The organism is Isoptericola sp. NPDC056605 (assembly GCF_042792795.1).
Taxonomy (GTDB): domain Bacteria; phylum Actinomycetota; class Actinomycetes; order Actinomycetales; family Cellulomonadaceae; genus Isoptericola.
On sequence record NZ_JBHTVT010000008.1, the window covers coordinates 41294 to 97552 of the forward strand.

Here is a 56259-nt window from a genome sequence, read left to right on the forward strand (position 1 = left end):
GTCCCGGACAAGGGCCCGGGGGTGGGGCGGACCCCCGGGGCCCAAGGCCGGGGGGGCACCCCCCCCCCCCCCCCCCCCCCCCCCCCCCCCCGCCCCCACGACCGCGGGCGCCCCCCGCGGGGGGGGGGGGGGCGCCGCGACGTGTGCCACGACACAGCAGGGGACGGTTCAGTCGCCGTCGTGACCCGCCGGACGGCCGTCGACCTGGCGGAACGTCGTGCCGTCGTCGAGGGTCAGGACGCCGGCGAAGCGGAGCAGGTCGCCGATCGTCGTGATCATCTTCCCGCCGTCGATCCGTACCCCCTGCGCCGGGGTCCAGCCCGTGGCGAGGTACGACGTGTCGTCGGCCTTGAGCAGGTAGACGAACGTCTCGCACAGGATCCGGCTGCCGACGTCGCCGAGGAAGTTGCCGTTCCCCTGGATCTCGGCCTCCTTGAGCACGTAATACCACAGGGGCGTGCCGTCGAGCTCCGCCAGGGCGTCCTTGACGCCCTGCGCGGCGCCGCGGGTGAGCTGCTCGGCGGACAGGGCCGGCACGTGCAGCGCCTCGGCCACAGCCTCCCCGGTGGGCAGGGACAGCCAGTACCCCCGCAGCAGGTTGCGCTGCGCGAGCTGCTTGAGCAGGGCGCTGATCTCCGGGGCCAGGCCGGGGTCGGTGCCCTCCTTGAGCATGGTGGCCAGGCCGGCCGCCAGGAACGGGTCGATCTTCGCCGCGGAACGCCGGCGGTCCGGGTCGCCCTTGTCGACGAAGCGGGCCCAGTCGATCGGCCAGTTGGACGGGAGCACCTCGCCGGGCGGCGCCCCGGTGGGGACCAGCCCGCCGCCCCCGGTGAACTCGAACAGCTGCACCAGGCTCGCGAACGCGGCCCGCGGCGGCGCCGCCGGTGGCACGACCTTGCCGAAGTTGAGGTTGAAGTCGTAGCCGTTGCGCACCATCGAGTGCCCGAACCGGAACGCGGCCACGGCGAACTCCAGCGGCATGGCGACCTTGCGACGGGGCCGGAAGAGCAGCGACGGCTCGACGAGCACCTCGTCCAGCACCCCCGGCTTGGTGAGCGTGCGCAGGTAGTCGTGGACCACCAGCCACTGGTAGTGGTGCTGGGTGAGCTGCTGGGCGCGGTCGAAGACCGCCCGCTCGTCCACCGTGAGCCACGGCTCGGTGCGGCGGACCCAGTCCACGACCGCGTTGTGGAACCGGATCAACCCCAGGTGCAGCTGGGCCACGACGAGGTTCTCGTCGTTGCGCCCGTCGGGGATCTTCGCCGAACCGGGGGCCGGCCGCTCGTCCTCCGGGACGTCGAGTCCTGCGATCTCCTCCGACGAGAACCGCGGCAGGTCGCGCTGCGGGTCGTCGCCCGGCGGGACGAGCTCGAACCCCGGGATCGGGGTCGTCGCCACCCGACCGAGCGCGAGCTTGGTCTGGTCGGTCGTGGCGTACGCGGCCTCGCTGCGGGTGGTCCGCCGTCCGGCCTCACCCGGGAACCGCGGCCCGCTGCCGTACAGGCTGTCGAGGTTGAGGAACGGGTGCCGACCGTTGTGCAGGCTGCGGACCACGACCTCCGGCGGGAACGCCGTGAACGGGTCGGAGACGATGTCGCCCAGCACGAGGTCGCCCGGCCGGGGCCGCTCCCCCGCCTCCGGCGGACCGTCCGGGCCGTTGGTGTTGAGCGTGATGTCGTGGTCGATGAACTGGCCCCAGTAGGTGTAGATCGCGGGGATCGTCGAGTCCAGCGCCGGGTTCGGCGGGCCCGCCGGCTCGATCATCCCGGCGCCGAGCTTCTTCAGGGCCGCGACGACCGCGTCCACGGTGGGTCCCGCGACCGGCCCTTCGGGCGGGTCGCCGCCGTCGGTGACCGGCAGGTGCGCGGCGGGGAAGTGCCCGCGCAGGCCGCGGAAGAGGTAGTCGAACGACGTCGTCGCCTCGAAGCGGTCCTCCACGATGTCGCGCAGGACGGCGAGCTCCGTCTCGTGGAGCAACGGGGCCGGCGACGACCCCGGGTCGGGATCCGGTCGCGGTCGGGGTCGCGGGCGCGGGCGCACCTGGCCGCCGTGGCGCACGCTGCGCACCGTCCGGCCGACCGGGTCCGAGTGGAGGTCGTGCCCGGGCTCGGGCGCTTCCTGCTCGATGGTCTGCTGAGCCGCCATGGCTCTGCCCCTCTCGGGAGAAGCGGGCGCCGGGCGCCGCCCGGCGCGGGGCGGGTCCCGGGCCGCCACCGGCGATCAGCACGGGAGGCGGCCCGGGACTGCGCGCTGCGACGCGGCCACCGCCGTGGATCAGGGAGGGCGGTGGCGCGCCGCGACGGGCCCGCGGTGTCACCGCGGCCCACGGACCGGGCACGCCCGGTCCGTCACGCCAGGAAGGAGGGACCTCCCCCGCGGCCGTGACCGGCCGCGGGGACTTTCACCCGCTCGCGCGGGTCAGCGCAGGATGTCGCGCGCCCGCGCGACGTCCGCGTGCATCTGCTCGATGAGCGGATCAATGCCGTCGAAGCGCAGGGTCGGGCGCAGCCGCTCGACCAGCTCCAGCACGACCGTCTCCCCGTAGAGGTCCAGGTCGTCACGGTCGAGCACGTAGGCCTCGACGCGGCGCTCCACGCCGTCGAAGGTCGGGTTGGTGCCCACGGAGATGGCGGCGGGCAGGTCCGCGTCGGGGTTCCCGGGGTCCTCCTGGGCGAGCGCCGGCCGCAGCAGCCGACCGGCGTACACGCCGTCGGCGGGGACCATGCCCTCGACGTGGCCGAGGTTCGCGGTGGGAAAGCCGAGCTCGCGCCCGCGCGCGTCCCCGTGCACCACGGTGCCGCGCACCCGGTGGGGGCGGCCGAGCACCTCGGCCGCCTGCGCCACGTCGCCCTCGGCGAGCAGCGCGCGCGCCGCCGACGACGACCAGCGCTCGCGGGCCCCGGCGCTGCCCGGCGCGCACTCGCCCACGTCGTCCACGGCCACGACCTCGAAGCCGTGCGTGCCTCCGAGCTCCACCATCGTGGCGAGCGTGCCGGCGTTGCCCTTGCCGAACCGCACGTCGTGCCCGACGACGACGGTGCGTGCGCCCAGGCCGCCCGTGAGGTACCGGGTGACGAACTCCTCCGGCGTCAGCGCGGCGAGGTCGAGCGTGTACGGCACGACCAGCACGGCGTCGAGGCCCGCACGGCCCATGAGGTCGAGCCGGTCGCGCAGCCCCGTCAGGAGCTCCGGCGCCGTCTCCGGGCGGTGCACCTGGGCCGGGTGCGGGTCGAAGGTGAGCGCCACCGCGAGCCGTTCGTCGGCGCGGGCCAGGCCCACGAGGCGCCCCAGCACGGCCTGGTGACCGCGGTGGACGCCGTCGAAGTTGCCGATCGTGACGACCGACGGACCGAACCCGTCGGGGACCTGGTCCAGGTCCGTGAACACCTGCACGCGTCGCGCTCCGTCTCGTCGATGGCCGGCCGTCGGCACCCGCGCCGGGTGCCGACCGTCAAGGATAGACCGACGCCGGGGCCGCGGACCGCCTCACCCCGGGAGCACCGCCGCGGCGGCCGTGAGATAGCGCTCCGGGTCGAAGTCGTCGAGCAGCGCGCGCTGCATGAGAAACCCCTGGCCCAGCCCCATCATCACGGGGAGCAGCAACCGCGCCGCGGCGTCGGGCCCGTCGGGCGCCAGGTCGGGCCGCGCCCCGAACCACGCCTGCAGCGCAGCGGTCAGGACGTTCCGCAGGTCGACGACGACGTGCTGGACGACATCGTGGATCACCGGGTCCACGGTGGACTCCGACCAGAGCTGGACGAGCACCTTCCCGTCCTCGAGGTCCCGGGCCATGCCGCCCGTGAGGATCGTGAGCACCTCGATCGGCGAGGGCGGGACCCCGTCGTCGCCGGCGGCGTCGATCTCCGTGGTGCGCCGGGAGAGCACCTCCTCGGCGACCGCGGCGAAGAGCGCCTGCTTGCCGTCGTAGTGGCCGTAGATCGCGCCCGCCGACAGCCCCGACTCGGCGACGACGTCGGAGATGGAGGCTCGCTGGTAGCCCTTGGCGGTGAACGCCCGCAGGGCCGCGGCCCGGATCTGCGCGCGCCGCGCCTCGCGGTGCGCCTCGGTCACTCGTGGCATCGGACCCCTTCCCGAGGGCACTGGCGGACGGTTGACAAGTCTAGGGACACCCGCGCAGGCTTGCCATAAAGAACGAACATTCGTTTTTGGATTTCTCGACCCAGTCCTCAGCACCGGAGACCACCATGTCGTCGACGACCGTCGCCCCCGCCGCACCGCCCACCTCCCCGCCGCGCCCGGTCCCCCGCACCCCGTGGGGCCGGGTCGTAGCCGTGGCGCTCGGCGTCGCCGCCGTCGTCGGCGTGCTCGTGCTCGCCTTCTCCTGGCCCGCCGTCACCGCCGAGCCCAAGGACCTCCCGGTGGCCGTCGCCGGCCCGGAGCAGGCCGTCGCGGGCCTCGGTGCCACCCTCGACGAGGCACAGCCCGGAGCGCTCGACCTCGTGCCGGTCGCCGACCGCGACGCCGCCGTCGCCGCGGTCGAGTCCCGCGACGTCTACGGCGCGATCGTGCTGGGCGAGACGCCCGAGGTGCTCACGGCCTCGGCCGCGAGCACGGTGACGAGCCAGCTCCTCACCGCGGCGGCGGGCCAGCTGCAGGACGGGCTCGCCCAGCAGGCGCTCGCCTCGGGGGCGGACGCGTCCGCCGCTCCCACCGTCGCCGTGACCGACGTCGTGCCCCTGTCCGCCGACGACCCGCGGGGCGCCGGGCTGACGGCGGCCATGTTCCCTCTGCTGCTCGGCGGGATGATCGGCGGGATCGCGATCTCGCTGCTCGTGGTGGGCGCCGTGCGCCGGGTGCTCGCCGTGTCGGTCTATGCGGCCGCGGGCGGCGTCGTCCTGGTGGCGGTGCTGCAGTCCTGGTTCGGGGCGCTGCAGGGCGACTGGTGGACGAACGCCGGTGCCGCCGCCCTCGCCCTGGCGGCCGTCGCCGCGCCCATCACCGGGTTCGTGGCACTGCTCGGTCGGGCCGGCATCGCTCTCGGAGCCGTCACGATGATGCTGGTCGCCAACCCGATCTCCGGCGCCACCATGCCGCCCGAGTTCCTCCCGTGGCACTGGGGCGCGATCGGCCAGTGGTTCCCGCCGGGCGCGGGCGCCACCCTGCTGCGCGACCTGTCCTACTTCCCGGCCGCCGACGCGGGGCGCGCCTGGCTCGCCCTCGGGCTCTGGGCGGGCGCAGGCGTCGTGATGTCGCTCGTGGGGCACCTGCGCACCGCGGGCGGCGTCGAGCCCGACGCCGAGGCCGCGCGCGACGAGGCGCTGGAACGCGCCGCCCGGCTCGCCGAGCCGGCCCCGCAGGGCTGACGCGCACCGCGCTGCGCCCGGGCCGCCTCGAGCGGCCCGGGTCAGCCGCCGGCCGGGGCGAGGACGAGCACGGGCTTCGCCAGCGCCTCGCCCCGCCGCCGGGTGTCCTCCAGCAGCGCGACCAGCGCGCCGTCCGGCCCGATCGCGGCGACCGTGCCCCGCTCGCCGCTCGCGGGCACCCACTGGCCGTAGCCGAGGGCGCGCGCCTCGTCCGGCGTGAGCTCGCGCACGGGGAACGTCGCCCGGGCGGCGTCCGCGAGCGGCACCGTCGCGAGCACGCCGTCGGCGTCGGCCTGGGCCTCGAGCTCCTCGAGCGTGCGGGCCGTGCCGAGGTCGTAGCCACCCACCCGCGTACGGCGCAGCGCCGTGAGGTGGCCGCCCGTCCCGAGCGCGGCGCCCAGGTCGCGGGCCAGCGCCCGGACGTACGTCCCCGAGGACACGACGACGGTCACGTCGACGTCGAGCGCGGCCACGCCGTCGCCCGCCGTCGCGGGCCGCGTGGCGTGCACGTCGAAGCGGCTCACGGTGACCGGCCGGGCCTCCAGGACCACGTCCTCCCCCGCCCGGGCGCGCGCGTAGGCACGCTTGCCGTCGACCTTGATCGCGCTCACCGTGGTGGGCACCTGCCGGATCTCCCCCGTCAGGACGGCCACCTCGCGCGCCAGGGCGGCGTCGTCGACGCCTTCGCCGACACCGCGCGCCTCGACGACCTCGCCCTCCGCGTCGTCGGTGCTGGTGGTGGCGCCCAGGCGGATCGTCGCGTCGTACGCCTTGTCCGCCCCGACCACGTACGTGAGCAGCTTCGTGGCCCGGCCGACCCCGACGACGAGCACGCCCGTCGCCATCGGGTCGAGCGTGCCCGCGTGGCCGACCTTGCGGGTGCCCGCCAGCCGCCGGCACCGGCCGACGACGTCGTGGCTGGTCCAGCCCGCGGGCTTGTCGACCACCAGGAACCCGTCGGGCGCGGTCGGGCGGCGGGGCGGACGCTCCCCGGGGCCGCTCACTCGTCCTCGTCGTCCTCGCGCGCCTTGCGGTACGGGTCCTCGTCGCCGGCGAACCCCTTGCCCTCGCGCAGCGCGGCGAGCTCGGCGTCCCGGCGCTGGGCCTCCAGGAGCGCGGCATCCAGGTGCGCGGCGTTCTCCGGCATCGAGTCCAGGAAGAACTCGATGGTCGGGGTGAGCCGCACGCCGGTCTGCTTGCCGACCTCCGAGCGGATCATGCCCTTGGCACTCTCCAGCGCCGCGGCCGTGCCCGCCCGCTCCTCGTCCGTGCCGAGCACGGTGTAGAAGATCGAGGCGTTCTGCAGGTCGCCGGTCACGCGGACGTCGGTCACCGTGACGAAGCCGAGACGCGGGTCCTTGATCCGCGTGTCGAGCAGCTGCGCGACGATCTCCTTGATGCGGTCCGCCAGCTTGCGGGCGCGCGGGTTCTCGGGCCGGTTGTTGCCCTGGGGGCCGGGCATAGTGTGTCTCCCTCTCTCGACGCCGACGGCGCCCCGCCCGGCCCTGCTCCTGTCGGAGCGGGGCCGGTGCGGGACGCCGTCGGGCTGTACCGTGCGGCGCGACCGTCAGGCGCGCGGCTTCTCGCGCATCTCGAAGGTCTCGATGATGTCACCCTCGGTGACGTCGTTGAACGACCCGAGTCCGATACCGCACTCGAAGCCCTCGCGGACCTCGGTGACGTCGTCCTTCTCGCGGCGCAGCGACTCGATCGTGAGGTCGTCCCCGACGATCTTGCCGTTGCGCAGGACGCGCGCCTTGGTGTTGCGGCGGATGGTGCCCGACCGGACGATCGAACCCGCGATGTTGCCGAACTTCGAGGAGCGGAAGACCTGGCGGATCTCCGCGGTGCCCAGCTGGGCCTCCTCGTACTCCGGCTTGAGCATCCCCTTGAGGGCTGCCTCGACGTCGTCGATCGCCTGGTAGATGACCGAGTAGAACTTGACCTCGACGCCCTCGCGGTCCGCGAGGTCCTCGACACGCTCACCGAACTTCACGTTGAAGCCGATGATGATCGCGTTGTCGACCGTGGCCAGGTTGACGTCGTTCTGCGTGATCGCACCGACACCGCGGTGGATGACCCGCAGCTCGACCTCGTCGCCCACGTCGATCTTGAGCAGCGCGTCCTCCAGGGCCTCGACGGCACCGGAGACGTCGCCCTTGAGGACCAGGTTGAGGGTCTCGACCTTGCCCTGCTCGAGCGCCTTGGTGAAGTCCTCGAGGCTGATGCGCTTGCGGCGCTTGGCCAGGAGGGCGGCGCGCTCGGCCGCCTCGCGCTTCTCGGCGATCTGCCGGGCGGTGCGCTCGTCCGGCGCCACCAGGAAGGTGTCGCCGGCGCTCGGCACGGACGCCAGGCCGAGCACCAGGACCGGTCGGGCCGGGCCCGCCTCGGTCAGCGCGGTGCCGTGCTCGTCGAACATGGCGCGCACGCGGCCGTGGGCCGTGCCCGCGACGATCGCGTCGCCGACGTGCAGCGTGCCCGACTGGACCAGGACGGTCGCGACGGCGCCGCGGCCCTTGTCGAGGTTGGCCTCGATGGCCACGCCTCGCGCGTCCTTGTCCGGGTTCGCCCGGAGGTCCAGCGAGGCGTCGGCCGTGAGCAGCACGGCCTCGAGGAGCTGGTCGATGCCCTGGTTCTGCTTCGCGGACACGTCGACGAACATCGTGTCGCCGCCGTACTCCTCGGCCACCAGGTTGTACTCGGTGAGCTGCTGGCGGATCTTGTCGGGGTTGGCCCCCTCCTTGTCCACCTTGTTCACCGCGACCACGATCGGCACGTTGGCCGCCTGGGCGTGGTTGAGCGCCTCCACCGTCTGCGGCATGACGCCGTCGTCGGCGGCGACCACGAGGATCGCGATGTCGGTCACCTGGGCACCACGGGCACGCATGGCGGTGAACGCCTCGTGACCCGGGGTGTCGATGAACGTGATCGGACGCTCGACGCCCTCGTGCTCCCGGCGCACCTGGTAGGCACCGATGTGCTGGGTGATGCCGCCGGCCTCGCCGGAGACGACGTCGGTCTGGCGGATCGCGTCGAGAAGACGCGTCTTGCCGTGGTCGACGTGGCCCATGACGGTGACGACCGGAGGACGCGCCGCGAGGTCCTCGTCGGACTCGCCCTCGAGCTCGGCGTCGAGGTCGATGTCGAAGGCCCCGAGCAGCTCCCGGTCCTCCTCCTCGGCCGAGACCATCTCGATGACGTACCCGAGCTCGTTCGCGAGCGTGCCGAACGTGTCCTCGTCCAGCGACTGCGTCGCGGTCGCCATCTCACCGAGGTGGAACAGCACCGTGACCAGGCTGGCGGGGTTCGCGTCGATCTTGTCCGCGAAGTCGTTCAGCGACGAGCCGTGGCGCAGGCGGACGACGGTCGAACCGTTGCCGCGGGGCACCTGCACGCCGCCGAGCGACGGCGCCTGCATCTGCTCGAACTCCTGGCGCTTCGCGCGCTTCGACTTCCGCCCGCGGACCGGACGGCCGCCTGCGCGGCCGAACGCACCCTGCGTGGAGCCGCGACCGGCGCCACCACGGCCGCCGGGACGGCCGCCGAAGCCGCCGCCACCGCCGGGACGGAAGCCACCGCCACCGCCGGGGCCGCCACCGGGACCGCCACCGCGGCCGCCACGACCGCCGCCCGAGGGCGCCGGACGCTCGCCGGGGCGCGGCATCGAGGTCTTGCCCGGCATCATGCCGGGGTTGGGGCGCGGCCCGCCGGGACGGGGCGCCGCGGGACGCGGGCCACCGGGACGGGGGCCACCCGGACGGGGACCGCCCGGACGCTCGCCGGAACGCTCGGGCGCGGCCTCGCCGCGGTCCGGGCGCTGACCGGGGCGCGGCATGCCCTGGCTGGACGCGAACGGGTTGTTGCCCGGGCGCGGGCCACCGGCGCCGCCGGGGCGCTGCCCCTGGCGCGGCATGCCCTGGCTCGACGCGAACGGGTTGTTGCCCGGACGCGGGGAGCGGCCGCCCTTGCCGCCGTCGCGACCACCGTCACGCCCGCCGTCGCGCTGCTCGCGCGCGGCCGGTGCCGGCTTCGGCGCCGCGGGACGCGGACCGGGGGTCGGCGCGCCGGGACGGTTGGCGGGCCTGGCCGGGGACTCCGGCGCTGCCGCGGCGGGCGTCGCGGCCGCCGCCGGGGCGGCGGGCGCCTCGGCCTCGGGCGCGGGCGTCGGCTTCTGCGCGGCGGGCTTGGGGGCAGGCTTCGCCGGAGCGGGCTTCTGCTCGGCGCGGGGCGCCGCAGCCTTCGGCTCGGCGGGCTTGCTCGCCGGGGCGCCCGAGGACGCGGGGGCCGCGCCCTTGTACTTGTCGCGCATGGCTCGCTCGACCGGTGCCTCGAGCGTCGAGGACGCCGAACGGACGAACTCGCCCGCCGACTTCAGGTCGGCGAGCAGGGTCTTGCTCTCCACCCCGAGCTGCTTGGCCAGCTCGTGAACGCGGATCTTCGCCACAACTCTCCTGTCTCGGCCCTCCTGCGAGACAGGGAGGACCGTCGTTAGTACCGAGTACTCATCGCACGGAACTCATCGGGTGCCCATCGGCTTCTGACCCGCTTCCTTGTCGACTTCAGTGGGTGCGGCCGAGCATGCTCGGTCGCGATGGTCCGGCCGCCGGGTGGCGGTGCGGACCGGAGGGACTCAACGGTCTCGCCGCTCCAGGTGTTCCCGGACGCCGGAGAGGTCGAGGGGCCCCGTGACGCGCAGGGCGCGCGGCACGGCCCGACGACGCTCGGCGAGCGCCAGGCAGGCGGGCGTCGGATGGATCCAGGCGCCACGCCCCGGCAGGCACCCTCGCACGTCGACCACGAGGACTCCCTCGCGTCCCGACGGCTCGAGCACCAGCCGCAGAAGAGCGGACCGCTGGTCACGCTCCCTGCACCCGACGCACGTCCGTACCGGGCCGGAGGTTTCCGGAGGGGTACGTGGGGAGGTCGAGGGCTGGGCGCGTGGCCCGGTCCCCGACAGTCTAGCGCGACGACCCACGTGCCGTGACCGGCCTCAGCCCTCGGCCCCGCGGCTCGCCGCGGGGCCACCTGCGTCGTCGCCCTCCACACCGCCGCCGGCGGGCGCCGCCTCGTCCGACCGGATGTCGATGCGCCAGCCCGTCAGCTTCGCGGCGAGACGGGCGTTCTGCCCCTCCTTGCCGATCGCGAGCGACAGCTGGTAGTCCGGCACGACCGCCCGCGCGGCCTTGGCGTCGGCGTCGACCACGGTGACGGAGGTCACACGTGCCGGCGAGAGCGCGTTGGCCACGAAGCGGGCGGGGTCGTCGCTGTGGTCGACGATGTCGATCTTCTCCCCGTGCAGCTCCGCCATGACGGCACGCACGCGCGCTCCCATCGGGCCGATGCAGGCGCCCTTGGCGTTCAGCCCGGCCACCTTGGACCGGACGGCGACCTTGGACCGGTGACCCGCCTCGCGGGCGATGGCCGTGATCTCGACGGCACCGTCCGCGATCTCCGGGACCTCGAGCTCGAAGAGCTTGCGCACCAGGCCCGGGTGCGTGCGGCTCAGCACCACCTGGGCGCCCTTCATCCCCCGCGACACCTCGACCACGTAGGCGCGCAGCCGCTCGCCGTGCACGTACTCCTCGGTGGGCACCTGCTCGTGCGGCGGCAGGACGGCCTCGGTGCCGCCCACGTCCACGAGGACGACCCGCGGGTCGCGGCCCTGCTGGATGACGCCGGCGAGGACCTCGCCCTCCTTGCCGCGGAACATGCCGAGCACCTGGTCGTCCTCGGCGTCGCGCAGCCGCTGCACGATGACCTGCCGCGCCGTCGCCGTGGCGATGCGGCCGAAGTCCGCGGGCGTGTGGTCGAACTCGGGCCCCAGCTCGATCGTGGGCCGCGCCTCGGGGTCCTCGGGGTCCGGCGTGCGGATCTCCTCGCGCGCCCACACGGCGACGTGGCCGGACTTGCGGTCCACCTCGACGCGGGCGCGCGGGTAGGCGTCGGGCGTGCGGTGGTAGGCCGACAGCAGCGCCTGCTCGATCGCTTCCACGAGGACGTCGAGGCTGATGTCCCGCTCCCGCTCCAGCAGCCGAAGCGTGCTCATGTCGATGTCCATCGTCAGCCCTCCTCGTGACGGGCAGAGCCCGTGGTGTGGTCCCGGGCGGCGCCCGTGTCCGTGTCCGTGTCCGTGTCCGTGTCCGTGTCGAGGGGCGCCTCGTCCAGGCGCTTCAGCTCGACCTCGATCTTGCCCTGGCGCACGTCGGCGAGGGGCACCCGGGTGCCGTCCTCCAGCACGAGCTCCGCGTCGTCGCCCACCCCGGCCTCGACGTCCACCAGGCGGCCCGACGTCGTGCCCCCCGTGCGCAGCCGCAGCACCACCAGGCGGCCGCGGGCGCGCCGGAAGTGGCGCACCTCGGTCAGCGGCCGGGAGGTGCCGGGCGTCGAGATCTCGAGCGTGTACGCGCCGGGGACGACGTCGTCGGCGTCCAGCGCGGCGGAGATCGCGCGCGAGACGTCGCCGAGGGTGTCGGAGTCGAGGCTGCCCGGCACGTCCTCGGGGAGGTCCACCGTGACGCGCACGACCGACTTCGCGCCGGCCTGCGTGACGACGACGTCCTCGAGGAACAGGTCCGCGGCGTCGACCGCCGGGGTGACGACCCGCCGCACCGCCTCGGCCTTCGCCCCGCCCGCCGTCGTGCGGCCGTGCTGCGCTGCCATCCCTGCCTCCCGTGGGTCACGTCGTGGACTGCCGTGTGCTCCCGCGCCGGGACGTCCCGCGGCCGGTGTGTCGTTGTGTGCAGCGACCAGCGTAACGAACGACGGGCCGGTCCCGCGCCGTCCGCCGCCCCCGACGGGCGGAGGAACGTCACACGGGCGGGGCCGCGCGCGTGGCATCATCGGCCTCGATGGAACCTCAGCCCACCCCCGACCGGTCCGCCGACGACGACGTGACCGGCGCGGCCCCGACCGCCGCCCGGCGCCGCCCCCTGGCCGCCGCGGGGGCGCTGCTCGCCGTCGGGCTCCTCGCCGGGTGCGGGGTACGGCTGGAGGCCCCTCCCGCGGGCGAGCCGGTGCCCGACAGCCTCGAGGTGGTGCGCCGCACCGCCGTCGCGGACGCCCTCCTCGTGGCCGACGGCGCCGAGGCCGCGCTCGAGGAGGTGCCCACGTCCCGCAAGCGTGTCGTCGCCGAGCTCACGCGCATCGCCGCGTCCTCGCGCGAGCAGGCCGAGGCGCTCGGCGGCGAGTACGACTCCGGCCTCGCCACCGGCGCGCCCACCGACACGCAGTCCTCGGCCTGGGACAGGGCGACCCCGGCCGACGTCGTCCAGGCGCTCGACGACGCGGCCGCCCGGTCGCGGACGGCCGCCGGGACCACCGGCGACGGGCCGCTGGCCCGGCTGCTGGCGTCGGTCGGCGCGGCGCAGACCGTCTCGGGCGAGCGCCTCGCGGCGCTGGTCGACGTCGCCGGGCCCGACGTCGTCGAACCTCGCGTGCCCGTGCCGGTGGAGGCCGACCAGGACGACGCGGACACCGAGGAGGACGCCGAGGAGGCCGAGCAGGAGGTGCCATCCCCCGACGTTCCCTCCGACGACGCCTCCGCCACCGGGCAGGACGACGGCGAGGCGGACGGGCAGGCGGACGAGGGAGCGGCTGACGACGGACCGGTGCCCGAGGGGCTGACGCCCCACGACCTGAGCACGCTCGTCGTGTCCGAGGACGCGACCCGCTACGCGCTGCAGCTGCGGGCGGCGATCGGCTCGGGCACGACGCGCGAACGGCTGCTCGAGCGGGTCGAGGTGCACGCGCAGCGGGCCGACGGGTGGGCTGCCGTGGCGGGCACGCAGGCCACGGCGGACGACCCGCGTCGCGCCGCCTACGCCGTGCCGCGGCTCGCGGACCAGGGCGACGACGCGCTGGTGATCGACCTGGAGAACGACCTCGCCACGGACTACGCGTCCCTCGTCGGCACGACGGCGGCCGGCACCCGCGGGGTGCTCGTCGACCTGCTGGTCGACTCCGCCGTGGCCCTCGACGACTGGGGCGCCGAGCCCGAGCCGTTCCCCGGCCTGCCGGAGCAGGCCGGGGACGACGCGTCCGCCTGACCTCCGCGGGACGTCCCGCGCGGTGGTGTCAGTCCGCCAGCAGGGCCGCGACGCGCTCGGTCACGACCCGCGCGGCGTCGGCCACGGGGACCTGCTCCGACGCTCCGGCGCGCGGGCGCACCTCCACCAGGCCGTCCGCGAGACCGCGGCCGACGACGACGATCAGCGGCACGCCGAAGAGCTCCGCGTCGGCGAACTTCACGCCGGGCGTGGCCTTGGGACGGTCGTCGTAGATCACCTCGACGCCCGCGTCGACCAGCTCGGTGGCGAGCTTCTCGGCGGCGTCGAACACCTCCGTGCCCTTGCCGGTCGCGACGACGTGCACGTGCGCGGGCGCGACGTGCGCCGGCCACGCGAGGCCCTTGTCGTCGTGGTTGACCTCCGCGAGCGCCGCGAGGGCCCGCGTCACGCCGATCCCGTACGAGCCCATGGTGACGGTCACGGCCTTGCCGTTCACGTCGAGCACCTTGAGGTCGAGCGCCTCGGCGTACTTGCGGCCGAGCTGGAAGATGTGGCCGATCTCGATGCCCCGCGCGAGCTCGAGGGGCCCGGAGCCGTCGGGCGCGGGGTCGCCGGCGCGCACCTCGGCCGCCTCGATGGTGCCGTCGGCGGCGAAGTCGCGGCCCGCCACCAGGTCGAAGACGTGCCGGCCCGGGGCGTCGGCGCCGGTGATCCACCGGGTGCCGGGCACCACGCGCGGGTCGAGCAGGTACCGGATCGCGGAGCTCGTCGAGCCGTCCTCGGCCTCGACCTGCGCGCCCTGCGGCCCCAGCACGCCGGGGCCGATGTACCCCTTGACGAGCTCCGGGTGCGCGGCGAAGTCCGCCTCGGTGGCGGGCTCGGCCTCGGCCGGGGTGAGGGAGGCCTCGAGACGCTTGACGTCGACCTCGCGGTCGCCCGGCAGCCCCACGACGAGCAGCTCGCGCCGACCGTCCGGGTGCGTGACGGCGAGCACCACGTTCTTCAGCGTGTCCGCGGCGGTCCAGGGACGGTCGGGGCGGGCGTGCTTCTCGTTCGCGCACGCCACCAGCGACTCGATGGTCGGGGTGTCGGGGGTGTCCTCGACGTGCGCGGCCGGGGCGTCGTCGTACGGGAGCGCGTCCGGCACGGGCGTGACCACGGCCTCGACGTTCGCGGCGTACCCGCCCGCCGAGCGCACGAACGTGTCCTCGCCGATGGGCGACGGGGACAGGAACTCCTCCGAGCGGGAGCCGCCCATCGCGCCGGAGGTCGCGGAGACGATGACGTAGTCGAGGCCGAGGCGGTCGAAGATCCGCTGGTACGCGCCGCGCTGACGCTCGTACGCCGCCGCGAGGCCCTCGTCGTCGATGTCGAAAGAGTAGGCGTCCTTCATGATGAACTCGCGCCCGCGGATGAGGCCGGCGCGGGGCCGGGCCTCGTCGCGGTACTTCGTCTGGATCTGGTACAGCGCGAGGGGCAGGTCCTTGTACGACGAGTACAGGTCCTTCACCAGCAGCGTGAACAGCTCCTCGTGCGTGGGCGCCAGGAGGTAGTCGGCCTCCTTGCGGTCCTGCAGCCGGAAGAGGTTGGGGCCGTACTCGGTCCAGCGGCCGGTGGCCTCGTAGGGCTCGCGCGGCAGCAGCGCCGGGAAGTGCACCTCCTGCGCACCGATCGCCTCCATCTCCTCGCGGACGACGGCCTCGATCTTCGCCAGCACGCGCAGGCCGAGCGGCAGCCAGGAGTAGATGCCGGGGGCCGCGCGGCGGATGTAGCCGGCGCGCACCAGCAGCCGGTGGCTCGCGACCTCGGCGTCGGCCGGGTCCTCGCGCAGGGTACGGACGAAGAGGTGGGACAGGCGGAGCAGGTCGCCCTGGGGCTGACGGGCGGACGCGATCGACATGGGGGCAAGCCTAGCGGCGCGGCGGGCCTCCCCCGGCCGGTGTCGCCGTCGCATCACTGGTCGCCGTCGCACCGTGCTGGCAGCATGGCGGCATGCCCGAGCTTCCCGAGGTGCAGGCGCTGGCGGAGTTCCTCGACGCTCGTACGACCGGTCACCGCGTCGTCGCCGCCGACGTCGCGGCCATCGCCGCGCTCAAGACGTTCGACCCGCCCGTGACCGCGCTCGTCGGCCAGGAGGTCCGCGGCGTCACACGCCACGGGAAGTGGCTCGATCTCACGGTCGGTCCCGACGGCGGCGAGACGCACCTGCTGTTCCACCTGTCGCGCGGCGGCTGGGTGCGCTGGTCGGACCAGGCGCCGACCACGCCGGTACGCCCGCGCATGGGCGGCTCGTCGCGCGGGGCGGCGCTGGCGCTGCGGGTGCGGCTCGACGACGGCGCAGGCTTCGACCTCACCGAGGCGGGCACCCGCAAGCGCCTGGCGGTGCACGTGGTGCGCGACCCGCAGGAGGTGGAGCAGGTCGCCACGCTCGGCGTCGACCCGCTCTCGGACGCCTTCACCCCGGACGCGCTCGCCGCGCTGATGCAGGACAGGAACCAGCAGGTCAAGGGCCTGCTGCGCGACCAGCGGGCGATCGCCGGGATCGGCAACGCCTACTCCGACGAGATCCTGCACGTCGCGCGGGTCTCGCCGTTCAAGCTCACCCGGTCGTTCACCCCGGACGAGGTCGCGGCGCTGCACGACGCCGTCGTCACCACCCTGCGCGACGCCGTGGCGGCGTCGTCGGGCAAGCCCGCCAAGGAGCTCAAGGACGCCAAGCGCGCGGGGATGCGCGTGCACGGCCGCACGGGCGAGGCGTGCCCGGTCTGCGGCGACGTCGTGCGCGAGGTCAGCTTCGCCGACCGCTCGCTGCAGTACTGCGCCACCTGCCAGACCGGCGGGCAGGTGCTCGCCGACCGGCGGATGTCGAGGCTGCTGAAGTAGCAGGCCGGCCGGTCAGCCTGCCGCGACCGCCTCGCGCGACGCCACGAAGGCGTCGACGCACGCGCGGACCTGCTCCGGTGTGTGGGCGGCGGAGAGCTGGACGCGGATGCGCGCCTCGCCGCGCGGCACGACCGGGAACGAGAAGGCCGTGACGTACACGCCGCGCTCCCCCATCGCCGCCGCCACCTTCGCCGCGAGCACGGCGTCGCCGAACATCACCGGCACGATCGGGTGCTCGCCGGGCAGCAGGTCGAAGCCCGCCTCGGTCATGAGACGACGGAACAGGGCGGCGTTCTCGGTCAGCCGGGCGCGCAGGTCCGCGGAGCCCTCCACGAGGTCGAGCGCCGTGAGGGTGCCCGCCACGATCGTCGGCGCCAGCGTGTTCGAGAACAGGTAGGGGCGGGCGCGCTGCCGCAGCAGGTCGACGATCTCCTGGTGCGCCGCGACGTAGCCGCCGGACGCGCCGCCCAGGGCCTTGCCGAACGTGCCCGTGAGGATGTCCACGCGGTCCGCGACGCCGAGCAGCTCCGGCGTCCCGCGGCCGTGGTCGCCCATGAACCCCACCGCGTGCGAGTCGTCCACGAGGACGAGCGCGGAGTACCGGTCGGCGAGGTCGCAGATCTCGCGCAGCGGCGCGAGGTAGCCGTCCATCGAGAACACGCCGTCCGTGACGACCACGACGTGGCGGGCGCCGCCGTCGCGCGCCGCGCGGAGCTGGTCCTCGAGGTCGGCCATGTCCCGGTTCCGGTAGCGGAACCGGGCGGCCTTCGACAGGCGGATGCCGTCGATGAGCGAGGCGTGGTTGAGCGCGTCCGACACGATCGCGTCGTCGGCGCCGAACAGCGTCTCGAAGACCCCGCCGTTGGCGTCGAAGCACGACGAGAACAGGATCGAGTCGTCCGTCCCCAGGAAGCCCGCCAGGCGCTGCTCCAGGTCGCGGTGCTGGTCCTGCGTGCCGCAGATGAACCGCACGCTCGCCAGCCCGTAGCCCCACGTGTCGAGGGCGTGCCGCGCCGCCGCGACGATGCGCGGGTCGTCGGCCAGCCCGAGGTAGTTGTTGGCGCAGAAGTTGAGCAGCTCGGCGCCGTCGGCGCGGATGCGCGCGCCCTGCGGGCCGGCGATGCCGCGCTCGTGCTTGGTGAGACCCGCGCTCTCGATCTCGGCGAGCTGGCCCGCCAGGTGCTCCCGGAACGTCCCGTACATCGCTACGCCTTCCCCTCGTCGTCCTGCGCGTCGTCCTGCGCGTCGTCCTGCGCGTCGTCCTGCGCGTCGTCCCAGTCCGTCCAGTCGAGCACGACCTTGCCGCCGTGCGCGGAGGCCGCGGCCTCGAACCCCTCGCGCCAGCGGCTCGCGGGGAGCCGGTCGGTCACGACCGACGCGATCGCCGTCCGCAGGGTCGCGCTGGTGCGCAGCATCGCGTCCATCGCCTGCCACGTCTCGAACATCTCCCGGCCGTAGATGCCCTTGAGCGTGAGCATGTGCGTCACGACCGTGCCCCAGTCGACGGCGATCGGCCCGGACGGCAGGCCGAGCATCGCGATCCGCCCGCCGTGGTTCATGTTCTCGATCATCTCGGGCAGCGCGCTCGGTGCCCCGCTCATCTCGAAGCCGACGTCGAACCCCTCGCGCAGGCCGAGCTCGCGCTGCGCGTCGGCGACCCGGGCCGTGCGCACGTCGAGGGCGGCGTCCGCGCCCATGGCCTTGGCCATCTCGAGCCGGGCCGGGCTGACGTCCGTGCCCACCACGAGGTGGGCGCCCGCGTGCCGGGCGACGGCGATCGCCATGAGCCCGATGGGCCCGCAGCCGGACACGAGCACGTCCTCGCCGATCACCGGGAACGCGAGCGCCGTGTGGACCGCGTTGCCGAGCGGGTCGAAGATCGCCGCGACGTCCAGGTCGACCTCGGCGTGGTGCACCCACACGTTGGTGGCGGGCAGCACGACGTACTCGGCGAACGCGCCGTCGCGGTGCAGGCCGAGGCCCTGGGTGCGGATGCACATCTGGCGGCGCCCGGCGCGGCAGTTGCGGCAGGTGCCGCAGACGATGTGCCCCTCGCCCGAGACGAGGTCGCCCACGGCGACGTCGTGCACCGTCTCCCCGACCTCGACGACCTCGCCGACGAACTCGTGGCCGGGCACCAGCGGCGCCGCGATCGTGGACGCGGCCCAGTCGTCCCAGCGGTCGATGTGCAGGTCGGTGCCGCAGATGCCGGTGCGCAGCACCCGGATCTTCACGTCGCCGATGCCGGCCTCCGGCTCGGGCCGCTCCACCAGCTCCAGCCCGGGGCCCGGCCCCGGCTTGTACAGCGCCCTCATCGTCGTCCCGCCCGTCGACCCCTCACGGACCTCACCCCGGCTGCCGCCGTCGCTCGCGTCGTCACGCGCCGTACCATCTCACGATCCGGACAGATCCGGGAACCGCAGGGCACCGGTCAGAACAGCACCGTCGTGAACGTGCCGACCTGCTCGAAGCCCACGCGCCGGTAGGTGGCGAGCGCGGGCGCGTTGAAGGCGTTGACGTACAGCGAGACCACGGGCGCCACCTCGCGCCGCGTCGCGACGACGACGGCGGCCATGCCGGGCGCGGCCAGGCCGCGCCCGCGCCGCAGCGGGTCGACCCACACGCCCTGCACCTGCGCCACCCCGCCCGCGACCGCGCCCAGCTCGGCCTTGAAGGCGACGAAGGGCCCGGGTCCGGTGCCCGCGCCCGAGGTCGAACCGGCTGCCTCCATGCGCACGAACGACCGCCCCTCGGCCACGAGGGAGCGCACGCGCAGGGCGTACGCGCTGCCCGGCGACGCGGCCGGGGCGTAGCCGACCTCCTCCGCGAACATCCGCACGCAGGCGGGCAGCACGGCGTCCACCTCGCCGAGGGTCGAGCGCCGCACCTCCGGGTCGGGCTCCACGTCGGGGTCGCGCGCGATCGCGAGGGACGGCTGGTCGGCGCGCACCTCGCGCGCCGGCGGCCAGCGGGGCGCGAGCAGGTCCCAGAGCGCGAGCGCCGCCGTCCGCTCCCCCACGATCGACGAGGAGCGCCGCCCCTGGGCGCGGGCCGTCGCGGCGAACGCGGCGACGGCGTCGTCCGCGTCGCGGCCCGCGAGGTCCGGGGCCAGCACGGGGACGAGGTTCGCGCCGGACCAGCAGACCGCGACCAGCGGGCCCGTCGCCGGGAAGCCCCAGGCCTGCCCGCCGGCGGCGGCGAAGCCCGCCACCGCCGCCACCTCGAGCCGCGCCGCCGCGAGCACCGACGTCACCGGGTCGAGGGCGCACAGGGCGCGGGCCTCGGCGAGGTCCTCCTGGCCGAGGACGCGGGCCCGCGGGCGGCGCACGTCGAGGCCGCGCGCGTCGCCGCGCGCCCGCACCGCCGGTCGCCAGCCGCCCATCACGCCCCCTTCGCCGCCGTGGGCCCTCCCGCCATCGTCCCCGATGCGGCCGCCACAGGTCGACCTGTCGGCCGGACCGTCAGCCGACCGTGACCTCGGGGGCCCCGGCCTGCGCCTCGTTCTCGGGGGCGGGCATCGTCTCGGCGATACGCATCGCCTCCTCGATGAGGGTCTCGACGATCATCGCCTCCGGGACGGTCTTGATGACCTCGCCCTTGACGAAGATCTGGCCCTTGCCGTTGCCCGACGCGACGCCGAGGTCGGCCTCGCGCGCCTCGCCCGGGCCGTTGACGACGCAACCCATGACCGCGACGCGCAGCGGGACCGTCATCCCCTCGAGACCCGCGGTGACCTTCTCGGCGAGCGTGTAGACGTCCACCTGGGCGCGGCCGCACGACGGGCAGGAGACGATCTCGAGCTTGCGCGGGCGCAGGTTGAGCGCCTGCAGGATCTGCGTGCCGACCTTGACCTCCTCGACCGGAGGCGCGGACAGAGACACCCGGATCGTGTCGCCGATGCCCTGGCTGAGCAGGGCCCCGAACGCGGTGGCCGACTTGATCGTGCCCTGGAACGCCGGGCCCGCCTCGGTGACGCCGAGGTGCAGCGGCCAGTCGCCGCGCTGCGCGAGCAGCTCGTAGGCGCGCACCATGACCACCGGGTCGTTGTGCTTCACGGAGATCTTGAAGTCGTGGAAGCCGTGCTCCTCGAACAGGCTCGCCTCCCACACGGCGGACTCGACCAGCGCCTCCGCGGTCGGCTTGCCGTACTTCTCCAGCAGGCGCTTGTCGAGGGAGCCGGCGTTGACGCCGATCCGCAGCGAGACCCCGGCGTCGGAGGCCGCCTTCGCGATCTCCTTGACCTGGTCGTCGAACTTGCGGATGTTGCCCGGGTTCACGCGCACGGCCGCGCAGCCGGCGTCGATCGCGGCGAACACGTACTTGGGCTGGAAGTGGATGTCCGCGATCACGGGGATCTGCGACTTCTTCGCGATGGCGGGCAGCGCCTCCGCGTCGTCGATGGTCGGCACCGCGACACGCACGATGTCGCAGCCCGACGCCGTCAGCTCCGCGATCTGCTGCAGCGTCGCGTTGATGTCCGTGGTCGGGGTCGTCGTCATGGACTGGATGCTGATCGGCGCGTCACCGCCGACGGCCACCTTGCCCACCTGGATCTTGCGGGACTTGCGGCGCGGGGCCAGCGTGGGCGCGGGCGGAGTAGGCATGCCGAGATTGATCGCAGTCACGGTGCCAGTATCGCGCCTGTGGGCGGGTGCTACGCACGCGGGCACCGCACCGGCACGGAATCCCCGCGCGTCGTCACGCACGACCTTCACCGGACCGGGCCGGCGGCGAGGGTCCTCAGCCCAGGCGTACCGGGTCGACCAGGTCCGCGACGATGAGGATCGCCCCGGTGCCGACGAGCACGACGAACATCACGTAGGCCACCGGCATCATCCGCGCGACGTCGGCCGGACCGGGCCGCGGGAGCCCGCGCAGCCGCGCGAGCGTGCGCTTGGCGCCCTCGTACAGGGCGTTGACGACGTGCCCGCCGTCCAGCGGCAGCAGCGGGATGAGGTTGAAGACGAAGAGTGCCACGTTGAGCGCGGCCAGCAGGCTCAGCAGGAACTGCAGCGTGCTGATCACGGGGGCGTCCGCGGCGACGGCGTCCACGGCCATCCGGCCGACACCGACCACGGACACCACGGAGTCCTGCGACCGCGGCTCGTCGGTGAACGCCTGCACCGCGGCGTCGCCGATGCGCACCGGGAGCGTGACGATCATGCCCGCCGTGCCGGAGACCTGCTGCCAGACCGCCTCCGGGACGGTCGAGACCGGCAGCGGCTCGTACTCCTGCGTCGGCGTGACGCCCAGGAACCCCGCGGTCTCCGTGACCGGCTGCCCGTCGGCGCCGACCTTCGCGGTGCCGTCGGCCTCGACCACCGGGACCTGCCGGTCCGACGTCGTGACGGTCAGCGGGACCTCCGCGCCGTCGCGCAGCACGACCACCGGGACCTGCTGGTCGGGGGCGTCCGCGATCGCGCCGGAGAGCTGCTCCCACGACGTCACGGCCGTGCCGTCCCACTCGACGATCTCGTCGCCCGGACGCAGGCCCGCCGCAGCCGCCGGGGACGGCGCGGCGTCGTCGCCGCACACGGGCGCCCCCTCCGCCGTCGTCGACGTGGGCGTGCACTCGCTCACCGCGCCGACGGTCGTGGTCACCGTCGGCGCCCCGATGCCCACGAGGACGACGAACGTGAGCACGACCGCGATGAGGAGGTTCATCACCGGGCCGCCGAGCATCACGACGAGCTTCTTGGGCGTGGACAGGTGGTAGAAGGCGCGGTGCTCCTCGCCGGGGCGGATCTCGCTCACGGACGCGTCGCGCGCGTCGGCGATCGCCTGCCCGAAGAAGCCGCCGCGACGGCGGGTGCCCTCGGGTGCGGGCGGCATCATGCCGACCATCCGCACGTAGCCGCCCAGCGGGATCGCCTTGACCCCGTACTCGGTCTCCCCCTTGGTACGCGACCACAGCGTGGGGCCGAAGCCGACCATGTACTGGCTCACGCGCACGCCGAACTTCTTCGCGGGCACCATGTGGCCCACCTCGTGCAGGCCGATGGAGAGGGCGAGGCCCACGACCATCACGGCGATGCCGACCACCCAGGAGAGAACGTCCACGGCGTCGAGCCTAGGACACCTGCGGCGACCCGCCGCACGCCCCGGTCGCGCGGGCGTGGAGGGTTCGTCAGGACCGCGCGAGGATCTCGTCCGCGCGGGCCCGCGCCCAGCGCTCGGCGCCCTCGACGGCGTCGAGCGTGACGCCGGCGGCCGCGACGCCGTCGTGCTCGGCCAGCACCCGCTCCACCGTCTCGACGATGTCGAGGAAGCCGATGCGCCCGGCGAGGAACGCGGCCACCCCCTGCTCGTTCGCCGCGTTGTAGACGGCGGGGTGGGTGGCCGACGCCGCCGCGGCGGCGCGCGCCAGCCCGACCGCCGGGAACGTGTCCTCGTCGAGCGGCTCGAACGTCCACGACGCGGCGCGCGTCCAGTCGCAGGGCGGGGAGACGACGTCGAGCCGCTCCGGCCAGGACAGCCCGAGCGCGATGGGCAGCCGCATGTCCGGCGGGGACGCCTGCGCGATCGTCGACCCGTCGTGGAACTCGACCATGGAGTGCACCACCGACTGGGGGTGCACCACCACGGTGATGTCGTCGACCGGCACGTCGAAGAGCAGGTGCGCCTCGATGAGCTCGAGGCCCTTGTTCATCAGCGAGGCCGAGTTCACCGTCACCACCGGCCCCATCGCCCAGGTCGGGTGGGCGAGCGCCTCGTCGACCGTGACCTTCTTGATGTCGTCGCGGCTGCGGCCGCGGAACGGCCCGCCGGAGGCCGTGAGCACCAGGCGCCGCACCTCGCTGTGATCGGGTGAGTGCGCGCCGGCGCGCAACGCCTGGGCGATCGCCGAGTGCTCGGAGTCCACCGGCACGATCTGCCCGGGCGCGGCCGCGGCCTTGACCAGCGAGCCGCCCACCACGAGCGACTCCTTGTTCGCCAGCGCCAGCGTCGAGCCGCCCGCGAGCGCCGCGAGCGTGGGCCGCAGGCCGACCGACCCGGTGATGCCGTTGAGGACGACGTCGCTGCCGCGGCCCGCCAGCTCGGTCGCCGCCGCCGGCCCGGCGAGCACCTCGACGTCGCCCGCCGCGGCGCCGAGCCTCTCGACCAGGGCGGCCCGCAGCTCGTCCGCGCGGGCGCCGTCCGCGACGGCGACCGTGCGCGCCCCCACGGTCGCGACCTGCTCCGCGAGCAGCACGACGTCGGACCCGCCCGCGCTCAGCGCCTCCACCCGGAACCGCCCGGGGTGGGCCCGCACGACGTCGATCGCCTGCGTGCCGATCGAGCCGGTGGAACCGAGGAGCGTGACGGTGCGGGGGGTCGCGAGGTCGGGCATGGCGCCCATCATCCCAGGCCCCCACGCTCGTTCGGCCGCGTCGTCCCACCCCGTCGTCCCACCCGGCGACGCGCCGCGGAATGGCGCGGAATTCACCCGCTCCGGTGCTTGACTTCCGGACGAGGACCTCCCTCGCCCGGTCGCGGCGGGGTGTGACGCCGGTTACGTTCGCATACATGCGTCCTTATCGCGTGATAGTCGGCAAGCGCGCCATGTCCACCCTCGCCGGGATCGCCGCCCTCGTCACCGGGGCGGTCGTCGGCGTGGCGGCACCCGCCGCCGCGGACGGCGACGGCGAGACCCACCGCATCTTCGCGACCCGCGAGGGCCTGGTGGGCAAGCGCACCGCGAACGGCCACACGATCGAGAAGCGGGACCACTTCGTCGCCCTGCCTTCCCGGCGCGCCCTGTCCGCCGACGGCGACGGCGCGTACTCCGTCCGGGTCTGCCGCGCCGACAGCGCGCGGTGCGAGTACGCGCCGGTGTGGGACGTCGGGCCGTGGAACACCACCGACGACTACTGGAGCTCCACCCGGCACGCCGCGCGCGACCTCCCGAAGGGGACCCCGCAGGCGTCCGCCGCCTACCGGCTCGGCCACCACGGCGGCAAGGACCTCTTCGGCCGCAAGGTCACCAACCCCGCGGGCATCGACCTGGCGGACGGCACCTACTGGGACGGCCTGGGCCTGCGCTCCAACGCCTGGATCGACGTGACCTACCTGTGGCAGGGCTCCGCCCGGACCGGGATCGTCTCCGCCGACGGCGGCACCCTCAACGTCCGCACCGGCCCGGGCACCGGATACCGCTGGACCGGCGTCGCCGCCGACACCGCGCGCGTGCCGCTGCTCTGCCACGCGCGCGGCCAGACGGTCACGGGCACCCGCGGTACCACGAACCTCTGGTACCGCATCGGCCCGAGCAACTGGGTGTCCGACGCCTACCTCAACACGGGCAGCGGCTCCGCCCTCGCCCCCGCCTGCTGACGGGCGGGGTCAGACCCCGGCAGGACTCTCGGCCACCGCGCGACCGGCGCGGTCACCACCGCTCTCCACGACCGTCGGCGTCGACCAGGCCCGCGCCCCGGCGCCGAGCGCGACGGCGGTCACCGCGACCACGACGGCCGCAGGGACCGGCAGCGCCCCGACACCGCCGCCCGCCACGACCCACGACGCCAGCGCGGCCCCGACGGCGATGCCGCCGTTGAACACCACCGGGATCAGCGCCGACGACGTCGCCCGCCGCTGCGGCCCGCCGAGGCGCAGGATCAGCGTCTGCGCCAGGGGAGGCAGCGCGCCCGACGACACGCCCCACAGCACGACGACGGCCACAACGAGGGCCGGATGCACGTCCACCACCGCCAGCCCGAGCAGGGCGAGCGCGGTCCCGCCGGCAGCGAGCGCGAGCACGGGGGCGGTCCGCGCCCCGAACCGGCCGGCCAGGACCACGCCCAGCGCGGACGCGAGGCCGAACACCAGGAGCAGCCCGCTCACGCCGCCCGGCAGCGCGTCGGCCGGCACCTCTACGATGCGCGTCACGTACGTGTACGCGCCGTAGTGCCCCACCAGCAGCACGCCGACGATCGCCGTGACCGTGATCATCGGACCGGGCCCCCCGGCCGGCGCGGGTCCCGCGGCGCCCGGCGTCGCCCCCTCACCGGGCCGCTCCGTGGCGGGCGCGGCCGCACGCGCGACGACGAGTCGCACCAGGACGGCGACCACCAGCGTCAGCACCGCGAGGCCGGCGAACGCGGCCCGCCAGCCGACCACCCGGGTGACGAGGCTGGCGAGCGGCGTGCCGAGCACCATGCCGAGGGTGGCGCCACCCAGCACCACGGCGATCGAGCGGGCGAGCAGCCGGTCGGGCACCAGGTCGGCGACGTGCGCGTTCGCGGACGCCCACAGGAGCCCGACGGCGGCCGCACCCACCAGTCGCGCCCCCACGGCGACGCCGTACGTCGGCGCCAGCGCGGTGGCGAGGGACGAGGCGGCCAGGACGCCGAGCGCGACCGCGACCACAGCGCGCCGGTCCCTGCCGGCGACGAGGCGCACGAGCGGGAAGCTCGCCACCACCACCGCGGCGGCCCACACGGACACGAGCAACCCGGTGCGCGCCTCGGAGACGCCGAGCCCCGCGCTCATCTGCGGCAGCACGGCGGTCGGCAGCATCTCGGCGGTGACCATCGTGAAGGTCGCCGTGCCGAGGACCAGCAGGGAGGGCCACGGGAGCCCGTCGGACGGGGCGGGGGGAGATCCTGGTGTCGTCATGTGTCCGACGCTAGAGTTTGACATTGATGTCAATGTCAAGCGTGACCCCGGTCACTCCTGGAGGTGCGAGATGAAGATCGGCGAGCTCGCCCGGCGCGCAGGCGTCGCGCCGCGCCTCGTGCGGTACTACGAGCAGCAGGGCCTGCTCGTGGCCGACCGCGCGGCGAACGGGTACCGCACCTACTCCGAGGACGACGTCGAGCGTGTGTCCAGGGTGGCCGGGATGGTGCGTGCCGGGATCCCCACACGCCTGATCAAGGTGCTGCTCGACATGGAGACGACGAGCCGGTCCGAGGCGCCGACCTGCCCACGCACGGTCGCGGAGATGCTCGCCACGGAGCTCGTGGGCATCGAGGACAAGATCGCCTGCCTCACCCGCAGCCGGGACACGATCCGTGACGTCCTCACCCGCACCGAGCAGGCCGCCCTCCTGTCGGAGGCCGCGGCGGGCGCCGCCACGGCTTCCGGCCGGTGAACGACGAGGGCCGCCGACGTGTCGTCGGCGGCCCTCGTCAGGTCTCGCGGTGGTGCCCCGGGAGGTCACTCGACCCCGAGCAGCACCTCGATCGCGCGGGCGAAGAACCGGTCGACCGGACCCTCGGCGTAGGCGTCCGACCCCTTGGCCCGGCCGAAGGTGGCCGAGCGGATCTCGCCGGAGCTCAGCGGCTCCTGCCGGTCGAAGTAGGCGACGAGCCGGTCGCACAGCGCGTCGACGTCGTCCGGGTCGTAGCCCTGCTCGCCGCGGTCGGCCGGGGCGAACTTGTCGCCGTCGGGCCGCCCCAGGCGCCCGTACATCGTGCGGGCGCGGTCGGCCAGCGCGGCCATCCACGCCTCCTGCCCGTGCGCCGCCACGTACTCGGCGCGCTGCCGCGCGATGAACGCCGACTCGAGACGGTCCAGCGCCGCGTCGACCTCGTGCGTGTCGTAGCCGCCGCGCACCAGGTCGAACGTCGACACCTGGATGTCGGCGTGCGACAGGGGCTCCGCGGTGCGACCCTCGTACGCCTGCCGGGCGTGGTCGAAGAAGTCCTCGACCTCGTCGCGGTCGTACCCGGTGCGCATCGCGGACACCGTGCTGAACAGTGCGCTCACTCGTCCTCCTCGGCAGCCAGCTGCCCGCAGGCGCCGTCGATGTCGCTCCCGCGGGTGTCACGGATCGTGGTGGGGATGCCGTGCCCGCGCAAGCGTGCCACAAACTCGTCCTCGACATCACGCTCGCTCGCGGTCCAGATGGACCCGGGCGTGGGGTTGAGCGGAATGGGGTTGACGTGCACCCAGCCGCGCCCGCGCGCGTTGAGCTTCTCCCCCAGCAGGTCGGCGCGCCAGCCGTGGTCGTTCATGTCCTTGATGAGCGCGTACTCGATCGACACGCGCCGCCCGGTGACCTCGAAGTAGCGCCGTGCGGCGTCGAGGGCCTCGTCCACGCTCCACCGGGTGTTGATCGGCACGAGCTCGCTGCGCAGGTCGTCGTCGGGCGCGTGCAGGCTGAGGGCGAGCGTCACCGGGATCTCGAGCTTCGTGAGCTTCTCGATCGCGGGCACCAGTCCCACCGTCGAGACGGTGATGTTGCGCGCCGACATGCCGAAGCCCTCGGGCTGCGGCGCGACCAGGGCGCGGACCGTCTCGAAGACGGCCTTCGGGTTCGCCAGCGGCTCACCCATACCCATGAACACGAGGTTGTTGAGCCGCGTGGGCCCCCCGGGGATCTCTCCCGCCGCGAGCGACCGGTTCGCCGCGCGCACCTGCTCGAGGATCTCCGCCGTCGACAGGTTGCGCGTGAGGCCCAGCTGGCCCGTCGCGCAGAACGGGCACGCCATGCCGCACCCCGCCTGCGACGACACGCACAGCGTGGTGCGGTGCGGGTAGCGCATGAGCACCGACTCGACCTTGGCGTCGTCGAACAGGTGCCACAGCGTCTTGACGGTGGTGCCGCCATCGGCCTCGAGACGCCGGGTCGGGCGGATGAGCTGCGGGAACATCGTCGTCGCGATGGCCTCGCGCGTCTTCGCCGGCAGGTCGGTCATCTGCTCCGGGTCGGACGTGTAGTGCTGGAAGTAGTGCGTCGCGAGCTGCTTGGCCCGGAACGGCTTCTCCCCCATCTCCTGGATCGACGCGACGCGCTCGGCGGGCGTGAGGTCGGCGAAGTGCCTCGGCGGCTTGCCCCGGCGGCGCGGCGCCATCTGCAGGGGCATCGGCGCGGTCTCGTCGCCCGGCCGGACCGCGGGGAACCCGAGGTCGGCGCCGGACGTCGCGGGACGGGCGGTGGTGGGGGGCATGACGTGTCCTTACAGGGCGGTCGTGGGCGCCATCGTGAGCACGAGGTACACGAACGGGGCGGTGACGACCAGCGAGTCGAGGCGGTCCAGCACACCCCCGTGACCCGGGAGCAGCGAACCCATGTCCTTCAATTCTAGGTCCCGCTTGATGAGGGACTCGGCGAGGTCGCCCACGGTGGCCGTGATCGCGGTGAGCACGCCGAGCACGATGCCGAGCACCGGGCTCGCGTCGAGGGCGAGCACCGCGCCCGCGACACCCACGGCCGTGGCCAGCACGAGCGAGCCACCCAGGCCCTCCCAGGTCTTCTTCGGGCTCACGGTGGGTGCCAGCGGGTGGCGGCCCATCGTCACCCCGGCGATGTACCCGCCGGTGTCGTTCGCCACGGCCAGGAGGATGAACAGGGCCACCCGCAGCTCGCCGTCGGGCTGCGCGAGCAGCAGCAGGACGAAGCCCGCCAGGAACGGCACGTAGGTGGCCGCGAAGACCGCGGCCGCGCAGTCGCGCAGCGCCTGCGGCCCGGGGCCGTCCAGCACCCGCCAGACGACGACGGCGCCGACGGTCAGCACGTACGCGACGAGCAGCGCCTCGGGTCCCGCGGTGTACGCCGAGACCACCATGCCCGCGCCGCCCACGAGCAGCGGCAGCATCGGCAGGTGGATGTCCCGGCGGGCGAAGGCCTGCCGCAGCTCCCACAGCGCGGCACCGACCGCGACCGCCGCGACCGCGACGAACGGCTCGGGCCGGAACCACAGGGACGCCGCGACGCCGACGAGCAGCAGGACGCCGACCGCGATCGCCACGGGGAGGTTGCGGCCGGCGCGCGACGACGTCGGGTCCGCCGCGCCGGCGGTGGCCGGGTCGAGCGGGGACGCGTCCTCGCCCGGTTCGAGGGGATGGGCCACCATCAGACCTCGAGCAGCTCGCTCTCCTTGCCGGCGAGCAGCTGGTCGATCGCGTCGACGTGCTTCTTCGTCAGCGACTCCAGCTCCTTCTCGGCCCGCGTGACCTCGTCCTCGCCGGCCTCGCCGTCCTTGACGATGCGGTCCAGCTCCTCCTTGGCCTTGCGGCGGACGTTGCGCACCGAGATGCGGGCGTCCTCCGCCTTCGTCTTCGCGAGCTTCACGTAGTCGCGACGGCGCTCCTCCGTGAGGGCGGGCATGATGATGCGGATCGCGTTGCCGTCGTTGGACGGGTTGACGCCCAGGTCGGACTCGCGCAGCGCCTTCTCGATGGTCGTCATCGAGCCCTTGTCGAACGGGGAGATGAGCACCGTGCGAGCGTCAGGGATGTTGAACGACGCGAGCTGCTGCAGGGGCGTCGGGGCGCCGTAGTAGTCCACGGTGATCTTCGAGAACATGCCCGAGCTGGCGCGGCCCGTGCGGATCCCCGCGAACTCCTCCTTGGCGACCTCGATCGCCCTGTCCATCTTCTCCTCGGCCTCGAGGAGGGTGTCGTCGATCACCGGTGCTCCATTCTCGTCGTCGTGCTCGTCGTCGTGCTGCGTGGGGTCGTACGGCTGGTGCGGCGTCAGTGGGTGGTGACCAGCGTGCCCATCTTCTCGCCCAGCAGCGCGCGGGTCACGTTACCCGGCTCCTCGAGGCCGAAGACACGCATGCGCACGTCGTTGTCCCGGCACAGGGACAGCGCGGTGGCGTCCATCACGTTCAGACCGCGCACCAGGGCGTCGGTGTAGGTCAGGTGCTCGAGGCGCTCGGCGTCCGGGTCCGTGCGCGGGTCGGCCGAGTAGACGGCGTCCACGCCGTTCTTGCCCATGAGGACCTCGTCGCAGTGCGTCTCCAGGGCACGCTGGACCGACACGGTGTCGGTGGAGAAGTACGGCATGCCGGCGCCCGCGCCGAAGATCACGACCCGCCCCTTCTCCAGGTGCCGGATCGCGCGCAGCGGGATGTACGGCTCGGCGACCTGGCCCATGGTGATCGCGGTCTGCACGCGCGTCTTGACGCCGTCCTGCTCGAGGAAGTCCTGCAGCGCGAGGCAGTTCATCACCGTGCCGAGCATGCCCATGTAGTCGGCGCGCGCGCGGTCCAGGCCGGCGCGGGAGAGCTCGGCGCCCCGGAAGAAGTTGCCGCCGCCGGAGACGATCGCGACCTGCACGCCCTGACGGACGGCGTCGCCGATCTCCTGCGCGATCCGCCGCACGACGTCGGTCGCGAGGCCCACGCTGCCGCCCCCGAAGGTCTCGCCGGAGAGCTTGAGGAGCACCCGGCGCGCGGGCGCGGCCTCACCGGTCGCCTCGCCCGTCGTGCTGGTCCGCTCGGTCTGGTTGGTCTCGGTCACGTGGGTCACCGTCGCTCTCTGGTCTGTTCCGCATGCCGGTCTGTTCCGCATGTCCTGCGGCATGTTCCGCGTCCGCCGTGCACCGCCGTCGACGGGCCCGGCAGGTCGGGCGCGCTCGCCCGGTGGTTCGTGTTCGGTGGTACGTGGTCGCCCTCCGCGCATCCTGGCACCGGACGGCGGCTCCCGCCCCGTCAGGGGGCGGGCGCGGGCGGGTACGCGAAGGCCCGACCGCACCGCGCACGGTGCGGTCGGGCCTGAGCGCGGTGAGGCGTCAGCTGCCGACGCGGAAGCGGACGAAGCCGAGCAGGTTGCCGCCGGTGGTGGCGACGTGCTTGGCGACGGTCGTCTTCGTGTCCTTGGCCAGCGGCTGGTCCACGAGCACGGCGTCCTTGAAGAAGCCGTTGAGGCGACCCTCGACGATCTTCGGCAGCGCGGCCTCGGGCTTGCCCTCGGCGATCGAGACCTCGCGCGCGATCTCGCGCTCCTTCTCGACGACGTCCGCCGGGACGTCCTCGCGGGACAGGTACTTCGGGGCGAGCGCGGCGATGTGCTGCGCGACGTCCTTGGCGACGGGCTCGGCCGCGTCGTCGGTGGCGACGAGCACACCGATCGACGGCGGCAGGTCCTTGGCCGTCTTGTGCAGGTAGGTCGTCACCTTGGGGGCCTCGAGGCGGGCCACGCGGCGCAGCACGACCTTCTCCCCCATCGTGGCGCCCTGGGCGGCGATGGTGTCGGCCACGGTGCCCTCGGCGGCCGGGGCGGCGAGGCCGGACTCGGCGTCCGTGGCACCCGCGGCGGCGACGGCCTCGAGGACCGCGTCGGCGAGGGCGATGAACTTCTCGTTCTTGACGACGAAGTCCGTCTCGGCGTCGAGCTCGATCATCGTGGCGACCTGGCCGGCCGCGGAGTCGGCGACCTTGACGGCCACGAGGCCCTCGGTGGTCGCGTTGCCCTCGCGCTTGGCGGCGCGGGCCAGACCCTTCTTGCGGATGATCTCGATCGCCTGGTCGGTGTTGCCGTCGGCCTCGTCGAGCGCCTTCTTGACGTCGAGCATGCCGGCACCGGTGCGCTCGCGCAGCGCCTTGATGTCAGCGGCGGTGTAGTTCGCCATGGATGTCCTCCGTGCTGGTTCGAGGTCCGCCCGGCCCCGGTCGGGAGCCGGGCGGAGTGGGTCGTGCGGCGGTCCGCGGGCCGGTCACCCGGGGATGACCGGCCCGCGAGGACTCACTCGGACTTCTCGGCCTCGGCGGCCGGCGTCTCCTCGGCGGCGGGGGCCTCCTCGGTCGCGACCTCGGCGGCCGGGGCCTCCTCGGCGGCGGGCGCCTCGGTGGCCTCGGCGGCGGGGGCCTCGGCCTGGGCGGCCTCGGCACCGGCCAGGAGCTCGCGCTCCCACTCGGCCAGCGGCTCGGCCTCGGCGGTCTCCGCGGCCTCGCCCTTCTTGCCCGAGTGGCGCTGCAGCAGGCCCTCGGCGGCCGCGTCCGCGATCACGCGGGTGAGCAGCGTGACGGAGCGGATCGCGTCGTCGTTGCCCGGGATGGCGTAGTCGACGTCGTCGGGGTCGCAGTTGGTGTCGAGGATGGCGACGACCGGGATGCCCAGCTTCTTCGCCTCGTTGACGGCCAGGTGCTCCTTGTTGGTGTCGACGATCCAGACCGCGGACGGCGTCTTGGCCATGTCACGGATGCCGCCGAGCGTGCGCGCGAGCTTGTCCTTCTCGCGACGCAGGACGAGGAGCTCCTTCTTCGTCAGCGCGGAGCCGGCGACGTCGTCGAAGTCGATCTCCTCGAGCTCCTTGAGGCGCTGGAGGCGCTTGTGCACCGTGGTGAAGTTGGTGAGCATGCCACCGAGCCAGCGGTGGTTCACGTACGGCATGCCGACGCGGGCGGCCTGCTCGGCCACGGGCTCCTGCGCCTGCTTCTTGGTGCCGACGAACAGGATGCTGCCGCCGTGGGCGACGGTCTCCTTGACGAACTCGTAGGCGCGGTCGATGTACGACAGCGACTGCTGGAGGTCGACGATGTAGATGCCGTTGCGCTCCGTGAAGATGAACCGCTTCATCTTCGGGTTCCAACGGCGGGTCTGGTGCCCGAAGTGGACACCGCTCTCGAGGAGCTGGCGCATGGTCACGACGGCCATGACACGTCCTTTCGCCGCGTGCGCCGGATCCTCCGGGCTGCACGCGCGTCGGGCGACCGGGCTGCTGCTGCAGGTCTCCGGTCGCGGTACTCGGTTCGTCGGTGACGGGCATCGGGCCCGGCACCCCTGGCGTCACGCCGGGCCGGCACCGCTCCCGGGGACCGGGGGCGGACCGCTGCCGACGCGGCCGCGCCCTGCACCCGGCGGGCCGGGTCGCGGGGCGCGTACGTGACGCGCGATGTCGACCGGTTCGCGTCCGCTCCCCCGGCCGGCGGGCCCGCAGGACGTCGAGGACGGTCCACGGGATCCACCGGGATGGTTCGGGGAGGCGAGGCACAAGCCGATCGCGGCAGCCAGTCTACCCGACGGTTCCGGGCCTCTTAGCCGACCGGCGATCGCCCACCTGGCGCCCCGCCCAGCGCGGCCGGAACCGCCCTCGGCGGACGACGTGGCGCGCGGCACCAACGTCCCCAGCCTGCCCCCAGGAGTCGGGTGCCACGGGCGATCCACAGCGCCTCGGCCGACGCGTCCGGCGGTCTACCGACTTCGCCATCGTCGCCCCATGACGCTTCGCACCTCTACCGCCCCGACCGTCACGAGACCGCTCAGAGGACTCCTCACGGCTCTCGTCGTGCTCGGCGCCGCGGTCCTCCTGGTCGCAGCACCGCTCGCCGGGGCGGCACCGTCGGCACGGGTCCCGTCGTCGGGGAGCGACGGGTGGGCACGCCCCGTGCCCGGCGACGTCGTGCAGACGTTCGATCCGCCGGCCGAGGAGTGGGCCGCGGGCCACCGCGGGGTGGACCTCGCCGCCGCGACGGGTGAGCGGGTGCGGTCACCGGCCGCGGGAACGGTGTCGTTCGCCGGGGAGGTCGCGGGCAAGCCCGTCGTGGTGGTGGCGCACCCCGGCGGCCTGCGGTCCACGTTCGAACCCGTCACAGCCTCGGTGGGCCTCGGCGACCCGGTGGCCGAGGGCGACGTCGTGGGCACGCTCGCCGCCGGGCCGGGACACTGCGCGCCCGCCGGGTGCGTGCACTGGGGCGTGCTGCGCGGGGAGGTCTACCTCGACCCGCTCGCCCTGCTCGGCCAGGCGCCACCGATCGTGCTGCTGCCCGGCGGTCCCTGAGCGGAGGCGGGCGCGCCGGTCGGGCCGACTCTCACGAGCCCGTGCCGACGAACGGTACGGGCGAACGGGACAGGCGATCGGACCGGGCGACCTCGAGCGAGCGCCCGGGGCGGTCAGGCGCGCGGGAACGCCTGGACGAACACCTTGCGCAGCCGCTCGTCGTCCACGTGGGTGTACCGCTGGGTGGTGCCCAGGTCGGAGTGCCCCAGCACCTCCTGGACGGACCGGAGGTCCGAGCCGCCCTGCAGCAGGTGCGTCGCCGCGGAGTGCCGCAGCGCGTGCGGGGCGACGTCCTCCACGCCCGCCCGGGCCGCGAGCTGGTGCACCGCGTCGCGGACCTGTCGCTGACCCCAGCGGCCCCCGCGCGCGCCCAGGAGGAGCGCGGCGCCGGAGGTCGGCTGCACCAGTGCCGGCCTGCCGCGCGCCAACCACTCGGACACCGCGCGCGCCGCCGGGACGCCGAACGGCACCACCCGCTCCTTGCCACCCTTGCCGAGCACCCGCACGAGCCGCTCCGTGAGGTCGACGGCGGGAACGTCCACCTGCACCAGCTCGCCGACGCGGATGCCGCTGCCGTAGAGGAGCTCGGCCGCCGCCCAGGCGCGCAGGGCCGCCGGCCGGTCCTCCGGCTCCGCGGTGTGCGCCGCCTCGCGGGCGGTGTCGAGCAGCGTCGCGGCCGCGTCCGCGCTCAGCACCGTCGGCAGGGTCCGCGACACCTTCGGGCTCGCCAGCCGTGCCGTCGGGTCCGCCTGCACCAGGCCCACGCGGTAGGCCCACCGCAGGAAGGTCCGCGCCGCGGCGCCGCGACGGGCGATGGTCGCCCGGGCCAGGCCACGCTCGGCCTGGGTGGCGAGCCAGCCACGGAGCACGCCCACGTCCACCCCCGGCAGAGCGTCGACCCCGTGCCGCACCGCGTACCGCAGGAGCGACCCGACGTCGGCACGGTACGCGCGTCGCGTGTGCGCCGAGTGCCCCCGCTGGACCTCGAGGTACTCGTCGAAACGCGCCAGCGCCTCCGCCAGCGGCGCCGGCAGCGGCGGGAGGTCCGGATCGGTGTCCATCCAGGTCAGTGTGCCCCTGAGCCGTCCCGGGACGGGTGAGGCGGCGCGCGTGTCGAGGTCGTCCACGGCCCCGACGGCCCTCACGCGACCCGCCACGCGGCCGGACCTCGACGTGCTCCCGGCACCGCCGCCTCAGCTCGGCGGTCTCCCCCGGCCCGCCTCGACGGCGTCGCGGCGGACCCTGCGCCACCGGCCGCCCTCCTGGCCGGCGAGGCCGTGCAGCTCCAGGGCACCGAGCCCGGCGAGCAGCTCGCCCGGGGCGAGCCCGGCCGTGCGCGCCAACGCGTCCGTCGCTGCGGCGCCCCGCGCGGGCAGCACGTCCCACACCAGACGGGCGTGCTCGCCGAGCGCCTCGACCTCCGCGGGGATCCGCCGGCGCGAACGTTCGCCGCCGGCGCGCCCGGGTGCGGGCGTCCCCTCGGGCGGAGCCTGCGCCGGGGTCGCGTCGGCGTCGTACGGACCGGCGAGCTCGGCCACCTCGGCGGCATCCGTCACGCAGATCGCCGCCCCGTCCCGCAGGAGCGCGTGGCATCCGGTCGAGGTGCCCGACGTCACCGGGCCGGGCACGACGCCGAGCGGGCGCAGCAGCCGCGTCGCGTGGCGTGCCGTCGACAGCGCCCCCGAACGCCAGGCGGCCTCCACCACGACGGTCGCGCACGACACCGCGGCGATGATCCGGTTGCGGGCCAGGAAGCGTTGCTTGAACGGCGCCGACCCGGGCGGCACCTCGCTCACGACCGCCCCCGCGCCGTCCGCGAGCCGGCGCAGCAGATCCTGGTTGCCCGGCGGGTAGAAGCGGTCGACGCCCCCGGCGAGCACCGCGACGGTCAGGGCGCCTCCCGCGACCGCGCCGCGGTGGGCGGCGGCGTCGATCCCGTACGCCCCTCCGGACACGACGGCGAAGCCGCGGTCCGCCACCCCGGCCGCGAGGTCGGCCGCCACGTGGTCCCCGTAGGCGCTGGACGCCCGCGCACCGACGAGCGCGACCGATCGGGCCGTCGCGGCCGCCAGGTCCGGATCCCCCCGCACCCAGAGCGCGAACGGCTCCTCCGGACCCAGCGCGGCGAGGCCGGCCGGCCACCGGCCGTCCCCCGGCACCAGCAGCGTGCCGCCGAGCCGCTCGAGGACCCGCAGCTCCCGCCGCGGGTCCAGCCGCTCGAGCCGCGGCGCCCACCGGGCGACTCCCTCCATCAGCCGGTCGGCCGCGACCGCGCTGCCCAGCGGCTCGACCGCCGACCCCCGCAGGGCGCGCGCCGGGTCGCGGACCGCGTCGACGACCCACTCCAGCGCCGCCGGGGCGCCGAGGTGCGCGACGAGCGTGCCCGCCACCGCGTCGGCCGGCTCCGCCAGCCGGCTCCACGCGGCGCGGGCGAGCGTCGGGTCGTCCGTCGCGAAGGGCAGCCCTCCGGCGCCGCGGGACCGCGACGCGCTCATGGCCGGCGCCGCGTCCTGCGCCACGCCCGGGGGCACCTCGAGCTCACGCATGGCTCCCCCTCGTGCGCATCGTCACGGCCCTGGAGACGTCGTCGGCCGTCGGCGCGACGCGCCCCGCCAGGTCGGCGTGGGTCCACGCGATCCGCAGCACACGGTCGGCCCCACGCAGGCTCAGCACGCCCCGGTCCACCATCTGCTCGATCGGCCGCAGCACGCCCGGCGCCCCCGACCGTTCCCGGAGCCACCGCCCGGCCACCTCGGCGTTCGTCGTCCAGGGCGTCCCCGACAGTCGCTCGCGCGCCGCGGCCCGGGCCTCGGCGACCCGCGCCGCGACCACGGCCGACGCCTCCCCTTCCGACCGGGCCGTCCGTTCCGCCCGCGTCACGGGCAGGACCTCCACCTGCAGGTCGACCCGGTCGAGCAGCGGCCCCGACAGGCGACCGAAGTACCGCCGCTTCGCCGTCGGGGTGCAGGAGCAGTCCAGCCCCTTGTTCACCGACGCCATCCCGCACGGGCAGGGGTTCGCCGCCAGCACCAGCTGGAAGCGGGCGGGGTAGCGGGCGGCGCCGCCGGAGCGGTGCAGCACCAGCTCTCCCTGCTCGAGCGGCTGGCGCAGCGTCTCCAGCACGCGGGACGGGAACTCGGGCGCCTCGTCGAGGAGCAGCACCCCCCGGTGCGCTCGGGACACCGCCCCGGGCCGGGCGAGGCCGCTGCCTCCGCCGACGATCGCGGCCGGGGTGGCCGTGTGGTGCGGGTCCTCGAACGGCGGCCGGGTCAGGAGCCCGTTCCCGGGGTCGAACGTCCCGGCCACCGAGTGCACCGCCGTCACCTCGACGGCCTCCGACGGCGTGAGGTCCGGCAGGATGCCGGGCAGGCGGGCGGCGAGCATGGTCTTGCCCGCGCCCGGCGGCCCGACCAGGAGCAGGTGGTGCCCGCCTGCCGCGGCGACCTCCAGCGCCATCCGCGCCTGCACCTGCCCCACCACCTCCGCGAGGTCCCCTGGTGACCGGCGCTGCACGGTCTGCCGCGCCGCCCGGACAGGTTCCAGGACCGGCGGCTCCGCGAGCTCGCCGCCGTGCAGCAGCACCACCTCGGCGAGGCTCGACGCCGCGTGGACGCGTGCCCCGGGGACCAGTCGTGCCTCGTCCGCGTCCCCGGTCGCGACGACGACGTCGGGGCAGCCCGCCTCGACGGCCGCGGCGACCGCGGGGAGCACCCCGCGCACGGGCTGGAGGCGACCGTCGAGCCCCAGCTCCGCCAGGTGCACCACCCGGTCCAGCCCGGACCCGGGGACTACGCCGTCCCCGGCGAGGACGGCGACGGCGATGGCGACGTCGAACGACGAACCGGACTTGCGGAGCGAGGCGGGCGACAGGTTGACGGTGATCTTGCGGTGCGGCCACTTGATGCCGGTGGAGAGCACCGCGGCCCGCACGCGCTCGCGCGACTCGTTCAGCGCCGTGTCCGGCAGCCCCACCAGCGTGAAGCCGGGGACGGACGCCGCGAGCTGCGCCTGCACCTCCACGACGTGCCCGGTCAGCCCGGTGAGGGCGACGGCCGCCGTCGTCCCGAGCCCCATCAGAGCACCCCCACGAGGTGCTCGAGCTGCGCGGCACCCGCTCTCGGGAGCACCACCGCCACCACGTCGACCCGGATCTCGCGGCAGCGCACCTCCCGGTGCTCGGCCAGCCACTGCCCCGTGAGTCTGCGGATCCGGGACAGCTTGGCGGCCGTCACCGCCTCCGCCGGGTGCCCGAACGCCGTGCCGCGCCGCGTCTTCACCTCGATCGCGACCAGCACGTCGCCGTCGCGCGCGACGAGGTCGAGCTCGCCTCCCGTGCCGCGCCAGTTGCGCTCGAGCACCTCCAGGCCCTGCGCCTCGACGTAGCGCGCCGCCACCCGTTCCCCGTACCGCCCGACGGCGTCCTTCGCCCGCATCGAACCACCTCCGCGGGGAAGCCTCGCGTCGCCGCGGAGGACGACGCGCGCGCGGACCGTCGGCTGTGGACGGGGAGCGGCCGGTGCGACCTGGGGGCAGGGTCCGTGCCTCGGGACGCCTCGTGGCGTCCCGGGACGGCGAGGAAGCTAGAGGGCGAGCTCGGCCTTCGCGAGCTCCTCCACGTTGACGTCCTTGAACGTCACGACGCGCACCGACTTCACGAACCGCGCGGAGCGGTAGACGTCCCAGACCCAGGCGTCGGCCAGTCGGAGCTCGAAGTAGACCTCGCCGGCGGCGGACCGCACCTGCAGGTCCACCTGGTTGGCGAGGTAGAACCGTCGTTCCGTCTCCACGACGTACGAGAACAGTCCCACCACGTCGCGGTACTCGCGGTACAGCGCGAGCTCCATCTCGGTCTCGTAGTTCTCGAGGTCTTCGGCGCTCACGGGGCCATCCTCCCATCGGGTGCCACATCGGCGAGGCCGACGTCGAGCGTGCCCACGGTCGTGCCCGGCAGCACGTCGCCCGCGCCGTCGTCGGCCAGCGCCCGCAGGTTCCACGACCGGCGGTGCTGCGGCGTCGGGCCGAGCCGCCGCAGCGCGTCCAGGTGGGCGGGCGCCGAGTAGCCCTTGTTCTGGTCCCACGCGTACGCCGGGTACTGGCGCGCCAGGCGCACGAGCAGCCCGTCGCGCTCCACCTTGGCGAGCACGCTCGCGGCCGCGACCGAGGAGCACTGCAGGTCCGCCTTGACGAGGGTGCGCACCCCCGGCTCGGGCGCCTCGGGCCCGAGCGGGTCGAGGGCCGCGGCCTCGAACAGGTCGACGTCGCCCCGGCTCAGCCAGTCGTGCGAACCGTCGAGGAGCACCACGTCCACGTCGCCGCACGTCCGGCGGACCTGGGCCAGCGCCCGCCGCCCGGCGAGCCGCAGCGCGGCCACGATGCCGTGGGCGTCGATCTCCGCCGGCCCCGCGTGCCCGACGGCCCACGCGACACCCCAGCGCTGCAGCTGCGGCACCATCGCGACCCGTGCCGCCGGGGTGAGCAGCTTCGAGTCGGTCAGCCCCTGGGGCGCCGTCCGCGTCGCCGCGTCCACGACGACGACCCCCACGCTCACGGGCCCGGCGAGGGAGCCGCGCCCGACCTCGTCCATGCCCGCGACCAGCCGCGCGCCGCCCGTGAGCAGCGCGCGCTCCTGGCGCAGGGTCGGGCTCCGGCGCTGCTTGGCGCCGCCGCTGGCCGTGCGGCGGCGGGGCGGCGTGGGCCGGCGCACCGTCTCCGGACCGGACGTCGCCCGGACGGGCTGGACGGCGTCCTCCTCGACGCCCGGCTCGACGAGCGACGTCACGGCTCCGGGACCTTCGCGAAGACGTCGCCCGGGTTGCGCAGGAGCTTCGCGTCACCCAGCGGCCACACGGTGGCGAACGCCGACCCGACGACGTTCTGCATCGGCACGAACCCGCCGCCGGGCTTGCCCGTGTTGTAGCGGGAGTCCTGCGAGTTCTGCCGGTTGTCCCCCATGACGAACAGCATGTCGTCGGGCACCACCGTGTCGAACGGGTCCTGGCTCGGCACCGAGCCCGGCTTGATGTACGACTCCTCGTCGATCGGCTCCCCGTTGACGCTCACGCGACCCTGGTCGTCGCAGCACGTCACGTGGTCCCCGGGCGTCCCGACGACCCGCTTGATCAGGTGGTCGCCCGTCTCCTGCGGCAGCAGCCCCACGAACGTCAGCACGTTCGTCACCGCCTGCCCCACCGGGGTCCTCTCGGGCGGCTCGTACGGCGGCAACCAGCCACCCGGGTCCTTGAACACCACGATGTCGCCCCGGTTCACGTCGAACACGTCCGGCACCATGCGCGAGACCATCACCCGGTCCCCGATCTCCAACGTGTCCTCCATCGAGCCGCTGGGGATGAAGAACGCCTGCACCAGGAACGTCTTGATCAGCCACGACAGCACCAGCGCGCTGACCACGATGATCGCGGTCTCGCGCAGGACCCCGAGCCCACGGCTCGGGGCGCCGCCCGCGGCGGTCGCGGGCCGTCCCGCCCCGACCACGGCGTCGAAGCCCTCGACCCCGTCGCCGGAGCCGCTGCCCGCGGGGTCGTGGGGACGGGGCTCGCGCGCGCTGGGCCGGTCGGTCACGGGATCGGAGTCTGCCACGGACTCACTCTTTCACTCGTCACCGTCCACGGCGAAACCCGCGGCGGGGCCCCCAGACGCCCCGGAGGACGCCCGTGCGCGCACGACGTCCCCGGCTCGGAGACGACGGACGGGCGGCCCTGCCATCGGCAGGACCGCCCGTCCGGGGTTCGCGTCAAGGCGTCGCGACGCGGTGCGTCACGACGCACGGCCTCACTTCGAGGTCGGCGCGGTCTCGCGCTTCTCGCGGATCTTCGCCTTCTTGCCGCGCAGGTTGCGCAGGTAGTACAGCTTCGCCCGGCGGACGACGCCGCGGGAGACGACCTCGATCGAGTCGATGGTCGGGGCGTGCAGGGGGAACGTGCGCTCCACGCCGACGCCGAAGCTGATCTTGCGGACGGTGAACGTCTCGCGGACGCCGCCGCCCTGGCGCGCGATGACGATGCCCTGGAACGCCTGGACGCGCGAGCGGTTGCCCTCGACGACCTTGACGTTGACCTTGACGGTGTCGCCGGCGCGGAAGTCCGGGACGTCGGAGCGCAGCGAGGCTGCGTCGACGGAGTCGAGCGTGTGCATGATGTTCTCCCCGCTCTGCCACAGGTCAGGAGCAAGATCGTGGCGCGCCCGCGGGCGCGCGATGTCTGACGTATCGGTGGGTGCGTCGGCTCCTCGACCGGCGGGCTGACCAGCAGCCCGTCATGACCTCCCCTGTGGCAGAGGCCGGGTCGGCGAACACACCAGCGCCCTATTCTGCCATACGTCCCGGCACGGCTCCCGGCCCGGGCCCCGCCGCGGGGCGGAGGTGTCCGTCACGCACGTCCCAGCCCAGGCCGGACAGGACGGCCAGGTCGGCCTTGTCGAGCGCCGTCGGGTCGAGCGCGGCCACCATGTCGGGCCGCCGCGCGGCCGTCCGCTCCAGCGCCCGGTCGCGGCGCCAGCGCTCGATCCGGGCGTGGTGGCCGGAAAGGAGCACCTCGGGCACCTCGAGCCCCTCCCACTCCGGCGGCTTCGTGTACACCGGGTACTCCAGCAGCCCGGCCGCGCCGTGCGACTCCTCGACCAGCGAGTGCGGGTTCCCCACGACACCCGGCAGCAGCCGGCCGAACGCCTCGATCATCACGAGCGCGGCCACCTCCCCGCCGTTGAGCACGTAGTCGCCGATGGACAGCTCGCTGACCCGGTGGCCGGCGGCGCGGGTGCGTTCGGCGACGCGCGCGTCGATGCCCTCGTACCGCCCGCACGCGAAGACCACGTGCTCCTCGGTCGCGAGCGCCTCCGCGTGCCGCTGCGTGAAGACGTCGCCCGACGGCGTGGGCACCACCAGGTGCCCGCCGCCGTCCGCCGGCAGGACGTCGTCGAGCGCGCGGCCCCAGACGTCCGGACGCATGACCATGCCCGCTCCCCCGCCGAACGGGGTGTCGTCGACCGTGCGGTGCCGGTCGGTGGTCCAGTCCCGCAGGTCGTGCACCCGCAGGTCGAGCAGCCCCGCCCTGCGCGCCTTGCCGACCAGCGAGAGGTCGAGCGCGGCCAGGTAGTCGGGGAAGATCGAGACGACGTCGACGCGCACGTCAGGCCTCGCCCTGCTCGGTCTCGCCGTCCGCCCGGTCGACGACGACCGCGTCGGCGTCCCGGGCGAGCAGCCCGCCGGGGGGCGTCAGGACCACGCGGCCGCCCGCGACGTCGACCACCGGCACGATGGCGTGCACGAACGGCACGAGCGTGCGCTCGCCGCCGGCCTCCCGCACGACGAGCGCGTCGTGCGCGGGCAGGTGCTCGAGACCGGTCACCTCGCCGACCACGGTCCCGTCCTCGAGCTCGGCGCGCAGCCCCTGGAGCTCGTGCGGGTACCAGGCGTCGTCCTCGTCGGAGACGTCCGCCTCGACGACCAGCTCGACGCCCCGCAGCGCCTCGGCCGCGGTGCGGTCCGCCACCTCGGCGAAGGACACGAGCCAGCGGCCCTGGTGCACCCGCGCGGCCGTCACCGTCAGGGGTCCTGCATCGGCCGGCTCCGTCGCGAGGGTGAGCCCCACCGCGAGCCGCTCCTCGGGGTTGTCCGTGCGCAGGTCGAGCCCGACCTCGCCACGGAGCCCGTGCGCCCGCCCGACGCGCGCCACCACCAGCTGCATGACCACTCCTGTCTCGATCTGTTCTCGTCGGCCCGGTGACCACCGGTCCCAGCATGCCTCGCGGCAGACGACGAGGCCCGGCCCCACCGTGCAGTGGGACCGGGCCTCGTCAGAGCTACGGCAGCGGGTGCGGCACGCGTCAGCGCCGGTCGACGTCGACGACGTCGACCCGCACGGGGCCGTCCGTCGCGAGCGCGCCGACCACCGTGCGCAGCGCCTTCGCCGTCCGTCCGCCCCGGCCGATCACGCGGCCGAGGTCGTCGGGGTGCACCCGCACCTCGAGCAGGTCGCCCCGGCGCTGCGTCCGCGAAGCCACCCGGACGTCGTCCGGGTTGTCCACGATGCCGCGCACCAGGTGCTCGAGGGCCTCGGCGAGCATCAGGCCTCGGCCTCAGCCTCGGTGGCCTCGGCCGCCGGCTCGTCGGCCTTCTTCTCGGCGGCCTTCGCCTTGGCCTTCTCGGCCTCGGCGGCGACGGCCTCGACCGCGGCGGCGCTGTCGGCCTTCACGGTCTTGGTCTTGAGGGTGCCCTCGGCGCCCGGAAGACCCTTGAACTTCTGCCAGTCACCGGTGATCTTGAGCAGCGCGGCGACCTGCTCGGTCGGCTGCGCGCCGACGCCGAGCCAGTACTGCGCGCGCTCGGACTTGATCTCGATGAACGACGGCTCCTCGGTCGGGTGGTACTTCCCGATCTCCTCGATGACACGACCGTCGCGCTTGGAGCGCGAGTCGGCCACGACGACGCGGTAGTACGGGGCCCGGATCTTGCCGAGGCGCTTCAGACGAATCTTGACGGCCACTGTGGTGGTGTCTCCTGGTTCTGGTGGGGCGACCTCACGCGCCGCCGGGTGGGGTCCTGGCGGTGTCCGGAGGTCTGGACGCGACCTGCGCAGGAGAGAGGGGCCTGGGCACGCCGAGTACCCGGACATTGTGCCAGACCCGGCACGCCCGCTCCAACCTCGGTGACGCACCTCTCGCCCGCCCGCCGTGGCGGGTCAGCCCCGCACGACCTGCCCGCGCAGCACGACGGCGGTCGGGTGGCGGAGCACCTCGATGTCCTCGCGCGGGTCGGCGGGGTACACCACCAGGTCGGCGCTGGACCCCTCGACGAGCGCGCCGAAGCCCAACAGCTCGCGCGCCCGCCAGGTCGCCATCGCGACGACGTCCGCGGCCGGGATGCCGGCCGCGACCAGCTCGGCGCACTCGTCCACGACGCGCCCGTGCCCGAGCGTGCCGCCGGCGTCCGTCCCGACGAGCAGGGGCACGCCCGCCTCGTGCAGCGCACGCACGTGCTCGTACCGGCGGGCGTGCATGCGCCGCATCCGCGCCGCGTACTCGGGGTACTTCCCCTCCGCCTGCCGGGCGATCTCCTCGAAGCGGGCCACCTGGAGCAGCGTGGGGGTCACGGGGATGCGCCGCGCCGCGACCTCGTCCACGAGCGGGCCCACGACGCCGGTGCCGTGCTCGATGCCGTCCACGCCCGCGGCGAGCAGGTCGGGCACGACCTCCTCGGAGAAGGCGTGCACCGTGACGCGCGCGGCCTCCGCGTGCGCGGCGGCGACCGCCTCGATGAGCACGTCCCGGGGCCACAGCGGGCCCAGGTCGCCCGCCTCGCGGTCGATCCAGTCCCCGACCAGCTTGACCCAGCCGTCCGCGCCGCGCGCCTGGGCGCGCACCGCGTCGGGGAGCGCTCCCACGTCGTCGAGCTCGAGCCCGAAGTGCCGCAGGTAGCGCTTGGGGCGGGCCAGGTGCCGGCCGGCGCGCACGAGCCGCGGCAGGTCGGGGCGCTCCTGGACCCAGGACGTGTCCACGGGCGAGCCGGCGTCCCGCACGAGCAGGACGCCGGAGTCCCGGTCGGCGACCGCCTGGGCCTCCGCCGTCTCGTGGTCGACCGCGCCGTCCGGGCCGAGGCCCACGTGGCAGTGCACGTCCACCAGGCCGGGCAGCACCCAGCCCTCGAGCTCGCGGGTGGCGCTGCCCTGCGGCGACGGCCGGGTGAGGCTCACGCGCCCGTCGCGCACCCACATCTCGCCGACGTCGCGATCGTGGCCGAGCAGGACGTGGCCGGTGACGTGCAGCGGGACGTGCGGGGCAGACATGGTCGAAGGTTACCGAGTCGGGAGGCCGAGCCGTGGACGCCGGTCCGTACGCCTCAGCGTCCGCCGAGCAGCTTGTCGAGGCCGTCCGGCAGCTGGAGCTTCGAGAGGTCCTGCTCGGCGGGCTCGTCGCCGCCCATGCCGAACGCGGAGCCCGGCGAGGACGGCTTCGCGGCGGGACCGCCGAGCGCGCGCTGCATGGCCTCGCGCTCCTGCTGCGCCCGCTTCGCGGGGTTGCCCGACTTGCCCTTGACCTTCTTCGCCGGCGCCTGCTTGCCGCGCGCCTTCTTGCCGCCGCCGGGCATGCCCGGCATCCCGGGGACGCCGCCGGGCATGCCCGGCATCCCGCCGCCCTTGCTCATCTGGCGCATCATGTTCTGCGCCTGACCGAACCGCTCGAGCAGCTGGTTGACGGCCGTCGTCGTCTGGCCGGAGCCGCGGGCGATGCGCGCGCGCCGCGAGCCGTTGATGAGCTTGGGGTTGTCGCGCTCGGCGGGCGTCATCGACTGGATGAGCGCCTGGACGCGGTCGACCTCGCGCTCGTCGAAGTTCTCGAGCTGCTCGCGCATCTGCCCCATGCCCGGCATCATCCCGAGCATCTTCTTCATCGAGCCGAGCTTCTTCATCTGCTGCATCTGCACCAGGAAGTCGGACAGGGTGAAGTCCTCGCCCTTCTCCACCTTGGCCGCCATCTTGGCGGCCTCCTCGGCGTCGAAGGCCTTCTCGGCCTGCTCGATGAGGGTGAGCACGTCACCCATGTCGAGGATGCGCGACGCCATGCGGTCGGGGTGGAAGACCTCGAAGTCGGTGAGCTTCTCACCGGTCGAGGCGAACATGATGGGGCGGCCCGTCACCGTCGCCACCGACAGGGCGGCACCGCCGCGCGCGTCGCCGTCGAGCTTGGACAGGACGACGCCGGTGAAGTCGACACCCTCCTCGAAGGCCTTCGCCGTCGCGACGGCGTCCTGGCCGATCATCGCGTCGATGACGAACAGGACCTCGTCGGGCTGCACGGCGTCGCGGATGTCCGAGGCCTGCTGCATGAGCACCTGGTCGACGCCCAGGCGGCCGGCGGTGTCGACGATGACGACGTCGTGCTGCTTGACCTTCGCCTCGGCGACGCCGTCGCGGGCCACGCCCACCGGGTCGCCGATGACGACGTCCGTCTCGGCGCCCTGGTTGCCCGGGTGCGGCGCGTAGACCGGCACCCCGGCCCGCTCCGCGACGACGGAGAGCTGGGTCACCGCGTTCGGACGCTGCAGGTCGGCGGCGACCAGCAGCGGGGTGTGGCCCTGCTCCCTGAGCGCCAGCGCCAGCTTCCCGGCGAGGGTGGTCTTACCGGCACCCTGCAGACCCGCGAGCATGATGACCGTCGGCGGCGTCTTGGCGAACTGGAGCGGCCGGGTCTGGCCGCCGAGGATCGCCACGAGCTCGTCGTTGACGATCTTCACGACCTGCTGCGCCGGGTTCAGCGCGCCCGACACCTCGGCCGACAGGGAGCGCTCGCGCACGGCGGCGGTGAACTCGCGCACGACGGGCACGGCGACGTCGGCGTCGAGGAGCGCCCGGCGGATCTCGCGCACGGTCGCGTCGATGTCCGCCTCGGAGAGCCGGCCCCGCCCGCGCAGGTTCTTGAACGTCGCGGTGAGCCGGTCCGACAGGGAGTTGAACACCAGGCAGGTCCTCACAGAGATTCGGTCGTTGCAGCCACCTACCCTACCGGTCTGCTACCGGTCACCGGCGAGTTCCCGGCGCGCCCGCCCGGTGAGGTCGTCCACCAGGCTCGCGCGCCAGGCCGTCCACCCCGCCGGGCCCAGCGACGACGAGTCCGCCTCCGTCACGACGCGCACGACCTCCAGCAGGTCCCCGCGGTGCTCGAGCGCGTCGAGGAGCTCCGCCACCGTGGCGGGGTCCTCCAGGTCGGCGGTCGTCGCCAGCCGCGCGAGGGTGAGGTGGTGCCGCACGACGATCCCGACGTCGCGCGCCACGGCGTCGCCGAACCCCGTCCGGCGCACGATGCCGGGGGCGATGCGCGCCCCCTCCACGGAGTGGTCGGGCTCGACAGCGCCCCGCCGCTTGCCGATGTCGTGCAGCAGGGCGCCCAGCAGGAGCACCTCGGTCGGCGCCGGCGGGACGCCCCCGTCGGCGGCGACCTGGCGGCGCAGCTTGGCGGCGCGTGCCGCGGTCTCCACCAGGTGCCGGTCCACCGTGTGCCGGTGGATCGCCGCCCGTTGGGGGCGGTTGCGCACCCCGGCCCACTCGGGGACCCAGGTCGTGACCACGCCCGCCAGGTCGAGCGCCTCCCAGACCGGCACCTGCGCCGGGCCCGCGCCCAGCAGGGTGAGCAGCGAGGCCCGCGCGGCGGACGGCCACGGCTCGGGCGGGGGCGGCGACTCCGCCAGGGACTGGACGGTCACGGGCGAGAGCACGAGGCCGGTGCGCGCCGCGGTGGCTGCCGCGCGCAGGGGCAGCAGCGGGTCGTCGGCCGGCTGCGCGCCCACGGCCAGCACCAGCTCGCCGTCGTGCTCCACGAGGCCGTCGCCCACCGATCGCAGCCGCGGCGCGGACCGGCGCCCCCGGACCATGACCGGCCGGCGGACCGCGGGCCGCTGCAGCGCCTGGCGGGCGCGGCGCACCGTGGAGTCCAGCGCGTAGGAGATCTCGCGCCCCGCCTCGGCGAGGCTGGCCAGCAGCTCGTCCGGGTCGTCGTGCCCGCAGCGGGCGGCCACCTCGTCCAGGTCGGCGAGCAGGAGCTTCGTGGACCGGCGGCGCGTCACGACGTGCACCGCGTCCCGCACGTCCAGCAGGTGCGCGTACGCCCGGTCGACCCTGCCGTGCGGACGGTCGGTGAGCCATGTGGCCGCGAGCGCCGACAGCAGGACGGCGTCACGGATGCCCCCGCGCGACTCCTTGAGGTCCGGCTCGATGAGGTACGCCAGCTCCCCCGCGCGCTCGGCCCGGTCGCGAGCGCTGTGCAGCAGCTCGGGCAGGCGGCGGCGCGACGCCGAGCGCCAGTCCGTGAGGATGGCGGACGCCGCGCGGTGCACGACGACGGCGTCCCCCGCCACGGGCCGCACGTCGAGCCAGCCGACGGCGGCCGGCAGGTCGGTGGAGGCGAGGCGGCGGGTCTGGCTCAGCGAGCGCACGGCGTGGTCGACGTCCACGCCGGAGTCCCACAGCGGGTACCACAGGGCGTCGGCGACACGGGCGAGCTCGTCGGGCTTGTGCGTGCGCCCGTCGTGCACGAGCACGAGGTCGAGGTCCGACAGCGGGCCGAGCTCGCCGCGGCCCAGGCTGCCGACGGCGGCGAGCGCGAGGCCCGACGGGTCGACGTCGGCCGTGGCCGCCTCGAACAGGGGGGTGAGCCGGTCGGTGACGAGCTGCTGCAGGGCCGTGCGGCGCGCCACGCCCGACCGGCCGGGGCCGGTCAGGCCGTCGGCGGTGGCGAGCAGGTCCGCGCGCAGCGGGCCCACCGCGGCGCCGGCGCCGTCGTCGACGCGCGAGCCCCGCACCCCGGCGTCCGGGGTGCGGGGCTCGGTCGCGCCCGGCTGGTCGTCCGGGAGCACGGTCAGAGGGCCGCGTCGCCGTGCTCGCCGGTGCGCACGCGCACCACGTCGTCGAGCGTCGTGGTCCACACCTTGCCGTCCCCGATCCGGCCGGTCTGGGCGGCCTTGACGACGACGTCCACGACGGTGGGCGCGTCCTCGTCCGCGACGAGGACCTCCACGCGGACCTTCGGCACCAGGTCGACCGTGTACTCGGCGCCCCGGTACACCTCGGTGTGCCCCTTCTGGCGGCCGTAGCCGCTGGCCTCGCTGACCGTCATGCCGCGGATGCCCGCGGCCTCGAGGGCGGACTTCACGTCGTCCAGGCGGTGGGGCTGGACGACTCCGGTGACGAGCTTCATGCGCGGATCTCCCTCTTGATCTGGCCGCTGGCGGAACCCTGCGGGACGGTCTCGTAGGCGGACTCGCTGTGCACCGCGAGGTCGATGCCCCCGACCTCGGCCTCCTCCGAGACCCGCCAGCCCATGACCGCCTTGAGCGCGATCGCGATGAGGTACGTGATGATGCCGGAGAAGACGATCGCGACGACGGCGATGATCGCCTGGACGGCGAGCTGGTTCAGGCCGCCGCCGTAGAACAGCCCCGTCTCGGTGGCGAGGAAGCCGATCGAGACCGTGCCCCAGAGTCCGGAGACGAGGTGCACGCCCACGACGTCGAGCGAGTCGTCGTAGCCCAGCTTGTACTTGAGGCCCACCGCGAAGGCGGAGAGCACGCCCGCGATCGCACCGACCGCGATCGAGCCCACGGGGCTGACGGAGCCGGCGGCCGGGGTGATCGCGACGAGGCCCGCCACGACGCCCGACGCCGCGCCGAGCGACGTCGCCGAGCCGTCGCGCAGCCGCTCCACCAGGAGCCAGCCGAGCACCGCGGCCGCGGTCGCGACTGTCGTGTTGACCCACGCGAGGCCCGCGAAGCCGTCGGCCGTGAAGGCGGAACCGCCGTTGAAGCCGAACCAGCCGAACCACAGGAGGGCGGCGCCCAGCATGACGAGCGGGAGGCTGTGCGGGCGCATCGGCTCGGAGCCGAAGCCCTTGCGCTTGCCCACCACCAGGGCGAGGACCAGCGCGGCCACACCGGCGTTGATGTGCACCACGGTGCCGCCGGCGAAGTCGATCGGCGTCGCGATGGACGCGAACGGCCCGTCGCCGGACAGCAGGCCGCCGCCCCAGACCATGTGCGCCATCGGGAAGTAGCAGAGGGTCACCCACACGGCCACGAAGACCATCCAGGTGCCGAACTTGGCGCGGTCCGCGATCGCGCCGGAGATCAGCGCGACGGTGATGATGGCGAACGTGGCCTGGAAGCCGACGCCCACGATGCCCGGGACGCCGAAGTCGTCGATCACGAACTCACCGGCGGCGTCGTAGATCGCGCCCGACAGCCCGAACTGGTCGAACGGGTTGCCGACGATCCCGCCGAGGTCGGCGCCGTAGGACATCGACCAGCCCCACAGCACGTAGACGACGCCGACGACGGCGATCGCGCCGAACGACATCATCATCATGTTCAGCACGGACTTGCCGCGCACCATCCCGCCGTAGAAGAGCGCGAGTCCAGGGGTCATCAGGAGCACGAGAGATGCCGACATCAGCATCCACGCGGTTGCTCCGGTGTCCAGCTCCATGAGTTGTTCCTCCCTCACCAGCCGGGCGGCCGGGTCGGGCACTACCGTGGTCGGGCGGGGTTTCGCCTGGACTCTCCTGGTGTTTCGCGGGTGTGACAAGGCCTCGCCACGCGTCAACTTTGCGTTAACGGGGCCCCGTGAGCCGCGTCGGCGGGCGGAGCCGTCGCCCCGGTCAGCCGATCCCAGTCAGCCGAGCAGGCCGTCGACGAACTGCTCGGGGTCGAACGGCGCCAGGTCGTCCGGCCCCTCCCCCAGGCCCACGAGCTTGACCGGCACGCCGAGCTCGCGCTGCACGGCCACGACGATGCCGCCGCGGGCGGTGCCGTCGAGCTTGGTGAGCACGATGCCGGTCACGCCCGCGACCTCGCCGAACACGCGCGCCTGGTTGAGGCCGTTCTGCCCGGTGGTGGCGTCGAGCACGAGCAGCACCTCGGCGAGCGGCGCCTCCCGCGTGATGACGCGGGTGATCTTGCCGAGCTCGTCCATGAGGCCCGCCTTGTTCTGCAGGCGGCCGGCGGTGTCGACGAGGACGACGTCCGTGCCCTCGGTCTTGCCGCGCCGCACCGCGTCGAACGCGACGGCGGCCGGGTCGGCGCCGTCCCGGTCCGAACGGACGGTCTCCACGCCCACGCGGGCGCCCCACGTCTGCAGCTGGTCGGCCGCCGCCGCGCGGAACGTGTCGGCCGCGCCGAGCACCACCGACCGGTCCTCCGCGACGAGCACGCGGGCGAGCTTGCCGACGGTCGTCGTCTTGCCGGTGCCGTTGACGCCCACGACGAGCACGACGGCGGGCAGCCGCGTGCCGTCCTCGCCGACCGGACCGGTGGTGGCGACCTCACGGTCCAGCGCCGGGTCGACGACCTTGAGCAGCTCCTCGCGCAGCAGGTCGCGCACGGCCTTCGGGTCGCGCACGCCGAGCACGCGCACGCGGGTGCGCAGGGCCTCGAGGAGCTCCTCCGCCGGGCCGGCGCCGATGTCGGCCAGCAGCAGCGTCTCCTCGAGCTCGTCCCAGTCGTCCTCGGTGAGGTGGTCGCGCGACAGGACGCTGAGCAGCCGCGCACCGAGCGGCGACCCGGACCGGGCGAGCCGGTCGCGCAGGCGCACCAGGCGGCCGGCCACCGGCTCCGGCGTCTCGAGCGCGGGGGCCGCCGGCCCCGCCACCTCGGGCTCCGCGGCGGCCGCCTCGGGGGCGGGCTCGGCGGCGGGCCGTCCCGGCGCGGGCGCGACCGTCGTCGTGCCCTCGTCGCGCCGGTCGACCTGCTCGTCGAGGCGACGGCGGCGCGACCGCGGGACGAGCAGGGCGGTGCCGCCGCCGACCACGACGACGACGCCAAGAAGGATCCAGAGCCAGAGCAGATCAGTCACGCGCACAGTCTCCCAGAAGCGCACGACCGCGCCGCGCGACCCGGGTCGCCGCCGGGTTCACCGCCGGACCCACGGGCGGGGGGTCACTCCGGCTTGCGGACCGTCCCCACGTGCCACGAGCTGCGGGCCTGCAGGCGTGCCCGGTGCAGCGCGTCGGTGAGCTCCTCCGGGTCGACGTAGCCCGGTGCGTCCTCGATCGTCGCGGCGAAGAACTCGTCCATCCCGGTCTCGACCGGGGCAGGGGGCGCGACGCGCTTGCGCCGCAGCCCGGACCGGAAGTCGCGCAGGAAGCGACCGAGGCCGGGTGCCTCGTCGTCCTGACCCCCACGACGCTCCATGACGTTGGCCACGAGGAACACCACCGCGGCGAGAACGAGGGACCCGAGGACCCAGAGGACGAACGTGAGCATGGCGCTATTCTCCCCGCGCATCGACGGTCTCGCGCATCCGCTGGGAGATGACGGTCGTCACACCGTCGCCGCGCATCGTCACGCCGTACAGCGCGTCCGCGACCTCCATCGTGCGCTTCTGGTGGGTGATGACGATGAGCTGGGAGTCCTCCTGCAGCTCGCGGAAGATCTCCAGCAGGCGGCCCAGGTTCACGTCGTCGAGCGCCGCCTCGACCTCGTCCATCACGTAGAACGGGCTGGGGCGCGCCTTGAAGATCGACACGAGGAACGCGACCGCTGTCAGCGACCGCTCCCCTCCGGACAGCAGCGACAGCCGCTTGACCTTCTTGCCCGCCGGGCGCGCCTCGACCTCGATGCCCGTGGTGAGCAGGTCGCCCGGGTCGGTGAGCACCAGGCGCCCCTCGCCGCCCGGGAAGAGCCGGCCGAAGACCCGCTCGAACTGCTCCGCGGTGTCGCGGAACGCCTCCGCGAAGACCTGCTGCACCCGCTCGTCGATCTCCTCGACGATGTGCAGCAGGTCCTGGCGCGACTTCTTGAGGTCCGCGAGCTGCTCCGTGAGGAACTGGTGCCGCTCCTCCAGCGCCGCGAACTCCTCCAGGGCCAGCGGGTTGACCGCGCCGATGCGGGCGAGCGCACGCTCCGCCGTCGCGAGCCGCTTCTCCTGCTCCGCCCGCACGTAGGGCACGGGCTCCGGGTCCGGGTCCTCCTCGGCGGCGTCGGCGGGGCGCGCCACGGGCACGTCGTGGTGGGGGCCGAGCTCCTCGACCAGGACGTCGGGGTCGCTGCCGAGCTCGTCCACCGCCCGGGCCCGCAGCTGCTCGAGCCGCGCCACCTGCTGGGCGCGCGCCACCTCGTCGCGGTGCGCGACGTCGGTGAGGTCGCGCAGCTCGCCCGCGAGCCGGTCGGCGTCGACGCGGACCGCCTCGAGCTCCTGCTGCCGTGCGGCGCGCTCCTCGTCGGCGGCGGCGCGCTCGGCCTGGGCGCGCTCGATCGAACGGGCGAGCACGGTGAGGGCCGTGCCCGCGTCGTCGCGCACGCCGGCCGCCGTCCGTGCCTCGGCCGCGCGCTGCACCGCGCGTCGCTCCGCCTTCTCGCGGGCGGCCCGCTCCTGCGCCGCGGCCCGCGCGAGGCCCTGCGCACGGCCGGCGACGGCGCGCGCCCGCTCCTCGCTGGTGCGCAGCTCCAGGCGCGCCTCCGTCTCGGCGGCGCGCGCCTCGGTGGCGGCCGCCTGCGTCGTCTCGCGGGCCGCCTGCGCCTCGGCGACCTGCTCCTGGGTCTGCGCCGGCTCGGCCTCCGCGACCTCCAGGCGACGGGCCAGCTCGGCCAGCTCCGCCTCGTCGGCCTCCCGGCGCTCCGCCGCCTGTGCCAGCGTCGCGCGATGCCGCTCCGCCTCCGCGAGCGCGGACCGGTGCGCCGAGCCCAGCGTGCCGAGCTGCTCCGCGACGGCGGCGAGCGCCGCGTCCGACTCGTGCAGCCGCGCCAGGGTGTCGTCGTGGGCGGCCTGCGCCGCCTCGAGCCGTTCGCGCGTCCCGACCAGCTCGAAGCGGCACCGCTCGGCACGGGCCGCCGCGTCGTCGAGCCCCTCCTTGGCCTCGTCCAGCGCGGACGTCAGGTGCAGCACGCTCGGCGCGGCCGCGGAGCCGCCCCAGGCCCGCGTGGCGCCCAGCAGGTCGCCCGCCCGCGTCACGGCGACGACGGCGGGCGCCGCCTGGACCAGGGCGCGCGCCTGGGCCAGGTCGTCCACGACGACCACGTCGCGCAGCAGCGTGCGCAACGGCGCGGCCGCGGGCCCCGCCACGGTGACGACGTCGGCCGCGCGGCGTGCGCCGTCGGGCAGGTCGGCGGGGACGGCGGTCGGCCCCGACGGGCCGTCGTCCGCGCCGCCCACGACGAGCCCGGCGCGGCCGGCGTCGTCGTCGCGCAGGCGGCGCAGCGCGTCGACCGCCGCGCCGAGGTCGCGCACGGCCACGGCGTCCGCGACCGGGCCGAGCGCGGCCGTCACCGCGTCCTCGTAGCCGGGCTCGACGCCGAGCAGCGCGGCGACCGAGCCGAGCACGCCGGGCGCGGCGTCCGCGAGCAGGGCCCCCGCGCCGTCCTTGCGGTCCAGGCTGAGCTCGAGGGCCTCGACGCGCGCGCTCCAGGTGGCGCGGTCGCGCTCGGCCTCGGCCGCGCGGGCCTCGAGGTCTCCCACCGCCTCCTGCGCCTCGGCCAGCGCCGTCGTCGCCTCCTCGTGCCGGGCGTCGAGGTCCTCCTCGCCCTCCTCGGCACCCACGACCTGCACCTCGAGCGCGCCGAACTCGCGCGCCGCCGCCTCGGCCCGGCGCTCCGCCTCGGCCACGACCTCGCGCACGCGCTCCAGCTCGGCGTCGCCGGCCTCGACGCGGCTGCGGCGCGCGGCCACCTGCCCCGAGAGCCGGGCGAGGCCCTCGCGGCGGTCGGCCGCGCCGCGGTGCAGGGTCGCGAGCTCGCGCTCCGCGGCGTCCGCGGCCTTCTCGGCGTCGGTGCGGGCGGCGACGGCGGAGTCGAGCGCGGCGCGCGCGAGCTCGACCTCGCGGGTCAGCTCCGCCTCCGTGGCCCGCGCGCGCTCGGCCTGGGCCTCCAGGTCGGCCGGGTCCTGCCCCCGGTGCTCCGGCTCGGCGGCACCCAGCAGCCGCACCCGCTCGTCGGCGAGCGTGGCGAGGCCCCGCAGCCGCTCGCGCAGCGCACTCAGCGCGTGGAACGCGTCGGCCGCGCGGCCGGCGTCCGCGACCGCGGCGGACGCCGCGACCTCGAGCCGCGCCAGGTGCTCCCGCGCCCGCTCCAGGCCCTGCTCCGTCTCCTGCTGCCGCTCGCGCAGCGCCGCCTCGTCGGCCCGCTCCTGGGCCATCTGGGCGGTGAGCTGGGCCAGGTCGTCCGCGAGCAGGCGGGCCTTCGCGTCGCGCAGGTCGGCCTGGACGGTGCGGGCCCTGCGCGCCGCCTCCGCCTGCCGTCCGAGCGGCCCGAGCTGACGGCGCAGCTCCGCGGTGAGGTCCGTGAGGCGGGCGAGGTTGCCCTGCATCGCCTCGAGCTTGCGCAGCGCCTTCTCCTTGCGCTTGCGGTGCTTGAGGACGCCGGCCGCCTCCTCGACGAAGCCGCGCCGGTCGTCGGGGGTGGCGCGCAGCACGGCGTCGAGCTGCCCCTGACCCACCACGACGTGCATCTCGCGGCCGATGCCGGAGTCGCTCAGCAGCTCCTGGATGTCGAGCAGCCGGCAGGAGCTGCCGTTGATCGCGTACTCCGACCCGCCGCTGCGGAACAGCGTGCGGGTGATCGTCACCTCGGTGTAGTCGATCGGCAGGGCGCCGTCGGTGTTGTCGATCGTGAGGGACACCTCGGCCCGGCCGAGCGGCGGACGGCCGGCGGTGCCGGCGAAGATGACGTCCTCCATCTTGCCGCCGCGCAGCGACTTGGCGCCCTGCTCCCCCATCACCCAGGAGAGCGCGTCGACCACGTTCGACTTGCCCGAGCCGTTCGGCCCGACGACGCACGTGATGCCCGGCTCGAGGCTCAGCGTCGTCGCCGAGGCGAACGACTTGAAGCCGCGGAGCGTGAGCGTCTTGAGGTGCACCCGGCGAGCCTAACCGCCGGATCCCGCCGATCCGCGGAACTACGCCGGTCCCGCCCGGAGACGTCCGGACACGCCGACGGCCGGGCCCGTGCGGGCCCGGCCGTGCGACGTCGTGCGTGAGTCGTGCGAGACGTGCGAGCGCTCAGAGGTTCGGGAACCAGAGGCCGATCTCGCGGGCCGCGGACTCGGGCGAGTCGGACCCGTGCACCAGGTTCTGCTGCACCTTGAGGCCCCAGTCACGACCGAGGTCGCCGCGGATGGTGCCGGGGGCCGCCTCGGTGGGGTTGGTCGCCCCCGCCAGCGAACGGAAGCCCGGGATGACGCCCTGGCCCTCGGCGACGACGGCGAGCGTCGGGCCCGAGAGCATGAAGTCCACGAGCGGCTGGTAGAACGGCTTGCCCTCGTGCTCGGCGTAGTGCGCGGCGAGGAGCTCGGTCGTGGCCTGCTTCAGCTCGACGGCGACGAGCGAGTAGCCCTTCGCCTCGATGCGCCGCAGCACCTCGCCGGACAGGCCGCGGCGCACGCCGTCGGGCTTGACGAGCACCAGGGTGCGCTCGATGGCGGGCTCGGCGGGCAGGGGGGTGTCTGCGACGTCGGTCATGGCGGAGAGCCTATCGGCGCCCGTGCCGTGCCCCGTACGCCCGACCGCCCGACGACCCCGGCGCGGCCGGTCAGAGGTTCGGCGCCGTCTCCGGGTGCTGCGCGTCGTACTCCGCGCGCTCGCGGTCGATGCGTCCGCCCAGGCGCATCGAGACGACCCACATCGCGACGAACACCACACCGACCACGAACATCATCGGCAGGAGCAGGCCCATCGCCAGCACGGGCACCTGCACGACCGTCCCCGCGTAGTACCCCAGCGGCGTCCCGACCATGCGGGACATCACCAGCAGCACCACGAACAGCACGCCGATCACGAGCCACAGGGCGAGCGGCGACTCGATCACCAGGGGGCCGCGCTCGTAGCCGGTGTTCCGCAGCCCGTAGAGGGCGACGCCGGCGAACAGCACCACGAACGCCTCCAGCTGCAGCATCATCGACGTGAACTGCACCTTGGCGGGCTTGCGGGGCTTGATGCGGTCCCCCGGGCGGGGACGGTCGTCCTTCTTGCTCACGACCCCACGATATCCGCGCGCTCGCGGGTGCCGGGACCGTCCTCGTCGGAGGTGGCCTCGGACGCGCCGTCGGCGACCGGCAGCTCGTCGAGCGCCCCCGCCCTGGCCGGGTCGGCGACCGCCTCGCCGCGCGCCACCATGCCGGCGACGTCGGAG

General features: G+C 74.7%; 53 protein-coding genes (1 of these 53 running past the window's edge). 6 read left to right on the plus strand and 47 right to left on the minus strand.

Going from position 1 to position 56259, the window contains the following annotated elements:
* Positions 1 to 168: 168 nt before the first annotated feature.
* The 3 genes from ACFQ8Y_RS10190 to ACFQ8Y_RS10200 all read right to left on the minus strand — a co-directional run bounded on the left by ACFQ8Y_RS10190 (position 169) and on the right by ACFQ8Y_RS10200 (position 4080).
* Positions 169 to 2145: a heme peroxidase family protein gene (locus ACFQ8Y_RS10190; protein ID WP_430549919.1), complete on the minus strand. Its 1977-nt coding sequence runs from the start codon at positions 2143 to 2145 to the stop codon at positions 169 to 171.
* Positions 2146 to 2418: 273 nt separating this feature from the next.
* Positions 2419 to 3393, minus strand: a complete 975-nt coding sequence (locus ACFQ8Y_RS10195) for a bifunctional riboflavin kinase/FAD synthetase (RefSeq protein ID WP_430549918.1) — start codon at positions 3391 to 3393, stop codon at positions 2419 to 2421.
* A gap of 93 nt (positions 3394 to 3486) precedes the next feature.
* Complete coding sequence (locus tag ACFQ8Y_RS10200; RefSeq protein WP_430585375.1) at positions 3487 to 4080, minus strand: TetR/AcrR family transcriptional regulator; 594 nt, start codon at positions 4078 to 4080, stop codon at positions 3487 to 3489.
* 125 nt (positions 4081 to 4205) lie between these two features.
* On the opposite strand from ACFQ8Y_RS10200, the gene ACFQ8Y_RS10205 reads away from it, so the two are divergent.
* Positions 4206 to 5324, plus strand: a complete 1119-nt coding sequence (locus tag ACFQ8Y_RS10205; protein WP_430585376.1) for a hypothetical protein — start codon at positions 4206 to 4208, stop codon at positions 5322 to 5324.
* A 41-nt stretch (positions 5325 to 5365) separates the two neighbouring features.
* On the opposite strand, the gene truB is transcribed toward ACFQ8Y_RS10205, so the two are convergent.
* The 6 genes from truB to rimP form a co-directional block, all read right to left on the minus strand.
* Positions 5366 to 6328, minus strand: a complete 963-nt coding sequence (gene truB, locus ACFQ8Y_RS10210) for a tRNA pseudouridine(55) synthase TruB (protein ID WP_430585377.1) — start codon at positions 6326 to 6328, stop codon at positions 5366 to 5368.
* On the minus strand, positions 6325 to 6786 hold the full coding sequence (gene rbfA, locus ACFQ8Y_RS10215) for a 30S ribosome-binding factor RbfA (protein ID WP_430549914.1): 462 nt from the start codon (positions 6784 to 6786) through the stop codon (positions 6325 to 6327). The genes truB and rbfA overlap by 4 nt, the downstream gene beginning before the upstream one ends.
* A 105-nt stretch (positions 6787 to 6891) precedes the next feature.
* The gene (gene infB / locus ACFQ8Y_RS10220; protein WP_430549913.1) at positions 6892 to 9768 is read right to left on the minus strand and encodes a translation initiation factor IF-2; all 2877 of its coding nucleotides are present in this window, start codon (positions 9766 to 9768) and stop codon (positions 6892 to 6894) included.
* 186 nt (positions 9769 to 9954) lie between these two features.
* Positions 9955 to 10299 carry a YlxR family protein gene (locus tag ACFQ8Y_RS10225; RefSeq protein WP_430549912.1) on the minus strand — a complete coding sequence of 115 codons (345 nt, stop codon included), beginning with the start codon at positions 10297 to 10299 and terminating at the stop codon, positions 9955 to 9957.
* Positions 10300 to 10314: 15 nt separating this feature from the next.
* Positions 10315 to 11382, minus strand: coding sequence for a transcription termination factor NusA (gene nusA, locus ACFQ8Y_RS10230; RefSeq protein ID WP_430549911.1), 1068 nt, complete (start codon positions 11380 to 11382; stop codon positions 10315 to 10317).
* Positions 11383 to 11384: 2 nt separating this feature from the next.
* The gene (gene rimP, locus ACFQ8Y_RS10235; RefSeq protein ID WP_430585378.1) at positions 11385 to 11984 is read right to left on the minus strand and encodes a ribosome maturation factor RimP; all 600 of its coding nucleotides are present in this window, start codon (positions 11982 to 11984) and stop codon (positions 11385 to 11387) included.
* A gap of 188 nt (positions 11985 to 12172) precedes the next feature.
* On the opposite strand from rimP, the gene ACFQ8Y_RS10240 reads away from it, so the two are divergent.
* Positions 12173 to 13369 carry a DUF4439 domain-containing protein gene (locus tag ACFQ8Y_RS10240; RefSeq protein ID WP_430585379.1) on the plus strand — a complete coding sequence of 399 codons (1197 nt, stop codon included), beginning with the start codon at positions 12173 to 12175 and terminating at the stop codon, positions 13367 to 13369.
* A 28-nt stretch (positions 13370 to 13397) separates the two neighbouring features.
* On the opposite strand, the gene ACFQ8Y_RS10245 is transcribed toward ACFQ8Y_RS10240, so the two are convergent.
* A complete protein-coding gene (locus ACFQ8Y_RS10245; RefSeq protein ID WP_430585380.1) occupies positions 13398 to 15230 on the minus strand; it encodes a proline--tRNA ligase in 1833 nt (610 codons plus the stop codon).
* 92 nt (positions 15231 to 15322) lie between these two features.
* Between ACFQ8Y_RS10245 and ACFQ8Y_RS10250 the strand changes: the two genes are divergently transcribed.
* Complete coding sequence (locus ACFQ8Y_RS10250) at positions 15323 to 16213, plus strand: Fpg/Nei family DNA glycosylase (protein WP_430564600.1); 891 nt, start codon at positions 15323 to 15325, stop codon at positions 16211 to 16213.
* Positions 16214 to 16225: 12 nt separating this feature from the next.
* On the opposite strand, the gene ACFQ8Y_RS10255 is transcribed toward ACFQ8Y_RS10250, so the two are convergent.
* The 6 genes from ACFQ8Y_RS10255 to dxr all read right to left on the minus strand — a co-directional run bounded on the left by ACFQ8Y_RS10255 (position 16226) and on the right by dxr (position 23543).
* Positions 16226 to 17416 carry a glycine C-acetyltransferase gene (locus tag ACFQ8Y_RS10255; protein ID WP_430585381.1) on the minus strand — a complete coding sequence of 397 codons (1191 nt, stop codon included), beginning with the start codon at positions 17414 to 17416 and terminating at the stop codon, positions 16226 to 16228.
* Positions 17417 to 17418: 2 nt separating this feature from the next.
* Entirely contained in the window at positions 17419 to 18528 is a 1110-nt protein-coding gene (tdh, locus tag ACFQ8Y_RS10260; protein ID WP_430585382.1) for an L-threonine 3-dehydrogenase, read from the minus strand.
* 116 nt (positions 18529 to 18644) lie between these two features.
* Positions 18645 to 19595 (minus strand): GNAT family N-acetyltransferase, encoded by a 951-nt coding sequence (locus tag ACFQ8Y_RS10265; protein ID WP_430549904.1) that lies wholly within the window; start codon positions 19593 to 19595, stop codon positions 18645 to 18647.
* A gap of 79 nt (positions 19596 to 19674) precedes the next feature.
* Positions 19675 to 20817 carry a flavodoxin-dependent (E)-4-hydroxy-3-methylbut-2-enyl-diphosphate synthase gene (gene ispG, locus ACFQ8Y_RS10270; protein ID WP_430549903.1) on the minus strand — a complete coding sequence of 381 codons (1143 nt, stop codon included), beginning with the start codon at positions 20815 to 20817 and terminating at the stop codon, positions 19675 to 19677.
* 136 nt (positions 20818 to 20953) lie between these two features.
* Positions 20954 to 22273 (minus strand): M50 family metallopeptidase, encoded by a 1320-nt coding sequence (locus tag ACFQ8Y_RS10275; protein WP_430585383.1) that lies wholly within the window; start codon positions 22271 to 22273, stop codon positions 20954 to 20956.
* A gap of 67 nt (positions 22274 to 22340) precedes the next feature.
* Positions 22341 to 23543 carry a 1-deoxy-D-xylulose-5-phosphate reductoisomerase gene (dxr, locus tag ACFQ8Y_RS10280; protein WP_430585384.1) on the minus strand — a complete coding sequence of 401 codons (1203 nt, stop codon included), beginning with the start codon at positions 23541 to 23543 and terminating at the stop codon, positions 22341 to 22343.
* A gap of 176 nt (positions 23544 to 23719) precedes the next feature.
* Here dxr and ACFQ8Y_RS10285 point away from each other — a divergent pair, with 176 nt between their 5' ends.
* A complete protein-coding gene (locus ACFQ8Y_RS10285) occupies positions 23720 to 24526 on the plus strand; it encodes a hypothetical protein (RefSeq protein WP_430549900.1) in 807 nt (268 codons plus the stop codon).
* Positions 24527 to 24535: 9 nt separating this feature from the next.
* Here ACFQ8Y_RS10285 and ACFQ8Y_RS10290 read toward each other — a convergent pair whose 3' ends face one another.
* Entirely contained in the window at positions 24536 to 25807 is a 1272-nt protein-coding gene (locus tag ACFQ8Y_RS10290; protein WP_430585385.1) for an MFS transporter, read from the minus strand.
* 70 nt (positions 25808 to 25877) lie between these two features.
* On the opposite strand from ACFQ8Y_RS10290, the gene ACFQ8Y_RS10295 reads away from it, so the two are divergent.
* Positions 25878 to 26282, plus strand: a complete 405-nt coding sequence (locus tag ACFQ8Y_RS10295) for a MerR family transcriptional regulator (protein WP_430564608.1) — start codon at positions 25878 to 25880, stop codon at positions 26280 to 26282.
* A 65-nt stretch (positions 26283 to 26347) separates the two neighbouring features.
* Here ACFQ8Y_RS10295 and ACFQ8Y_RS10300 read toward each other — a convergent pair whose 3' ends face one another.
* The 7 genes from ACFQ8Y_RS10300 to rpsB form a co-directional block, all read right to left on the minus strand.
* Positions 26348 to 26899: a DivIVA domain-containing protein gene (locus tag ACFQ8Y_RS10300; RefSeq protein WP_430549897.1), complete on the minus strand. Its 552-nt coding sequence runs from the start codon at positions 26897 to 26899 to the stop codon at positions 26348 to 26350.
* Positions 26896 to 27987: a 23S rRNA (adenine(2503)-C(2))-methyltransferase RlmN gene (gene rlmN, locus ACFQ8Y_RS10305; protein WP_430549950.1), complete on the minus strand. Its 1092-nt coding sequence runs from the start codon at positions 27985 to 27987 to the stop codon at positions 26896 to 26898. Before rlmN ends, ACFQ8Y_RS10300 begins: the two co-directional genes overlap by 4 nt.
* A gap of 105 nt (positions 27988 to 28092) precedes the next feature.
* Positions 28093 to 28989, minus strand: coding sequence for a phosphatidate cytidylyltransferase (locus tag ACFQ8Y_RS10310; RefSeq protein WP_430549896.1), 897 nt, complete (start codon positions 28987 to 28989; stop codon positions 28093 to 28095).
* Positions 28989 to 29546: a ribosome recycling factor gene (gene frr / locus ACFQ8Y_RS10315; RefSeq protein ID WP_430549895.1), complete on the minus strand. Its 558-nt coding sequence runs from the start codon at positions 29544 to 29546 to the stop codon at positions 28989 to 28991. Before frr ends, ACFQ8Y_RS10310 begins: the two co-directional genes overlap by 1 nt.
* A gap of 65 nt (positions 29547 to 29611) precedes the next feature.
* Positions 29612 to 30391: a UMP kinase gene (pyrH, locus tag ACFQ8Y_RS10320; RefSeq protein ID WP_430549894.1), complete on the minus strand. Its 780-nt coding sequence runs from the start codon at positions 30389 to 30391 to the stop codon at positions 29612 to 29614.
* Between the two features lie 262 nt (positions 30392 to 30653).
* Entirely contained in the window at positions 30654 to 31493 is an 840-nt protein-coding gene (gene tsf, locus ACFQ8Y_RS10325; protein ID WP_430549893.1) for a translation elongation factor Ts, read from the minus strand.
* 113 nt (positions 31494 to 31606) lie between these two features.
* Complete coding sequence (gene rpsB, locus ACFQ8Y_RS10330) at positions 31607 to 32518, minus strand: 30S ribosomal protein S2 (protein ID WP_430549892.1); 912 nt, start codon at positions 32516 to 32518, stop codon at positions 31607 to 31609.
* Between the two features lie 562 nt (positions 32519 to 33080).
* Here rpsB and ACFQ8Y_RS10335 point away from each other — a divergent pair.
* Positions 33081 to 33641 (plus strand): murein hydrolase activator EnvC family protein, encoded by a 561-nt coding sequence (locus ACFQ8Y_RS10335; protein WP_430563332.1) that lies wholly within the window; start codon positions 33081 to 33083, stop codon positions 33639 to 33641.
* Positions 33642 to 33754: 113 nt separating this feature from the next.
* Here ACFQ8Y_RS10335 and ACFQ8Y_RS10340 read toward each other — a convergent pair whose 3' ends face one another.
* The 23 genes from ACFQ8Y_RS10340 to ACFQ8Y_RS10450 all read right to left on the minus strand — a co-directional run.
* Positions 33755 to 34702, minus strand: coding sequence for a tyrosine recombinase XerC (locus tag ACFQ8Y_RS10340; protein ID WP_430585386.1), 948 nt, complete (start codon positions 34700 to 34702; stop codon positions 33755 to 33757).
* A 132-nt stretch (positions 34703 to 34834) separates the two neighbouring features.
* Positions 34835 to 36187 (minus strand): DNA-processing protein DprA, encoded by a 1353-nt coding sequence (gene dprA / locus ACFQ8Y_RS10345; protein ID WP_430585387.1) that lies wholly within the window; start codon positions 36185 to 36187, stop codon positions 34835 to 34837.
* Positions 36180 to 37715, minus strand: coding sequence for a YifB family Mg chelatase-like AAA ATPase (locus ACFQ8Y_RS10350; RefSeq protein WP_430585388.1), 1536 nt, complete (start codon positions 37713 to 37715; stop codon positions 36180 to 36182). Before ACFQ8Y_RS10350 ends, dprA begins: the two co-directional genes overlap by 8 nt.
* Positions 37715 to 38074, minus strand: a complete 360-nt coding sequence (locus ACFQ8Y_RS10355; protein WP_430585389.1) for a YraN family protein — start codon at positions 38072 to 38074, stop codon at positions 37715 to 37717. Before ACFQ8Y_RS10355 ends, ACFQ8Y_RS10350 begins: the two co-directional genes overlap by 1 nt.
* A 147-nt stretch (positions 38075 to 38221) precedes the next feature.
* The gene (locus ACFQ8Y_RS10360) at positions 38222 to 38521 is read right to left on the minus strand and encodes a DUF2469 domain-containing protein (protein ID WP_013838354.1); all 300 of its coding nucleotides are present in this window, start codon (positions 38519 to 38521) and stop codon (positions 38222 to 38224) included.
* Positions 38518 to 39345: a ribonuclease HII gene (locus tag ACFQ8Y_RS10365; RefSeq protein ID WP_430549949.1), complete on the minus strand. Its 828-nt coding sequence runs from the start codon at positions 39343 to 39345 to the stop codon at positions 38518 to 38520. The genes ACFQ8Y_RS10360 and ACFQ8Y_RS10365 overlap by 4 nt, the downstream gene beginning before the upstream one ends.
* Positions 39346 to 39416: 71 nt before the next feature.
* Positions 39417 to 40238, minus strand: a complete 822-nt coding sequence (gene lepB, locus ACFQ8Y_RS10370) for a signal peptidase I (protein WP_430585390.1) — start codon at positions 40236 to 40238, stop codon at positions 39417 to 39419.
* A 192-nt stretch (positions 40239 to 40430) separates the two neighbouring features.
* Positions 40431 to 40793, minus strand: a complete 363-nt coding sequence (gene rplS / locus ACFQ8Y_RS10375) for a 50S ribosomal protein L19 (protein WP_429762293.1) — start codon at positions 40791 to 40793, stop codon at positions 40431 to 40433.
* Between the two features lie 169 nt (positions 40794 to 40962).
* A complete protein-coding gene (gene trmD / locus ACFQ8Y_RS10380; RefSeq protein WP_430585391.1) occupies positions 40963 to 41784 on the minus strand; it encodes a tRNA (guanosine(37)-N1)-methyltransferase TrmD in 822 nt (273 codons plus the stop codon).
* Between the two features lies 1 nt (position 41785).
* Positions 41786 to 42343 carry a ribosome maturation factor RimM gene (gene rimM / locus ACFQ8Y_RS10385; protein WP_430563325.1) on the minus strand — a complete coding sequence of 186 codons (558 nt, stop codon included), beginning with the start codon at positions 42341 to 42343 and terminating at the stop codon, positions 41786 to 41788.
* Between the two features lie 139 nt (positions 42344 to 42482).
* Positions 42483 to 42722 carry an RNA-binding protein gene (locus tag ACFQ8Y_RS10390; protein ID WP_429728397.1) on the minus strand — a complete coding sequence of 80 codons (240 nt, stop codon included), beginning with the start codon at positions 42720 to 42722 and terminating at the stop codon, positions 42483 to 42485.
* A complete protein-coding gene (rpsP, locus tag ACFQ8Y_RS10395) occupies positions 42722 to 43141 on the minus strand; it encodes a 30S ribosomal protein S16 (RefSeq protein WP_430563324.1) in 420 nt (139 codons plus the stop codon). The genes ACFQ8Y_RS10390 and rpsP overlap by 1 nt, the downstream gene beginning before the upstream one ends.
* A gap of 195 nt (positions 43142 to 43336) precedes the next feature.
* A complete protein-coding gene (locus tag ACFQ8Y_RS10400; RefSeq protein WP_430549882.1) occupies positions 43337 to 44440 on the minus strand; it encodes an amidohydrolase family protein in 1104 nt (367 codons plus the stop codon).
* A gap of 53 nt (positions 44441 to 44493) precedes the next feature.
* Positions 44494 to 46110 carry a signal recognition particle protein gene (gene ffh / locus ACFQ8Y_RS10405; RefSeq protein WP_430585392.1) on the minus strand — a complete coding sequence of 539 codons (1617 nt, stop codon included), beginning with the start codon at positions 46108 to 46110 and terminating at the stop codon, positions 44494 to 44496.
* 54 nt (positions 46111 to 46164) lie between these two features.
* Positions 46165 to 48003, minus strand: coding sequence for an HD domain-containing protein (locus tag ACFQ8Y_RS10410; protein ID WP_430563322.1), 1839 nt, complete (start codon positions 48001 to 48003; stop codon positions 46165 to 46167).
* A 2-nt stretch (positions 48004 to 48005) separates the two neighbouring features.
* A complete protein-coding gene (locus ACFQ8Y_RS10415) occupies positions 48006 to 48344 on the minus strand; it encodes a P-II family nitrogen regulator (RefSeq protein WP_430549879.1) in 339 nt (112 codons plus the stop codon).
* Entirely contained in the window at positions 48341 to 49627 is a 1287-nt protein-coding gene (locus ACFQ8Y_RS10420) for an ammonium transporter (protein WP_430549878.1), read from the minus strand. The genes ACFQ8Y_RS10415 and ACFQ8Y_RS10420 overlap by 4 nt, the downstream gene beginning before the upstream one ends.
* 186 nt (positions 49628 to 49813) lie before the next feature.
* Entirely contained in the window at positions 49814 to 50992 is a 1179-nt protein-coding gene (ftsY, locus tag ACFQ8Y_RS10425) for a signal recognition particle-docking protein FtsY (protein WP_430585393.1), read from the minus strand.
* Positions 50993 to 51075: 83 nt separating this feature from the next.
* Complete coding sequence (locus tag ACFQ8Y_RS10430; RefSeq protein ID WP_430549876.1) at positions 51076 to 51402, minus strand: hypothetical protein; 327 nt, start codon at positions 51400 to 51402, stop codon at positions 51076 to 51078.
* A 4-nt stretch (positions 51403 to 51406) separates the two neighbouring features.
* Positions 51407 to 54988: a chromosome segregation protein SMC gene (smc, locus tag ACFQ8Y_RS10435; protein WP_430585394.1), complete on the minus strand. Its 3582-nt coding sequence runs from the start codon at positions 54986 to 54988 to the stop codon at positions 51407 to 51409.
* A 142-nt stretch (positions 54989 to 55130) separates the two neighbouring features.
* On the minus strand, positions 55131 to 55589 hold the full coding sequence (gene ndk, locus ACFQ8Y_RS10440; RefSeq protein WP_430549874.1) for a nucleoside-diphosphate kinase: 459 nt from the start codon (positions 55587 to 55589) through the stop codon (positions 55131 to 55133).
* A 70-nt stretch (positions 55590 to 55659) separates the two neighbouring features.
* The gene (locus ACFQ8Y_RS10445; RefSeq protein WP_430549873.1) at positions 55660 to 56103 is read right to left on the minus strand and encodes a DUF4233 domain-containing protein; all 444 of its coding nucleotides are present in this window, start codon (positions 56101 to 56103) and stop codon (positions 55660 to 55662) included.
* Positions 56100 to 56259, minus strand: the final stretch of a protein-coding gene (locus ACFQ8Y_RS10450; protein ID WP_430585395.1) for an MDR family MFS transporter. The gene runs 1523 nt beyond the window's last position; the window shows 160 of its 1683 coding nt (coding positions 1524-1683); its start codon lies off the right edge, out of view; it ends in the stop codon at positions 56100 to 56102. Before ACFQ8Y_RS10450 ends, ACFQ8Y_RS10445 begins: the two co-directional genes overlap by 4 nt.

Coding starts and splice junctions, on each gene's coding strand:
- ACFQ8Y_RS10205 (WP_430585376.1), top strand. CDS start 4,206: ATGTCGTCGACGACCGTCGCCCCCGCCGCACCGCCCACCTCCCCGCCG.
- ACFQ8Y_RS10430 (WP_430549876.1), bottom strand. CDS start 51,402: ATGCTCACGTTCGTCCTCTGGGTCCTCGGGTCCCTCGTTCTCGCCGCG.
- rimM (WP_430563325.1), bottom strand. CDS start 42,343: ATGCAGCTGGTGGTGGCGCGCGTCGGGCGGGCGCACGGGCTCCGTGGC.
- ACFQ8Y_RS10285 (WP_430549900.1), top strand. CDS start 23,720: ATGCGTCCTTATCGCGTGATAGTCGGCAAGCGCGCCATGTCCACCCTC.
- ACFQ8Y_RS10290 (WP_430585385.1), bottom strand. CDS start 25,807: ATGACGACACCAGGATCTCCCCCCGCCCCGTCCGACGGGCTCCCGTGG.
- ndk (WP_430549874.1), bottom strand. CDS start 55,589: ATGACCGACGTCGCAGACACCCCCCTGCCCGCCGAGCCCGCCATCGAG.
- nusA (WP_430549911.1), bottom strand. CDS start 11,382: ATGGACATCGACATGAGCACGCTTCGGCTGCTGGAGCGGGAGCGGGAC.
- ACFQ8Y_RS10295 (WP_430564608.1), top strand. CDS start 25,878: ATGAAGATCGGCGAGCTCGCCCGGCGCGCAGGCGTCGCGCCGCGCCTC.
- tdh (WP_430585382.1), bottom strand. CDS start 18,528: ATGAGGGCGCTGTACAAGCCGGGGCCGGGCCCCGGGCTGGAGCTGGTG.
- ACFQ8Y_RS10200 (WP_430585375.1), bottom strand. CDS start 4,080: ATGCCACGAGTGACCGAGGCGCACCGCGAGGCGCGGCGCGCGCAGATC.
- dprA (WP_430585387.1), bottom strand. CDS start 36,187: ATGCGTGAGCTCGAGGTGCCCCCGGGCGTGGCGCAGGACGCGGCGCCG.
- ACFQ8Y_RS10245 (WP_430585380.1), bottom strand. CDS start 15,230: ATGTCGATCGCGTCCGCCCGTCAGCCCCAGGGCGACCTGCTCCGCCTG.
- rbfA (WP_430549914.1), bottom strand. CDS start 6,786: ATGCCCGGCCCCCAGGGCAACAACCGGCCCGAGAACCCGCGCGCCCGC.
- ACFQ8Y_RS10335 (WP_430563332.1), top strand. CDS start 33,081: ATGACGCTTCGCACCTCTACCGCCCCGACCGTCACGAGACCGCTCAGA.
- ACFQ8Y_RS10310 (WP_430549896.1), bottom strand. CDS start 28,989: ATGGTGGCCCATCCCCTCGAACCGGGCGAGGACGCGTCCCCGCTCGAC.
- dxr (WP_430585384.1), bottom strand. CDS start 23,543: ATGCCCGACCTCGCGACCCCCCGCACCGTCACGCTCCTCGGTTCCACC.
- ACFQ8Y_RS10250 (WP_430564600.1), top strand. CDS start 15,323: ATGCCCGAGCTTCCCGAGGTGCAGGCGCTGGCGGAGTTCCTCGACGCT.
- rpsB (WP_430549892.1), bottom strand. CDS start 32,518: ATGGCCGTCGTGACCATGCGCCAGCTCCTCGAGAGCGGTGTCCACTTC.
- ACFQ8Y_RS10340 (WP_430585386.1), bottom strand. CDS start 34,702: ATGGACACCGATCCGGACCTCCCGCCGCTGCCGGCGCCGCTGGCGGAG.
- ispG (WP_430549903.1), bottom strand. CDS start 20,817: ATGCCTACTCCGCCCGCGCCCACGCTGGCCCCGCGCCGCAAGTCCCGC.
- ACFQ8Y_RS10190 (WP_430549919.1), bottom strand. CDS start 2,145: ATGGCGGCTCAGCAGACCATCGAGCAGGAAGCGCCCGAGCCCGGGCAC.
- ACFQ8Y_RS10240 (WP_430585379.1), top strand. CDS start 12,173: ATGGAACCTCAGCCCACCCCCGACCGGTCCGCCGACGACGACGTGACC.
- ACFQ8Y_RS10400 (WP_430549882.1), bottom strand. CDS start 44,440: ATGTCTGCCCCGCACGTCCCGCTGCACGTCACCGGCCACGTCCTGCTC.
- rlmN (WP_430549950.1), bottom strand. CDS start 27,987: ATGGCGCCGCGCCGCCGGGGCAAGCCGCCGAGGCACTTCGCCGACCTC.
- ACFQ8Y_RS10255 (WP_430585381.1), bottom strand. CDS start 17,416: ATGTACGGGACGTTCCGGGAGCACCTGGCGGGCCAGCTCGCCGAGATC.
- ACFQ8Y_RS10390 (WP_429728397.1), bottom strand. CDS start 42,722: ATGCTCGCCGAGGCCCTCGAGCACCTGGTGCGCGGCATCGTGGACAAC.
- rimP (WP_430585378.1), bottom strand. CDS start 11,984: ATGGCAGCGCAGCACGGCCGCACGACGGCGGGCGGGGCGAAGGCCGAG.
- ACFQ8Y_RS10350 (WP_430585388.1), bottom strand. CDS start 37,715: ATGGGGCTCGGGACGACGGCGGCCGTCGCCCTCACCGGGCTGACCGGG.
- ACFQ8Y_RS10355 (WP_430585389.1), bottom strand. CDS start 38,074: ATGCGGGCGAAGGACGCCGTCGGGCGGTACGGGGAACGGGTGGCGGCG.
- tsf (WP_430549893.1), bottom strand. CDS start 31,493: ATGGCGAACTACACCGCCGCTGACATCAAGGCGCTGCGCGAGCGCACC.
- ACFQ8Y_RS10420 (WP_430549878.1), bottom strand. CDS start 49,627: ATGGAGCTGGACACCGGAGCAACCGCGTGGATGCTGATGTCGGCATCT.
- ACFQ8Y_RS10415 (WP_430549879.1), bottom strand. CDS start 48,344: ATGAAGCTCGTCACCGGAGTCGTCCAGCCCCACCGCCTGGACGACGTG.
- rplS (WP_429762293.1), bottom strand. CDS start 40,793: ATGCACACGCTCGACTCCGTCGACGCAGCCTCGCTGCGCTCCGACGTC.
- ACFQ8Y_RS10265 (WP_430549904.1), bottom strand. CDS start 19,595: ATGGGCGGCTGGCGACCGGCGGTGCGGGCGCGCGGCGACGCGCGCGGC.